Origin of the sequence: Modestobacter sp. VKM Ac-2977 (genome assembly GCF_026968045.1) — a bacterium.
GTDB lineage: Bacteria > Actinomycetota > Actinomycetes > Mycobacteriales > Geodermatophilaceae > Modestobacter.
Map to the genome: position 1 here is coordinate 1 of NZ_JAPVBQ010000003.1, position 56469 is coordinate 56469.

The 56469-nt window shown below is 73.3% G+C and carries 53 protein-coding genes (1 of these 53 only partly in view); 19 read left to right on the forward strand and 34 right to left on the reverse strand.

Annotated features, from left to right (window positions below):
• Positions 1-371 precede the first annotated feature (371 nt).
• Together O2V63_RS12730 and O2V63_RS12735 are read right to left on the reverse strand one after the other, a co-directional pair.
• Positions 372-1001, reverse strand: coding sequence for an alpha-ketoglutarate-dependent dioxygenase AlkB (locus tag O2V63_RS12730; protein ID WP_269167913.1), 630 nt, complete (start codon positions 999-1001; stop codon positions 372-374).
• A gap of 100 nt (positions 1002-1101) precedes the next feature.
• Entirely contained in the window at positions 1102-3342 is a 2241-nt protein-coding gene (locus O2V63_RS12735) for a RecQ family ATP-dependent DNA helicase (protein ID WP_269167914.1), read from the reverse strand.
• 80 nt (positions 3343-3422) lie between these two features.
• Here O2V63_RS12735 and O2V63_RS12740 point away from each other — a divergent pair, with 80 nt between their 5' ends.
• The 4 genes from O2V63_RS12740 (at position 3423) to O2V63_RS12755 (ending at position 6703) form a co-directional block, all read left to right on the forward strand.
• Positions 3423-4250 carry a PHP domain-containing protein gene (locus O2V63_RS12740; protein WP_036335415.1) on the forward strand — a complete coding sequence of 276 codons (828 nt, stop codon included), beginning with the start codon at positions 3423-3425 and terminating at the stop codon, positions 4248-4250.
• 69 nt (positions 4251-4319) lie between these two features.
• Positions 4320-4568 carry a hypothetical protein gene (locus O2V63_RS12745; protein WP_269167915.1) on the forward strand — a complete coding sequence of 83 codons (249 nt, stop codon included), beginning with the start codon at positions 4320-4322 and terminating at the stop codon, positions 4566-4568.
• Positions 4569-4619: 51 nt separating this feature from the next.
• Positions 4620-5597, forward strand: a complete 978-nt coding sequence (locus tag O2V63_RS12750; RefSeq protein WP_269167916.1) for a carbamate kinase — start codon at positions 4620-4622, stop codon at positions 5595-5597.
• A 2-nt stretch (positions 5598-5599) separates the two neighbouring features.
• Positions 5600-6703 carry a ring-opening amidohydrolase gene (locus O2V63_RS12755; RefSeq protein ID WP_036335418.1) on the forward strand — a complete coding sequence of 368 codons (1104 nt, stop codon included), beginning with the start codon at positions 5600-5602 and terminating at the stop codon, positions 6701-6703.
• A 42-nt stretch (positions 6704-6745) separates the two neighbouring features.
• Here the strand turns inward: O2V63_RS12755 and O2V63_RS12760 are convergent, their stop codons facing one another.
• Positions 6746-7168: an organic hydroperoxide resistance protein gene (locus O2V63_RS12760; protein ID WP_269167917.1), complete on the reverse strand. Its 423-nt coding sequence runs from the start codon at positions 7166-7168 to the stop codon at positions 6746-6748.
• A gap of 177 nt (positions 7169-7345) precedes the next feature.
• Here O2V63_RS12760 and O2V63_RS12765 point away from each other — a divergent pair, with 177 nt between their 5' ends.
• Positions 7346-8437, forward strand: a complete 1092-nt coding sequence (locus tag O2V63_RS12765; protein ID WP_269167918.1) for a PP2C family protein-serine/threonine phosphatase — start codon at positions 7346-7348, stop codon at positions 8435-8437.
• Between the two features lie 15 nt (positions 8438-8452).
• On the opposite strand, the gene O2V63_RS12770 is transcribed toward O2V63_RS12765, so the two are convergent.
• The 5 genes from O2V63_RS12770 to O2V63_RS12790 all read right to left on the reverse strand — a co-directional run bounded on the left by O2V63_RS12770 (position 8453) and on the right by O2V63_RS12790 (position 13192).
• On the reverse strand, positions 8453-9148 hold the full coding sequence (locus O2V63_RS12770) for a lysophospholipid acyltransferase family protein (protein ID WP_269167919.1): 696 nt from the start codon (positions 9146-9148) through the stop codon (positions 8453-8455).
• Positions 9145-9411, reverse strand: coding sequence for a hypothetical protein (locus tag O2V63_RS12775; RefSeq protein WP_269167920.1), 267 nt, complete (start codon positions 9409-9411; stop codon positions 9145-9147). The genes O2V63_RS12770 and O2V63_RS12775 overlap by 4 nt, the downstream gene beginning before the upstream one ends.
• Before the next feature lie 92 nt (positions 9412-9503).
• Complete coding sequence (locus O2V63_RS12780; protein WP_269167921.1) at positions 9504-10280, reverse strand: hypothetical protein; 777 nt, start codon at positions 10278-10280, stop codon at positions 9504-9506.
• A 37-nt stretch (positions 10281-10317) separates the two neighbouring features.
• Positions 10318-11730 (reverse strand): DUF1116 domain-containing protein, encoded by a 1413-nt coding sequence (locus tag O2V63_RS12785; protein WP_269167922.1) that lies wholly within the window; start codon positions 11728-11730, stop codon positions 10318-10320.
• Positions 11723-13192, reverse strand: coding sequence for an FdrA family protein (locus tag O2V63_RS12790; RefSeq protein WP_269167923.1), 1470 nt, complete (start codon positions 13190-13192; stop codon positions 11723-11725). The genes O2V63_RS12785 and O2V63_RS12790 overlap by 8 nt, the downstream gene beginning before the upstream one ends.
• Positions 13193-13355: 163 nt before the next feature.
• On the opposite strand from O2V63_RS12790, the gene O2V63_RS12795 reads away from it, so the two are divergent.
• From O2V63_RS12795 to O2V63_RS12815, 5 genes are all read left to right on the forward strand, one after another.
• Positions 13356-14231, forward strand: a complete 876-nt coding sequence (locus tag O2V63_RS12795) for an FAD binding domain-containing protein (RefSeq protein WP_269167924.1) — start codon at positions 13356-13358, stop codon at positions 14229-14231.
• Positions 14228-14749, forward strand: a complete 522-nt coding sequence (locus tag O2V63_RS12800) for a (2Fe-2S)-binding protein (RefSeq protein WP_269167925.1) — start codon at positions 14228-14230, stop codon at positions 14747-14749. Before O2V63_RS12795 ends, O2V63_RS12800 begins: the two co-directional genes overlap by 4 nt.
• A gap of 43 nt (positions 14750-14792) precedes the next feature.
• The gene (gene cutA / locus O2V63_RS12805) at positions 14793-17210 is read left to right on the forward strand and encodes an aerobic carbon-monoxide dehydrogenase large subunit (RefSeq protein WP_269167926.1); all 2418 of its coding nucleotides are present in this window, start codon (positions 14793-14795) and stop codon (positions 17208-17210) included.
• Positions 17207-17863: an SRPBCC family protein gene (locus O2V63_RS12810; RefSeq protein WP_269167927.1), complete on the forward strand. Its 657-nt coding sequence runs from the start codon at positions 17207-17209 to the stop codon at positions 17861-17863. Before cutA ends, O2V63_RS12810 begins: the two co-directional genes overlap by 4 nt.
• Positions 17864-17933: 70 nt before the next feature.
• Entirely contained in the window at positions 17934-18917 is a 984-nt protein-coding gene (locus O2V63_RS12815; RefSeq protein WP_269167928.1) for a hypothetical protein, read from the forward strand.
• Between the two features lie 141 nt (positions 18918-19058).
• Here the strand turns inward: O2V63_RS12815 and O2V63_RS12820 are convergent, their stop codons facing one another.
• Positions 19059-19943 (reverse strand): alpha/beta fold hydrolase, encoded by an 885-nt coding sequence (locus O2V63_RS12820; protein ID WP_269167929.1) that lies wholly within the window; start codon positions 19941-19943, stop codon positions 19059-19061.
• Positions 19944-20037: 94 nt separating this feature from the next.
• Here O2V63_RS12820 and O2V63_RS12825 point away from each other — a divergent pair, with 94 nt between their 5' ends.
• Positions 20038-20565 (forward strand): CGNR zinc finger domain-containing protein, encoded by a 528-nt coding sequence (locus O2V63_RS12825; protein ID WP_269167931.1) that lies wholly within the window; start codon positions 20038-20040, stop codon positions 20563-20565.
• A gap of 458 nt (positions 20566-21023) precedes the next feature.
• Here the strand turns inward: O2V63_RS12825 and O2V63_RS12830 are convergent, their stop codons facing one another.
• On the reverse strand, positions 21024-21782 hold the full coding sequence (locus tag O2V63_RS12830) for a hypothetical protein (RefSeq protein ID WP_269167932.1): 759 nt from the start codon (positions 21780-21782) through the stop codon (positions 21024-21026).
• An 11-nt stretch (positions 21783-21793) separates the two neighbouring features.
• Positions 21794-22699, reverse strand: a complete 906-nt coding sequence (locus O2V63_RS12835; RefSeq protein ID WP_269167933.1) for an ABC transporter ATP-binding protein — start codon at positions 22697-22699, stop codon at positions 21794-21796.
• 179 nt (positions 22700-22878) lie between these two features.
• Between O2V63_RS12835 and O2V63_RS12840 the strand changes: the two genes are divergently transcribed.
• From O2V63_RS12840 to O2V63_RS12850, 3 genes are all read left to right on the forward strand, one after another.
• Positions 22879-24018 carry a sensor histidine kinase gene (locus O2V63_RS12840; protein WP_269167934.1) on the forward strand — a complete coding sequence of 380 codons (1140 nt, stop codon included), beginning with the start codon at positions 22879-22881 and terminating at the stop codon, positions 24016-24018.
• Positions 24015-24677 (forward strand): response regulator transcription factor, encoded by a 663-nt coding sequence (locus tag O2V63_RS12845; RefSeq protein WP_269167935.1) that lies wholly within the window; start codon positions 24015-24017, stop codon positions 24675-24677. Before O2V63_RS12840 ends, O2V63_RS12845 begins: the two co-directional genes overlap by 4 nt.
• Before the next feature lie 75 nt (positions 24678-24752).
• Positions 24753-25085 carry a hypothetical protein gene (locus tag O2V63_RS12850; RefSeq protein WP_269167937.1) on the forward strand — a complete coding sequence of 111 codons (333 nt, stop codon included), beginning with the start codon at positions 24753-24755 and terminating at the stop codon, positions 25083-25085.
• 81 nt (positions 25086-25166) lie between these two features.
• Here O2V63_RS12850 and O2V63_RS12855 read toward each other — a convergent pair whose 3' ends face one another.
• From O2V63_RS12855 to O2V63_RS12950, 20 genes are all read right to left on the reverse strand, one after another.
• Entirely contained in the window at positions 25167-25790 is a 624-nt protein-coding gene (locus O2V63_RS12855) for a hypothetical protein (protein WP_269167938.1), read from the reverse strand.
• Positions 25791-26041: 251 nt separating this feature from the next.
• Entirely contained in the window at positions 26042-27160 is a 1119-nt protein-coding gene (locus O2V63_RS12860) for an aminotransferase class V-fold PLP-dependent enzyme (protein ID WP_269167939.1), read from the reverse strand.
• Positions 27157-27954, reverse strand: coding sequence for an amino acid ABC transporter ATP-binding protein (locus tag O2V63_RS12865; protein ID WP_269167940.1), 798 nt, complete (start codon positions 27952-27954; stop codon positions 27157-27159). Before O2V63_RS12865 ends, O2V63_RS12860 begins: the two co-directional genes overlap by 4 nt.
• The gene (locus tag O2V63_RS12870; protein ID WP_269167941.1) at positions 27951-28907 is read right to left on the reverse strand and encodes an amino acid ABC transporter permease; all 957 of its coding nucleotides are present in this window, start codon (positions 28905-28907) and stop codon (positions 27951-27953) included. The genes O2V63_RS12865 and O2V63_RS12870 overlap by 4 nt, the downstream gene beginning before the upstream one ends.
• Positions 28900-29883 carry an ABC transporter substrate-binding protein gene (locus O2V63_RS12875; RefSeq protein ID WP_269167943.1) on the reverse strand — a complete coding sequence of 328 codons (984 nt, stop codon included), beginning with the start codon at positions 29881-29883 and terminating at the stop codon, positions 28900-28902. Before O2V63_RS12875 ends, O2V63_RS12870 begins: the two co-directional genes overlap by 8 nt.
• Positions 29880-30890, reverse strand: coding sequence for a LacI family DNA-binding transcriptional regulator (locus tag O2V63_RS12880; RefSeq protein WP_269167944.1), 1011 nt, complete (start codon positions 30888-30890; stop codon positions 29880-29882). The genes O2V63_RS12875 and O2V63_RS12880 overlap by 4 nt, the downstream gene beginning before the upstream one ends.
• 280 nt (positions 30891-31170) lie before the next feature.
• Positions 31171-31803 carry a hypothetical protein gene (locus tag O2V63_RS12885; RefSeq protein ID WP_269167945.1) on the reverse strand — a complete coding sequence of 211 codons (633 nt, stop codon included), beginning with the start codon at positions 31801-31803 and terminating at the stop codon, positions 31171-31173.
• Between the two features lie 285 nt (positions 31804-32088).
• Entirely contained in the window at positions 32089-32697 is a 609-nt protein-coding gene (locus O2V63_RS12890; protein ID WP_269167946.1) for a maleylpyruvate isomerase family mycothiol-dependent enzyme, read from the reverse strand.
• A 107-nt stretch (positions 32698-32804) separates the two neighbouring features.
• A complete protein-coding gene (locus O2V63_RS12895) occupies positions 32805-33887 on the reverse strand; it encodes an alkene reductase (protein WP_269167947.1) in 1083 nt (360 codons plus the stop codon).
• Between the two features lie 173 nt (positions 33888-34060).
• Positions 34061-35236: an MFS transporter gene (locus O2V63_RS12900; RefSeq protein ID WP_269167948.1), complete on the reverse strand. Its 1176-nt coding sequence runs from the start codon at positions 35234-35236 to the stop codon at positions 34061-34063.
• A 76-nt stretch (positions 35237-35312) separates the two neighbouring features.
• Positions 35313-36422 (reverse strand): ABC transporter ATP-binding protein, encoded by a 1110-nt coding sequence (locus tag O2V63_RS12905; protein ID WP_269167950.1) that lies wholly within the window; start codon positions 36420-36422, stop codon positions 35313-35315.
• 103 nt (positions 36423-36525) lie between these two features.
• A complete protein-coding gene (locus tag O2V63_RS12910) occupies positions 36526-37617 on the reverse strand; it encodes a mandelate racemase/muconate lactonizing enzyme family protein (protein ID WP_269167951.1) in 1092 nt (363 codons plus the stop codon).
• A complete protein-coding gene (locus O2V63_RS12915; protein WP_269167952.1) occupies positions 37614-38498 on the reverse strand; it encodes an NAD-dependent epimerase/dehydratase family protein in 885 nt (294 codons plus the stop codon). Before O2V63_RS12915 ends, O2V63_RS12910 begins: the two co-directional genes overlap by 4 nt.
• Entirely contained in the window at positions 38495-39376 is an 882-nt protein-coding gene (locus O2V63_RS12920; protein ID WP_269167953.1) for a sugar phosphate isomerase/epimerase family protein, read from the reverse strand. Before O2V63_RS12920 ends, O2V63_RS12915 begins: the two co-directional genes overlap by 4 nt.
• Positions 39373-40539, reverse strand: coding sequence for a dihydrodipicolinate synthase family protein (locus tag O2V63_RS12925; protein WP_269167954.1), 1167 nt, complete (start codon positions 40537-40539; stop codon positions 39373-39375). Before O2V63_RS12925 ends, O2V63_RS12920 begins: the two co-directional genes overlap by 4 nt.
• Positions 40536-41684: a Gfo/Idh/MocA family protein gene (locus O2V63_RS12930; protein ID WP_269167955.1), complete on the reverse strand. Its 1149-nt coding sequence runs from the start codon at positions 41682-41684 to the stop codon at positions 40536-40538. Before O2V63_RS12930 ends, O2V63_RS12925 begins: the two co-directional genes overlap by 4 nt.
• Positions 41685-41713: 29 nt before the next feature.
• On the reverse strand, positions 41714-43132 hold the full coding sequence (locus O2V63_RS12935; protein ID WP_269167956.1) for a Gfo/Idh/MocA family oxidoreductase: 1419 nt from the start codon (positions 43130-43132) through the stop codon (positions 41714-41716).
• 83 nt (positions 43133-43215) lie between these two features.
• The gene (locus tag O2V63_RS12940; protein WP_269167957.1) at positions 43216-44571 is read right to left on the reverse strand and encodes an ABC transporter substrate-binding protein; all 1356 of its coding nucleotides are present in this window, start codon (positions 44569-44571) and stop codon (positions 43216-43218) included.
• A 59-nt stretch (positions 44572-44630) separates the two neighbouring features.
• On the reverse strand, positions 44631-45491 hold the full coding sequence (locus O2V63_RS12945; protein WP_269167958.1) for a carbohydrate ABC transporter permease: 861 nt from the start codon (positions 45489-45491) through the stop codon (positions 44631-44633).
• Between the two features lie 19 nt (positions 45492-45510).
• Complete coding sequence (locus tag O2V63_RS12950) at positions 45511-46476, reverse strand: carbohydrate ABC transporter permease (protein ID WP_269167959.1); 966 nt, start codon at positions 46474-46476, stop codon at positions 45511-45513.
• A 413-nt stretch (positions 46477-46889) separates the two neighbouring features.
• Between O2V63_RS12950 and O2V63_RS12955 the strand changes: the two genes are divergently transcribed.
• The 4 genes from O2V63_RS12955 to O2V63_RS12970 are packed head-to-tail and all read left to right on the forward strand — an operon-like array spanning position 46890 to position 51201.
• Positions 46890-48083: a Gfo/Idh/MocA family protein gene (locus O2V63_RS12955; protein WP_269167961.1), complete on the forward strand. Its 1194-nt coding sequence runs from the start codon at positions 46890-46892 to the stop codon at positions 48081-48083.
• 2 nt (positions 48084-48085) lie between these two features.
• Complete coding sequence (locus tag O2V63_RS12960) at positions 48086-49003, forward strand: PmoA family protein (protein WP_269167963.1); 918 nt, start codon at positions 48086-48088, stop codon at positions 49001-49003.
• The gene (locus tag O2V63_RS12965; protein ID WP_269167964.1) at positions 49000-50097 is read left to right on the forward strand and encodes a LacI family DNA-binding transcriptional regulator; all 1098 of its coding nucleotides are present in this window, start codon (positions 49000-49002) and stop codon (positions 50095-50097) included. Before O2V63_RS12960 ends, O2V63_RS12965 begins: the two co-directional genes overlap by 4 nt.
• Positions 50098-50115: 18 nt before the next feature.
• Positions 50116-51201, forward strand: coding sequence for a M24 family metallopeptidase (locus O2V63_RS12970; RefSeq protein ID WP_269167965.1), 1086 nt, complete (start codon positions 50116-50118; stop codon positions 51199-51201).
• Positions 51202-51244: 43 nt separating this feature from the next.
• Here O2V63_RS12970 and O2V63_RS12975 read toward each other — a convergent pair whose 3' ends face one another.
• The gene (locus tag O2V63_RS12975; protein WP_269167966.1) at positions 51245-52594 is read right to left on the reverse strand and encodes a pectate lyase family protein; all 1350 of its coding nucleotides are present in this window, start codon (positions 52592-52594) and stop codon (positions 51245-51247) included.
• A 186-nt stretch (positions 52595-52780) separates the two neighbouring features.
• On the opposite strand from O2V63_RS12975, the gene O2V63_RS12980 reads away from it, so the two are divergent.
• Complete coding sequence (locus tag O2V63_RS12980) at positions 52781-53233, forward strand: hypothetical protein (protein WP_269167967.1); 453 nt, start codon at positions 52781-52783, stop codon at positions 53231-53233.
• A 2-nt stretch (positions 53234-53235) separates the two neighbouring features.
• Here the strand turns inward: O2V63_RS12980 and O2V63_RS12985 are convergent, their stop codons facing one another.
• Both O2V63_RS12985 and O2V63_RS12990 read right to left on the reverse strand, forming a co-directional pair.
• Positions 53236-54642 carry a metallophosphoesterase gene (locus tag O2V63_RS12985; protein WP_269167968.1) on the reverse strand — a complete coding sequence of 469 codons (1407 nt, stop codon included), beginning with the start codon at positions 54640-54642 and terminating at the stop codon, positions 53236-53238.
• Between the two features lie 29 nt (positions 54643-54671).
• Positions 54672-56469, reverse strand: the 3' portion of a protein-coding gene (locus tag O2V63_RS12990) for an ABC transporter ATP-binding protein (protein ID WP_269167969.1). 29 nt of this gene lie beyond the right edge of the window; only the last 1798 of its 1827 coding nucleotides appear in the window; its start codon lies beyond the right edge, outside the window; its stop codon occupies positions 54672-54674.

Sequence of the window (56469 nt, forward strand, 5' to 3'; positions counted from 1 at the left end):
GCTGAGACCGAGAGTTGGCACTCTCGTTCAATCAACCAAAGGAATCCCAACGACACCCCGAAGGACGCCGAATGGGGATATTGATACTTGGCACTGACTTTCGGCACGCTGTTGAGTTCTCAAGGAGCGGACGCGCACGTTCCCCGACCAATTTCTTGGCCGTTCTCCGTGGCGGTGATTTCCACTTTACACCAAGTTCCGCAGCGGGTGAACCTCGGGGGTTCTTCCGGCGGTTTCCCAGGCCTTGCGGCCCGGTCCGTTCTCGCTTGGTGCATGGAGAACAATACACGCCTGCAGAGGGGCTCTGCAGGGGGGTCCCCGGAGGGGTCTTCGACCGGTCCGGATGCGCTGCTGATCAGGGAGAACGCGGCTCAGGCCACCCCGCGGGGGCGGAACTGGACGCTCACGCGTGGACCGACGGGCTTGGTCGTCTTCGGGATGCAGTGCTCCCAGGTGCGCTGGCACGAACCGCCCATCACCACCAGGTCGCCGTGCCCGAGGGTGAAGCGCCGGCTCTCGCCGCCACCCCCCGGCCGCAGCAGGAGGGGCCGGGGGGAGCCGAACGAGACGATGGCGACCAACGTGTCCTCGGTGCGGCTGCGCCCGATGCGGTCGCCGTGCCAGGCGACGCTGTCGCGCCCGTCGCGGTACAGGCACATGCCCGCCGTCACGAACGGCTCGCCCAACTCCGGGCGGTAGTGCGTATCGAGGGCCGTGCGGGCCTCGGTGAGCACGGCGTGCGGCAACGCCTCACCCGCTCCGTACCAACGCAGCAACCGGGGGACGGTCACCTCGCGGTCGTACATCTGCCGGCGGTCCTCTCGCCAGCCGATGTCGCCCAGCAGGACGTCGAGCACGCTGTCGGATCCCTCGACCCAGCCGGGGAGGTGGTCGACCCAGGCACCACGGCTCAGCAGGTGCCGGGAGACCCGCCCCGCGAGCGGGGTGAGCGCAGCCTCCTCGGCCGCGTCCCAGATGGACGGCTGGTGCGCGAGCGACATGGAGGGAGGCTACTCCCCGTTTCGCACAGGTGTTCGAAACCCTGTGGACAACCCCGTCCTCGTCCTCCCCGCGGTGGAGGCATGAGGACGGGGTGCCCCCTCAGGCGCTGAGCGCGAGCACGAACGGCAGGACGGAGCCGGCCCCCGCCAGCCGCAGCTCCCGACCGGCGACGGTCATGGTCCAGCGCGAGTCGGCCAGGTCGTCGACGAGGAGCACCGGGGCGTCACCGAGCTCGGCCAGCCGGTCGCGGAGCTCCGGCCCGACCACGATGCGCTGCCAGACGCCCGCCAGCCGGAAGGCGCTGTTGCCGCCCGGCCCGCCGGTGGGGCCGCCGTGCGCCAGGTCGAGGGCCCCCAGGTAGGGCAGCCGCCCGAGCTGCGCCAGCCCCTGCCCCACACCCGTCACCAGCGCCGGCCGCCGCCGGGACGGCATCGCCACCACGCCGGCTGGGCGCTGCAACCAGTCCCAGGAGCCGAGCACCCGCGCGCAGGCCTTGAGCAGCTCCTCGTCCGGCGGTGCGTCGTTGGGCAGGCCGGGCCGCATCACCCGGTGGCTCACGTCGTAGGCGGCGTCCGGGTCTTCCTCGATCGAGGGCGCCTCGAGGTCCTCCGCCAGGCTGGCCACGCCACCGACGCCGTCGTCCCCCAGGAGGGTGCGCAGGCGCTGCCCCCAGCCCAGGTCGGTCAGCCGGGCCACGGCCCGACCCGTGGCGATCTGCTCACCCGCCGCGATCTTGCCCTTCACCTCGACGCCCAGCCGATCGGCGCCGGTGGGCCACTGCGCCCGCGGCGCGAGCTCCACGCCAGGACGGTCCAGCCGCGCGGAGGCTGCCTCGGCCGCCCCGGCCGGAACGTCGGTGGGGTACCAGGGGCCGGCGCAGACGTCGCAGCGCCCGCAGGGGGCGGCGGTCGGGTCGTCGAGGGCCGTCTGGAGGAAGGCCATCCGGCACTCGGCGGTGTCCACGGGCCGGGCGTAGCTGAGCATCGACCGCTGCTCGGCCTCCCGGGTGGCGGTGACCCGGGAGTACCGCTCGGCGTCATAGACCCACGGGACGCCGGTGGAACGCCAGCCGCCCTGCACCCGCTCGACCGCTCCGTCGACGGCGAGCACCTTGAGCAGCAGCTCGAGCCGGGAGCGGCGCACGTCGGCCACCGTCTCCAGGCGGGCCACCGACCACGCCTTGCCGTCGGCCATCGCGGTGAGGACGGCGGCGGCGTGGTCCTCCCGGGGCATGGAGGAGGTGGCGAACCACTGCCAGATCGCGATGTCCTCGGGGCCAGGCAGCAGCAGCACGTCGGCGTTGGCCACGGCGCGGCCGGCACGACCCACCTGCTGGTAGTAGCTCACCGGGGACGACGGTGCGCCCAGGTGGACGACGAAGCCCAGATCGGGCTTGTCGAAGCCCATCCCGAGCGCCGACGTGGCGACCAGGGCCTTCACCCGGTTCTCGCGCAGCGCCTCCTCGGCGTCCTTGCGGTCGGCGTCGTCGAGCCGCCCGGTGTAGGCGCGGACCTCGTGGCCGGCGTCGCGCAGCAGCGCGGCCGTCTCCTCGGCCGCGGCGACGGTGAGCGTGTAGACGATGCCGCTGCCCGGCAGGTCGCCGATGTGCGCCGACAGCCAGGCCAGCCGGGCGCGGTCGGTGTCCAGCCGCAGCACTCCCAGCCGCAGCGAGTCGCGGGCCAGCGGGCCGCGGACCGTGGTGACCTCGACCCCGCCGGCGCCGAGCTGCTCGGCGACGTCGGCGACCACCCGCTCGTTGGCCGTGGCGGTCGTCGCGAGCACCGGGGTGCCGGCGGGCAGCTGACCGAGCAGGTCTCGGATGCGTCGGTAGTCGGGGCGGAAGTCGTGCCCCCAGTCGGAGACGCAGTGCGCCTCGTCGACCACCAGCAGCCCGCAGCGCGCGACCAGGCTGGGCAGCTGCTCGTCCCGGAAGCGCGGGTTGGTCAGCCGCTCCGGGGAGACGAGCAGGACGTCGACGTCGTCGGCGGCGAGCCGGGCGTTGATGTCGTCCCACTCGGTCACGTTGGAGCTGGAGATCTCCACGGCCTTGATGCCCGCGCGTGCGGCCGCGGCCACCTGGTCGCGCATCAGCGCGAGCAGCGGGCTGACCAGCAGCGTGGGGCCGGCACCGCGGCGGCGCAGCAGGGCGGTGGAGACGAAGTAGACCGCGGACTTCCCCCAGCCGGTGCGCTGCACGACCAGCGCGCGCTGGTGCCGCTCGACGAGCGCGGTGACGGCGGCGTCCTGCCCCTCGCGGAAGACGGCGTCGGCGCGGCCGGTGAGCTCGCGCAGGACGCCGAGCGCCTCATCGGCCAGATCGGTCTCGACAGCGGTGCTCATGCCCCCGACCGTAGGCCGCGGCACCGACAACGGGGACCTGGGCGTGCGGTGGCTGTGGACGACCGGTTGGATGGGCTTCGATGCTGCCCCCGGACAACCACGTGCACTCCGAGTTCTCGTGGGACACCGGCCCACGAGCCTCGCTGCTGCGCGCCTGCGAGCGTGCCGTGGAGATCGGCCTCCCGGCCATCGCCTTCACCGAGCACCTGGACTTCACCGTCTGGGACGCCGCCGACCGCGCCACCGCCCAGGGGCTGACCGACCGCCACCCCGCCAACCAGTTGCCGATCGACGTCGACCTCTACGCCGAGACGATCTGGGAGGCCCGCCAGCGCTTCCCGACGCTTCGGGTCTGGTCCGGCGTCGAGGCCGGCGAACCGCACCTGTTCGGTGCCAGCGTCGCCGCCCATCTGGGCGCCTCCCCGGTCGACCGGGTGCTCGGCTCGCTGCACTCGCTGCCGGTCGACGGCCGGCTGATGGGCGTCAACCGGCTGCTGCACGCCCCGGGCGTCGACGTCGTCGCCACGATGCGCCGCTACCTCACCGAGATGGTCGCGATGATCGAGAGCAGCGACGTCTTCCAGGTGCTGGCCCACTGCGACTACCCCCGGCGCTACTGGCCCGGCGGCCGGGAGCAGTACCCGGAAGCCGTCTTCGAGGAGGAGTACCGGGCGGTGTTCCGGGCGCTGGCCGGCAGCGGCCGGGCCCTCGAGGTGAACACCACCAGCCCGCTGTGGTCGGTCGGGCTGCTCCGCTGGTACCGCGAGGAGGGCGGCGACGCCGTCAGCTTCGGCAGCGACGGCCACCAGCCGCACCTGGTCGGACAGCGGTTCGACCTGGCGGTCGACGTCGTCGAGCAGGCCGGCTTCCGCCCCGGCCGGGACCGCTTCGACTTCTGGCGCCGCTGAAGTCGCCCCCGGACGACGATCCGAGAACGGTGGGTGTCGATCCGGTCGTGGGCTGCCGATGAGGAGGACGTGACCGTTCCGGCTGGCCCAGAGGCCCCGACCGACGAGGACGACGCCGTCCCCTTCGGCCCGCAGACCGTCGTCCAGGAGGCGACCACCGCCGGTCTGGCCGCCATCGCCCGGCTGCACGAGGAGGCCCTGGCGGCGATCGCCGCGCTGGCCGAGAGCTGGGAACAGCCCGCCGACCCCGTCCGGGTGCTCCGCACGGCCGAGCGGCCGGCCGTCGTCCTCCGGCCCGGGAGCGCGGCCGCCGCCTGATTCGCGCGGAGGTACTTCACCGCTAAGGCAGTTCACCGCTAGGGTCACACAATGGCCCTCCCCCGTCGTGTCGTCATCGCCCTGGGCGGCAACGCGATGACCGGCGCCGACGGCTCCGCCACCCCACGCGCTCAGCGAGACGCCATCGCGGTGGCAGCCCGGCATGTGGCCGCCGTCGTCGCCACCGGGGCCGAGGTTGTCCTCACCCACGGCAACGGCCCCCAGGTCGGCAACCTGCTGGTCAAGAACGAGCTGGCCGCCCACGTGGTGCCACCGGTCCCGCTGGACTGGAACGTCGCCCAGACCCAGGCGACCATCGGCTTCACCTTCGCCGACGAGCTGGACGCCGCACTCGCCGCCCTCGGCTCGCCGCAGCGCACCGCGGCGCTGGTCACCCGCACCCTCGTCGACCCCGCCGACCCGGGGTTCGCGACGCCGTCCAAGCCGGTCGGCCGGCACCTGCCCCGCGAGGAGGCCCAGCGCTTCATCGACCTCGGGCAGAACTGGGAGGACCGCGGCGAGCGCGGCTGGCGACGGGTGGTCCCCTCGCCCGAGCCGCTGTCGGTGGTCGACGTCCCGGCCATCTCGGCGCTCAGCGCCGCCGGGTTCGTGGTCGTCTGCGCCGGCGGGGGCGGCGTCCCCGTGGTCCCGGGCGCCCGGGACGGCGATGCGCTGCTGGGCGTCGAGGCGGTCATCGACAAGGACCTCACCGCCGCACTGCTCGCCCGGGAACTGGGCGCGGACAGGCTGGTCATCGCCACCGACGTCCCGCACGTGATGGTCGACTTCGGCACCCCCTCGGCCCGGCCGCTCACCCGGGTCACCGTCGCCGAGATGCGGGCGCACGCCGACGCCGGCCAGTTCGCCCGCGGCAGCATGGGCCCCAAGGTCGAGGCCGCACTCCGGTTCGTGGCCGACCCCGGGACCGGCCGCCGGGGCGCACGCGCCGTCATCACCTCACTGACCTCCATCTCCGACGCCGTCGCCCGTGACGACGTCGGCACCGTCCTCACCGCACAGAAGGAGTAGCCATGCCCGCACCGATCGAGGTCCGCAAGGTCCCGCTGCACAACGTCAGCGACGCCTCCGAGCTCGCCAAGCTCATCGACGACGGCGTCATGGAGGCCGACCGGGTCATCGCCGTCATCGGCAAGACCGAGGGCAACGGCGGCGTCAACGACTACACCCGGATCATCGCCGACCGCGCGTTCCGCGAGGTGCTGATGGAGAAGGGCTCGCGGAGCAAGGAGGAGGTCGGGGAGATCCCGATCGTGTGGTCCGGCGGCACGGACGGCGTGATCAGCCCGCACGCCACCATCTTCGCCACGCTGCCCGAGGACTCGGTGGAGAAGACCGACGAGCCGCGGCTGACCGTCGGGTTCGCCATGAGCGAGGTGCTGCTGCCCGAGGACATCGGCCGGCTGACCATGGTGGAGAAGGTCGCCGAGGGCGTGCGCCGGGCCATGGCCGAGGCGGGCATCACCGACCCGGCCGACGTCCACTACGTGCAGACCAAGACGCCGCTGCTGACCATCGAGACGATCCGCGAGGCCAAGTCCCGCGGCCAGGAGACCTACTACGACGAGCCGCACGGCTCGATGGACCTCTCCAACGGGACGACGGCACTGGGCATCGCGCTGGCGCTCGGTGAGATCGAGATGCCGGAGCAGAAGCAGGTGATGCGCGACTTCGACCTGTTCAGCGCGGTCGCCTCCTGCTCCTCGGGCGTCGAGCTGGACCGGGCGCAGATCATCGTCGTCGGCAACGCCCGCGGGCACGGCGGCGACTACCGGATCGGCCACTCGGTGATGACCGACGCCCTCGACCAGGACGGCATCTGGAACGCCATCCGGGACGCCGGCCTCGAGCTGCCGGAGCGGCCGCACACCTCCGACCTGGACGGGAACCTGGTCAACGTCTTCCTCAAGTGCGAGGCCGACCCGACCGGTTACGTCCGCGGCCGGCGCAACGCGATGCTCGACGACTCCGACGTCTTCTGGCACCGGCAGATCAAGGCCACCGTCGGCGGCGTCGCCGCATCGGTGACCGGCGACCCGGCGGTGTTCGTGTCGGTGGCCGCGGTGCACCAGGGCCCCTCCGGCGGCGGCCCGGTCGCCGCCATCGTCAAGGCCTGAGCGGGGGCGGCGCCGGCCGGGCCAGGCCCGGCCGGCGCTGCCTCAGGCGACGGTGGTCTCCAGGGTGACCGGGACGTTGCCGCGGGTGGCGTTGGAGTAGGGGCAGACCTGGTGGGCGGCCTCCACGAGCTGCGCCGCGGTCGCCTGGTCGACGCCGCCGAGCTCGACGTGCAGCGCGACCTCGAGGCCGAAGCCCCCGGCGTCGTTCGGGCCGATGCCGACCTCGGCGGTGACGCCGGCGTCACTGATCGGGGCCTTCTGCTTGCGGGCCACCATCTTCAGCGCGGACAGGAAACAGGCGGCGTAGCCGGCGGCGAACAGCTGCTCGGGGTTGGTGGCCCCGCCCTCGCCACCCATCTCCTCCGGGGTGGCCAGGTCCAGGTCGATCAGACCGTCGGAGGAGCGGGTGTGGCCGTTGCGGCCGTCACCGGTGGCGGTGGCGACGGCGGTGTAGACGCTGGACATGAGCGGTCCTCCAGGTGGTCGGGTACGACACCTCCGTGTACCCGCCGGGTCGGCCGCACGCCTGCGCGCGACGCCGATCTCGCTCACACCCGGGGTGCACCCGACTGAGCAGTGGGTTGGCTACCTTGATCGCTGCGCCGGCCCGGGGGGAGGCCGGACGGACGAGGAGCTGCTGCTTTGACGAGGTCGCAACGCCTGCAACGGGCGCTGCCCGCCGGGGTGCTGGCCGTCGTCACGGTGACCGACGTCCTCAGTGGGCCGGAGCAGGTCATCCTGGGCCTGGTCGTCATGTCCCCACTGCTCGCGGCGACGACGCTGGGCCGGCGGGCGACGGTCGGCTACGCCGTCCTGGCGCTCGTCCTGGCAGCGCTGCTGGGCACGTACGACGAGCAGTACACCGCGAGCACGCTGGTCCCCCAGACCGTCAGGTTGCTGGCGGTGGCGATCGGCGGCGTCCTGGCCGTGGGCGCCTGCACGCTCCGGCAGCGCCGCGAGGCCCAGCTGGCCCGGCTGAGCGCCCAGGCGGCCACCACCCAGGCGGCGCTCCAGATGGCCGAGGCGCTGCAACTGAACCTGCTCGGCCCACCGCCCCAGGTGGTGGGCCTGGAGTCGGCCGTGCGCTACCTGCCGGCCAGCCAGCACACCCAGGTCGGGGGCGACTGGTACGACGCCTTCTCCCTCCCCGACGGGAGCACCATGCTGGTCATCGGGGACGTCGCCGGGCACGACGCCCCCGTGGCTGCGAGCATGGCCCAGACGCGGGCGATGCTCCAGGCGATCGCCCACGGTTCGACGGGCTCCCCGGCGGAGGTGCTACGGGCCCTGGACGAGGTGCTCGCCGCGCTGCAGCTGTACACCCTGGTCACGGTGCTGGTGGCCCGGATCGACGCGCGGGCGCCCGATGCCGCCGACGGCACTCGGCTGCTCCGGTGGTCCAACGCCGGCCACCCGCCGCCGGTGCTGGCGCAGGCCGACGGCGGGGTCACGCTGCTCGATCGCCCCCCGGAGAGCCTGCTGGGCATCGCACCCGGCTCCCCGCGGACCGATCACACGATGCGGCTGAGCCCGGGGGACACACTGCTCCTCTACACCGACGGACTCGTCGAGCGACGCGGGTCGCCGCTCGACGACGGCTTCGCCTGGCTGGTCGATGAGCTGGCCCGGACCGGCCGCGACCCCCTCGACCGGCTCTGCGACGACCTGCTGGGCGAGCTGGGTGGGCGGGTCGACGACGATGTGGCGCTGCTCGCCGTCCGTCTCCCCGACTGATCCGAACCCGGCGGATCAGGCCGCGCGTCCGCGACCTGCGGCCTTGACCTCGGCGGCGTAGCGGTCGACGTACTCGGCTCCGGACAGCCGCTGCAGCTCGGCCATGACCTGGTCGGTGACGTCGCGCAGCGCCGCCCCGTCGTCGGCCGGCCCCGGGTGGTCGGAGAAGTCCAGCGGTTCACCGATCCGGACGACCACCCGGCCGGGCCGGGGCAGCCGGGCGCCCGGGGGCATCAGGGCGCGGCTGCCGATCACGGCGATCGGCACGACCGGGGCCCCGGTGGTCAGCGCCAGCCGCGCCACCCCGGTCTTGCCGCGGTGCAGCCGACCGTCGGGTGACCGGGTGCCCTCGGGGTAGATGCCGAGCACCCCACCGCCGGCGAGCACCTCCCGGCCGCGCCGCAGCGCGGCCTCGGCGGCCGTGGCCCCGCCGCGGTCCAGCGGGACCATGCCGATGCTCTCCAGGAGCAGGCGCATCCCCCGGCCCAGCAGCCCGGGCCGGGTGAAGTACTCGCTCTTGGCCAGGTAGGTCACCCGGCGGCGGGTGAGCACCGGGGGGAAGAACTGGTCGAGGGTCGAGGGGTGGTTGCCGGCCAGGATCACCGGCCCGGTCGCCGGGAGGTGGTCCGCCCCCTCGACCCGCGGCCGGAACAGGCCCCAGATCAACGGCCGCGCGAGGCCGCGCACGATCGGGTAGGCGTCCACGGTCACCGCTCGTCCGGAGCCCGGCCGGCATGGTCGACCAACTGCGCGGCGCTCTCCGGCTGGCCGTGCGTCCGGGCGCAGGACGCGCAGCAGAAGAAGACGCCGTCGGCCTCGACCCCGTGCCCGACCACCTTCACCCCGCAGTGCTCGCACACCGGTGCGAGCGCGTGGATCGCGCACTCGAAGCTGTCGAAGGTGTGCACCGCTCCGGCGGCGTGCACCTCGAAGCTGAGCCGGTAGTCGTTCCCGCAGACCTCGCAGCTGGCCATGGCCCCACCCTCCGTCTCCGGGTGACCGGGTCCGGTCACGTGCGGTTCGACCTACCCGAGGACGCCGTGGGGTAACGGCGGGTACCGGTTCGTCAGCGCTCGGTGCGGGACTGCTCGGTGCAGATCTGCTCGGGGCCGGGCACGTAGCCGACCTGGAGCCCGTCGACGGCCGGACCGCTCCGCAGCCGGACGCCGGCGACCCCGGCACACAGCAGGGCCGCCGCGGCGCACGTCTCGATCAGCTCCTCGGCGTGGGAGACCAGCACGTACAGCGCGCCGTCCCCCACGGAGTCCAGCACCAGCCCGCCGGCGGACTCCAGGCCGACGGCGGCCGCGAGCAAGGCCGCCACGCCCAGCAACATCCACCGGCGCGACGACGGCGGCAGCCGGCGGGCCGCCACGACCGTGACGGCCGCCAGGCCGGCGGCCAGCACGAGTCCGGGCAGCACCCAGGCGAAGTGCAGGCCACCCTCCCCCGCGCCCAGCGCACGCCCCAGCGGCTCCAGCTGCTCGTGCAGCGCCAGCAGGTCGTCGACGGAGAGCAGGACCAGCGACCCGGCGGTCAGCAGCCACGGCCAGGCGGCCCGGCCGGCCCGGTGCGCCAGCACGGCCACCCCGGCGTGCAGGGCCGCACCCACGGTCAGCAGCGCGCCGTTGAACCAGGTGTGCAGGCTGCCCTCGGCGCGGACGTCGAGCAGCTGGACCACCGGGGACGACGGGTCGCGCAGCAGGTCCCACGGGATGATCCGCAGCAGCACCAGGCTGAGCCCGGCCAGCAGGCAGCCGATCGCGGCGAGGGGCCAGAAGACCGCGAACGCTCGCCGGTCCGTTGCGGTCCGGCCACCTGACGTCCATCTGGCGTTCCGCACCCGGGCACGCTAGCCCACTGGTTGGCATCCCCAAGGATCAGGCGGCGCGGGACTCCTGGGCCAGCGCGGCGAGCGCCTGCTCGAAGCAGGCCTGCGGCGGCTGCACGAGCCCGGCGCCGACCTGGCCGGTGCCGGCGATCCGGCCGGCCATGCCGGTGTTGATCTGCGGCAGCCAGCCGGTGCGGGCGACCTGGAGGACGTCGATGCCGGTCGGGGAGCCGCGGAAGCCCATGATCGGGATCTGCATCGCCGGGTTCTCGGCCAGGGTGAGCTGGTACATCCGCTCGGTGGTCGCCAGGGCGTCGGGGACGGTGCCGCCGACGAACCGGACGATCGCGGGCGCCGCGGCCATGGAGAACCCGCCGACGCCGTAGGCCTCCATGATCGCTGAGTCGCCGATGTCGGGGTTGGCGTCCTCGGGGCCGTAGTCGCCGAGGTAGAGCCCGACCGGGGTGTTGGCCGGGGCGGTGAACCAGCGGTCGCCGGTGCCGGCGGTCTGGATGCCGAACTCGGTGCCGTTGCGGGACAGCACGGTGACCATCGACGAGCCGGGGACGTCGCGGGCGGCGTCCATCGCCAGCTTCGCCGTCGGCATGCCGAGGTTCAGGTAGAAGTGCTCGTTGCCGCCGATGAAGCGCAGCACGTCGGCGATGTCCTGGGCCGGCGCGTCCACGCCGACGATGGACGGAGACAGCTCGCGCAGCGCCATCAGCGAGCCGGCGCGGTTGCGGTTGTGCCCCTCGTCGCCCATCTGCAGCATCTGGGCGAGGATCGCCTTCACGTCCAGCGGCTCCGGCCGGCTGCGGACGGCGCGCTGGAGCACCGGGCCGAGCACGTCGCGCATCCAGGCCAGCCGGGTGAGCACCTCGTCGTTGTAGGCGCCCATCCGCAGCACCTTGCCCAGCCCCTCGTTGAGGTTGCACCAGGCCTGCCCGCCGTTGGCCGGGTCCTCCAGGCACCACATCCACATCGACGGGCTGGTCACCCCGGCCATCGGGCCGACCGTGCGGTGGTGGTGGCAGGGGTCGAGGGCGATCTCGCCGGCGGCCAGGATGCGCTCGGCGTCGGCGACGTCGGTCGCCCAGCCCTCGAAGACGCAGGCGCCGATGAGCGCGCCGCGCATCGGGCCGGAGGCGGTCTCCCAGGTGAGCGGCGGCCCGGAGTGCAGCAGCATCCGGTCGGGCAGGTCGAGCACCTCGCGGGCCGGCCGGACGTCGACCAGCAGCGAGCCCGCGGCCAGCACCCGCTCGACGGCGACCCGGTTGGCGGCCGCCCGGCGCGGGTCGAGCGCGAGCTGGGTGAGGTCGTCGGCGCTGCCGAAGCCCGGCGGGCGCCAGTCTACGTCGGTGACGCTCGCGCCCTGCTGCCGGAGCGCGGTGGAGAAGACCTCGACGCCGGCGGCGACGATGGACGGCGGGGCGGACAGCAGTCCGCCGAGGGGCTCACTCATGGCCGTCTCCGATCAGGCTGAGGGCGTAGCGGGTGGCGGCCGCGTTGGAGGCGAAGACCGCAGCGCCGGCCTCGGCGAGGGCGTCGGCCTGCCGGGACCAGCCCTGCGGGTCGCCCTCGGTGCCGACCAGCGCCACCACGGTGGGCAGGCCGGCCGACCGCAGGGCCGGCACCAGGGCGCCGGCCGGGTCGGGGTCGGCCCCGTGGCCGAGGACGACGTCGAGCAGCAGGACGGCGGGCTCCCCGCCGGCGGCGAGGCCGGCGATCGCCTCCAGCCGCAGCGTCGGGTCGATCATCGGGTGCGCGCGGCCCACGGTGAGCGCGTCGTCACCGAAGTCGATCACCACGTGGCCGCGGGCGGCCAGGTCGGTGCCGAGGTCGAGCTCGGGGCGCAGCGGGGTGTTGGAACGGATGTCGCCCAGGGCCGGGGCGGCGATCAGCATGGTCTCGTCGGCGAGGGTGCCGCCGGAGTAGAAGCCCTTGAGGACGGCGCCGTCCGGCACCGCGTCCGCGGTCCCGGGCCGGGAGGGCCACTCGGGGACGGCGACGCCCAGGTCACCGAGCAGCGCCTCGACGGCCGCGGTGAGGTCGGGCTGCTCGGGGCTGAGCGCAGCGGAGCGGACCGGGACGCCCAGTCCGCGGGCCACCTCGGCGACCCGGGCGGCGACCGACGGAGCCGGGGGCTTGGAGACCAGCAGCACCCGCTCGGTGGCCGGGTCGGCGTCCAGCGCCGCCAGCGCATCGAGGGTGGCCAGCCCGCCGACGGCCTCGGAGAGGTCGCGACCGCCGACGCCGAGCACGTGCGAGACGCCGACCCCGGCCGCGTCGAGCAGGCAGCTGACCTGCTGGGCGCCGGTGCCCGAGGCCGCGACCAGGCCGACCGGACCGCGGCGGACGACGTTGGCGAAACCGAGGGCGACACCGGAGACGATCGCCGTCCCGCAGTCGGGGCCCATGACCAGCACCCCGGCGTCGTGCGCGGCGCGCTTGAGCGCGACCTCGTGCTCGACCGGCACGCCGTCGCTGAAGATGAGCACCGACCGGCCGGCCGCGATGGCATCGGCGGCCTCGGCTACCGCGTACTGCCCGGGCACGCTGATGATCGCCAGCGTCGGGTCGGGGGCGCCGTCCAGGCCGGCGCCGATCGTGCGGGGCGGGATGGTCTGCGCCTCGCCCCGGTCGGCGCGGGCGGTGAGCGCGGCGTCGACGGCGGCGACCGCAGCGGCCAGCTCGGCGTCGTCCGTGGCGGTCAGCGCGATGAGCAGCTGGTCGGGCTTGGCCTCGCCGTCGGGCGCCACGCCCATGCCGGCGGCGAGCTCGAGGTTCAGCGGCGTGGCCATCGCGACGACGACGGTGTGCACGCCGGGGCGGTCACCGATCTCGCGACTGACCTGCATGAGCCGGACGGAGTCGGCGTAGACGCCGCTGCGCAGGGAGACGTGCCGGACTGGACTGTCGCTCACCTGGCGGGACGCTACCCGAGAAAGTCTCTCAGCGGTGAAGTACTTGGGCAGTCGATCGGGCAATAAAGATTTAGCACTGAGGTACTTCCGTGTCCCCGGATCCGGTGACACAGTTGCGCCTTCCCCACCCCGTAGGTCCGCACCCGGAGGTGACCCGCACCCGGTGAAGCCCGCTCCGTTCGGCTATGTCGATCCGACCTCGGTCGACGAGGTGCTCGACGTCCTGACCAGCGAGGGCGAGGGCGCGAAGGTGCTCGCCGGCGGGCAGTCACTGCTGCCGCTGCTGTCGATGCGACTGGCCGCGCCCACCACCCTCGTCGACATCAACCGGGTGCCCGGCCTGGACCAGATCTCCGCCGGCCGCGACGGGGTGCGGGTGGGGGCGCTGGTCCGGCACGCCCAGCTGCTCGCCTCGTCCGAGGCGGCCGACGTGCAGCCGCTGCTCGGCCGGGCGACGGCGAACGTCGCCCACCCGGCCATCCGCAACCGGGGGACGACGGTGGGCTCGATCGCGCACGCCGACCCCTCGGGCGAGATGACCGCGGTGCTGGCCCTGACGGACGGTTCCGTCACGGTCGCGACGCCCGACGGGCGCGAGACGATCGGCTGGGGCGACTTCTTCCTCGGGCCGCTGGAGACCTCGGTGCACGGGCCGGCCGTCGTCCTCGACGCCTTCTTCCCGGCGCTGCCGGAGCGGTCGGGCACCGCATTCGCCGAGATCGCCCGACGCAAGGGCGACTACGCGGTCTGCGGGGCGGGCGTCGTCGTCACGCTGGACGCCGACCGGCGAGTCAGCTCCGCCCGGGCGGCCTACCTCTCCGTCGGGCTGGTCCCCGAGGTGCACGACCTGACCGACGCCGTCGTCGGCCAGCCGGTCGACACCGCCGACTGGACGGCGGCGGGTGAGCTGGCCCGCGGCCTGGTCGATCCGGACGGCGACCTGCACGCCAGCGCGGACTACCGGCGGCTGCTGGTCGCGACCCTCACCGCCCGCACGCTGGCCGACGCCGGCGCCGAAGCAGCCAGGAGGACCGCGTGACCGAGGTTCGTACCGAGCGGTCGATCTCCGTGGTCGTCAACGGTGTTCCACGTGAAGCGACCGTGCCGGTGCGCTGGCTGCTGTCGGACGCGCTGCGGCACGAGTTCGGGCTGACGGGCACGCACGTGGGCTGCGAGCACGGCGTCTGCGGCTCGTGCACGGTGCTGGTCGACGGGCAGCCGACCCGCTCGTGCCTGGTGCTCGCGGTACAGGTCGACGGCCGCGAGGTGACCACGGTCGAGGGGCTGTCCCGGTCGGACCACCAGGGCGGGCAGGTGCTGCACCCGATCCAGGAGGCGTTCCGGGAGTGCCACGCGCTGCAGTGCGGCTTCTGCACCCCGGGCTTCCTGACCACGATCGCCGCCGGCCTGGACGCCCGCGACCCGTCGGTGGAGATCACCGAGGAGGAGGTCGACGAGCTGGTCGGCGGCAACCTGTGCCGCTGCACCGGCTACGCCAACATCAAGAAGGCCTGCCGGCACGCAGCAGCGACCATGCGCGACGAGGCCGCCCGATGACCACCAAAATGGCCATTCTGGTGGTCGTGGGGAGGACGGCCCGGTGACGACCAAGTTCTTCGGGGAGCCGGTGCGCCGGCGGGAGGACGCCCGGCTGATCATCGGCCAGGGTCGCTACCTCGACGACATCGGCTCCGGCGCCTATGCGGCGGCGTTCGTCCGCAGCCCGTACGCGCACGCCCGGGTGCTGGACATCGACGTCAGCGCGGCGATGGACGTCGAGGGCCTGCTGGCGATCTACACCTACGAGGACCTCACCGGCCCGCTGGCCGAGCCGCTGCCGGTGCTCATCCCGCACCCGCAGCTCACCGCGCCGCGCACCGGCTACCCGCTGGTGAAGGACGTCGCCCAGCACGTGGGCGAGCCGATCGTGATGGTGGTGGCCACCGACCGGTACATCGCCGAGGACGCCGCCGGGCTGATCGAGATCAGCTACGAGGAGCTGCCCGTCGTGGTGGGCGTCGACGCGGCCGAGGCCGCCGAGCACACCGTGCACGACGACGTCCCGGACAACATCGCCGCCCGGCACCACCAGGAGACCGGCGACGTCGAGGCGGCGCTGGCCGCCAGCGCGCACACGTTCTCCTTCACGCAGTACTTCGAGCGCAGCGCCTCCATGCCCATGGAGGGCAAGGGCGTACACGCCCGCTGGGACGACGCCGACTCCTCGCTGCGGGTCTACTCCTCCACCCAGGCGTCGACGTCGGTGCGCGCGGCGATCGCGGCCAAGCTCGAGCTGTCGATGGAGAAGGTCGAGGTCATCGCACCCGACGTCGGCGGCGGCTTCGGCGTGAAGATCGTGCACCCGTGGCCGGAGGAGCTGCTCGTGCCGATGGCCGCGCGGCGGCTGGGCCACGAGGTGAAGTGGACCGAGGACCGGCGCGAGCACTTCATCTCCAGCGCCCACGAGCGGCAGCAGCGGCAGGAGATCACCGTCGGGTACGACGACGACGGGCGGATCACGGCCCTCGACGTCCTCGTCTGGCACGACAACGGCGCGTACACGCCCTACGGGATCATCGTGCCGATCAACACGGCCACCCAGCTGTGCGGCCCGTACGACATCCCGGTGTACCGGGCCCGGGTCAACAGCGTCTACACGAACACCGTGATCGTCACGCCGTACCGCGGGGCCGGCCGGCCGCAGGGCACCTTCGCGATGGAACGCACGATGGACCGGATCGCCCAGGAGCGCGGCATCGATCGCGCGCTGGTCCGGGAGCGGAACCTGATTCAGCCCGACCAGTTCCCCTACGACTGGGGCCTGACGTTCCAGGACGGCCGGCCGCTGATCTACGACTCCGGCGACTACCCGGCGATGATGGCCAAGCTCAAGGTGCTGGTCGACTGGGACGGCTTCGCCGCGCGCCGGGCCGAGGCCGAGGCGCGCGGGAAGCTGCTGGGCATCGGGATGGCGCCCTACGTCGAGGGCACCGGGCCCGGGCCGTACGAGGGCGCGCACGTGCAGGTGCTGGGCAGCGGCAAGGTGCTGGTCTCCACCGGGCTGACCTCGCAGGGCCAGGGGCACGAGACGGTGTTCGCTCAGCTGGCGGCCGCGGAGCTCGGCGTCCCGCTGGAGGACGTCGTGGTCACCACCGGCGACACCCGGCGGTTCGGGTACGCGGTCGGGACGTTCGCCTCCCGGGCCGCGGTGGTGAGCGGCAACGCCGTCGCGCTGGCGGCTCGCGGGGTCAAGGAGAAGGCGCTGCGGATCGCCGCCGAGGTGCTGGAGGCCGACCCGGCCGACCTGGAGATCGACGAGGGCCTGGTCCAGGTGAAGGGGACGCCGGGCGCCTCGATCCCGCTGCGCACGGTCGCCGTCCTGTCCAACCCGCTGCGGTACGCCTTCGACGAGGCGGCGCGGCAGGCGACCCAGTTCTCCGGGCCGGGCGACGACTCCAAGCCGCCGGTGGCGGTCGGGGACGCACCGGGCCTGGAGCACACCGACTACTACTCCCCGCTGCGCTCGACCTTCGCCTCCGGCGCGCACGCCGTGGTCGTGGAGATCGACCCGGCGACGTGGGAGATCGCGATCGAGCAGTACGCGGTGGTGCACGACTGCGGCACGATCATCAACCCGATGATCGTCGAGGGGCAGGTGCACGGCGGCGTCGCGCAGGGCGTGGGCGGGGCGCTGTACGAGCGGATGGCCTACGACCGCGACGGTCAGCTGACCAACGCCTCGTTCATGGACTTCCTGATGCCGTACTCCTCCGAGGTGCCCGACGTCGACATCGACCACCAGTCGACGCCGTCGCCGCTGAACGAGCTGGGCATCAAGGGCGCCGGTGAGGCCGGCGTCATCCCCGGCTCGGCGGCGATCGCCTCGGCGATCGAGGACGCGGTGGGACGGCGGATCGCGGCGATGCCGATCTCCCCCACCGAGCTGTACGACCTGGTGCGCTCGGACGCCGAGCGCGTGACCAACTCTTCCCCCCACGACTCTGGAGCGATGGCGTGAACCTCGACGGCAGTGCGGTCCTCTCGGCGGCCCCGGAGCAGGTCTGGGCGGTGATCACCGACCCGGCGGTGCTGGCGCGGACGATCCCTGGCTGCGAGTCGCTGCAGCAGGTCGGCGAGGACAGCTACACGATCGTCGTCTCGGCCGGGGTGGGCGCGATCCGCGGGAAGTACGCGGGCGAAGTGCGGCTGTCTGACCTCTCGTTCCCGAAGTCGTACGTCATGCACGCCTCCGGTTCGGGTGGGCCGGGGTCGGTGCGGGCGACGGTGCAGATCAACCTGGCGCCCTCCGGTGACGGCACGGAGCTGACGTACTCGGCGGACGCTGTGGTCGGTGGCGCGGTCGCGGGTGTGGGGCAGCGGATGATCACCGGCGTCGCCAAGAAGATGGCCGGGCAGTTCTTCTCCGCGGTGGACAAGGAACTGGTGGAGCCGAACGTGGTGGCCGACGTCATCCCGATCGCCGCAGACGTTCCCGCGGGAACGCCCGCGGCACCCGCGCCACAGCAGTACGCCAGCATCGCCGGGCACCACCAGGCGACCGGCGGCTGGGTGCCGGCCGAGGCGAGGCCCCTGCTGGTCGGCGCCGCCGGCGGCGGCCTCCTCACTCTGCTCGGCGTCTGGATCGGCTACCTCCTCGGCCGCCGCGGCTAGTCGCCCGCCAGTGCCGTGTCGCGATGCGCAGCTCTCCCGAACTTCGCGAGCCCCGGGATACGGTCACGCCGTGGGCATTGCCGGTATGTCAGTCCGCGACCGCAAGATGCTCTGGGGGCGTTCAGCCAGCAGGTGTGCATTCGCTGACTGCCGGATTCCGCTTGCCGATGTGTCTGACCTGACCTCCAGGGCCGTGATCATCGGCGAGGAGGCGCACATGGTCGCCAAGGAGCCAGATGGCCCCCGAGGTGACAGTCCGTTGGACGCCCGTCGGCGGAACGAGTACTCCAACATCATCCTGCTCTGCCCCACTCATCACTCGACGATCGACAAAGATGTAGCCGTCTACTCGATCCCTCGACTCATAGAGGTCAAGAGCGCGCACGAGGACTGGGTGCGCACGTCTTTGCACCAGGGCGGGGACCTCGCTGAGGAACAGTGGGGGCAGCTCGTCGATGCGATCGCCACGCGGCTGCAGTGGCAGAACTGGGAGGTGCTCTTCCAGCCGGTCTTCGGCCGGAAGAGCCCTGCCATCGACTACGCCTACTTCGAAGAGCTGACCCAGTTCGCTCAGTGGTTGATGAGGCGGATCTGGCCCACAGGGCACACGGAACTCCGTCGGCAACTCGAGATGCTGAGGCGGCTGGTCACCCTGTTCCTCGACACGTTCGACGAATCCGCTCACATGGAGCCGGGACGAGCCCTGATCCAGGTCGAGCACATATACCGTGGATCCGAGCACGACCCTGAGCATCATGCACTTCTCAAGAGGCAGTGGGCCGGCAACGTCCATGCGATCCGGGAGCTGGCACTCGATCTGACCCGGTCATGCAACTTGTTCATCGCGACGGTCCAACGCAATCTGGATGCTCGGTTCATGTTCGATGAGGGGCTCATCGCCGTTCAGATTCCTTTGTCCGGCGAGATGCGCGTGCTCGTGCCCGAGTACTCACGGGCCGATTTGGACGAACTGTCAGCCTGTGAGGGCGGACTGACCTCCCGGGTGCACGAGGCGCTTGCATCATGGCGGTCCGACGACGGGTCCAGCGACTGAGCGCGCCCGCCGGTGCCCGGTTCCGACCGGCATCGACGGAGCTCTGAGGGCCAGCACCCAGAGCGCCATGGACAGAACAGCTCGGGGTGACGACGAGCTACCGCGAGACCAGGGCGAACCAGGACGACTGAGCCGACCGCGTCACGCCCCCGTCGCGGCGCTGAGCAGCCGGCGACTGAGGAAGTCCCGGATCAGCTCGGCGACCTGATCCCCCGCGCTCTCCAGCAGGAAGTGCCCGCCGTCCAGCAGGTGGATCTCGGCGTCGACGGCGTCGTGGGCGAAGCTGCGCGCGCCCTCCGGGCCGAAGATCTCGTCCCCCTGCCCCCAGACGGCGAGCACGGGCACCCGACTGTCGCGCAGGTACTGGTGCAGCGCCGGGTAGAGCGGCGGGTTCGTGCGGTAGTCGCGGAACAGCGCCAGCTGAGCGAGGTCGCTGCCGGGGCGCGACACCAGCGCATGGTCGTGGTGCCAGGTGTCCGGGCTGACGACGGTCTCGTCCGCGACCCCGTGCAGGTACTGCCAGCGGATCGCGTCGATGCTCAGCGCGCCCCGGATCGCCGCCTCCGTGTCGACGTTCGGGTTCCGCGCGTAGTCCCAGACCGGGGCCCAGAAGCTGTCGACGAAGCCGGCGTCGTAGCCGTTGCCGTTCTGGCTGATGACCGCGGTGATCGCCTCCGGGTCGCGCAGCGCCAGCCGCCAGCCGACCGGGGCTCCGTAGTCCTGGACGTAGATCGCGTACCGGGTCACGCCCAGCTGCCCCAGCAGGCCGGCCGTCAGGTCGGTCAGCGCGTCGAAGGTGTAGTCGAACTCCCCCACCGGCGGCGCGTCGGACAGTCCGAAGCCGAGCATGTCCGGGGCGATCACCCGATAGCGGTCGGCCAGCTGCGGGATCAGGTCGCGGAACATGAACGAGCTGGTCGGGTACCCGTGCAACAGGACGACGACCGGGGCGTCGGCCGGGCCGGCCTCCCGGTAGAACAGCTGCCATCCGTCGACGGTGGTGGACCGGTGGTGGACGTGCGCCATGGCGTCTAACCCTTCTAGCTGCGGTTGGTGGTTAGCGACGCTGGCACGTCAGCGTGTAACCTGTCAACCGAACCAGGGAGGTTAGATCCACCCGATGGACGACTCACCCGCCGACGAGACGTTCCTGCTCGAGCTGCTGAACACGACGCCGATCGTCGACCGCGCTCAGCGGGACCTGCTGGACGGCGAACCCGGCAGAGCCTGGCTGCGGGAACGCGGCGGCGATGGATCGGCCGCCGAGGAGGGCGCAACTCGCGCCGCCCGCGACGCACTCCAGGCGGTCGCCCGCGGGGACGAGGGCGCACAGTCGCTGGCACCACTGCTGTCCGACCTGCGCCTGGCGCCCTCGATCGAGGACGAGGGCATCAACTGGAGCCTCACCGATGTGCCGCCGGCCCGCGGCCTGGCCGTTCGGGCACTGCTGGCCTGGGATGCCGTGCGCCGCACCAGCCCCGGGCGGCTGCGGCCCTGCGCCAACGACGAGTGCGCGCTGTTCCTCATCGACCACAGCAAGCCCAACCGGGCCCGTTGGTGCTCGATGGCCACGTGCGGCAACCGGATGAAGGCCCGCCGGCACCACGAGCGCACCCGCTCCGACGCCCCCGCCGAGCCTGGAGTCTGACGACTCGGCCCAGCCGGTCCCCCGGCAGCTGGTGCCCGCCGTCGAGTACGGGGCGGAGACGGTGCAGGTCAGTCCAGGACGGCGGTGACCTCGAGTTCGACCAGGAAGTCGGGGTCGAACAGCACCGACACCCCGATCACCGACCCGGGTGCGGCCGGGGTGACGTCGTGCTGCTGACCCGATCCGGCTGTTCTCCGGTGTCGCGATGGCCGGCTGGGTGGTCAACCTGGCCGTGGTCGAGTGGGCCCCGGACGACGAGCGGTCACGCCCGGCCTGACGTCGCCGTGCGCGCGGGGAGGTCCAACCCTGCGCACGGAGCCGGCCGAACCCGACGAGCAGCAGGTCGAGGGCGAACTCGAACTGCTCGTCACACCGCCACCGACACCTGAAGTGGACGGCGCGAACACGGCGACGGCCGGGAGCCGGCGAACCGACTCCCGGCCGTCGCCGGTGCTGCGTCACTGCACCGGGCGCCGCCTGCTGAACACCCAGCCCGCGACCAGCGCGGCGATCACCCAGCCGCCCAGCGTCAGCAGCGAGGCCACCTCGGCGTCGCCGCGGGCGAACCGGAGCACCGCCTGCTGCGGGTCGACGGCGTCGGCGACCCGCGTGTCCCAGGCCCGGATGATCTGCACCAGGCCGAGCACGGTCAGGTAGAGGCCGGTCAGCGCGGCCGGGGTGTTCGCGGTCGCGGCGCCGACCCCCACCCCGATCAGCGCGAACGCCGCCCCGGCGCCCACCGCGGTCAGCGCGGCTTGGGCGGCGCCGTCCCAGGACACGCTCGGGTCGGCCAGCACGGCCAGGATCAGCCACGACGCCCCCATCGAGACGGCGGTCAGGGCCGCGCCGAGCAGCGCCGTCGCGGCGGTCTTCGCCGCGAGCACCCGGCCGCGCTGCGGCACCAGCAGGTAGGTGGTCTGTGCGGTCCGGTGCGTCCACTCGCCGGCGGTGCTCAGCACCCCCATGGCGAGCAGCAGCAGCCCCGTCATGATGCCCACCACGGCGAACGGGCCGGCCACGGAGGGGAAGGCATCGTCGCTGGCCTCCAGCAGACCCATCCCGACCGGTCCGGCCAGCACGCCGGCGAGGGCGAGCATCCGGCCGGAGCGGGTGGTCAGGGTCTTGCGTACCTCCAGGCCGACGAGCGTCGGCAGCGAGGCGCGGGTCGGACGGACGGCGGGCCGTACCGGAGCAGCAGTGTCGAGAGTCGTGGTCATGTCGGGGCTCCTCAGTGCTCAGCGGGGGTGGGGGCAGCAGCTCCGGAGTTCTCCGTGAGCTGGAAGAACAGGTCCTCGAGGCCGCGCTGCACGGGATGCAGGTCGATCAGCGCGACCCCGGCCTCGGCGGCGATGGCGCCGATGGTGGCGGGCTCGGCACCGTCCACGACCAGCACGCCGTCGGCCTGGCGTTCCACGTGGAACTCCCGGGCCCGCAGCGCGTCGGCCAGCCCGCGGGGGTCGACCGACCGCACCGCGGTGCCGCTGGCGCCCAGCAACGAGCCGACCGGCCCGTCGGCGACGATCCGCCCGCCACCGATCACCAGCAGCCGGTCGACGGTGTGCTCGACCTCGCCGAGCAGGTGCGAGGAGAGCAGCACCGTGCCGCCGTTCGCCGCGTAGCTGCGCAGCAGTGCCCGCAACCAGCGGATGCCCTCCGGGTCCAGGCCGTTGGCCGGCTCGTCGAACACCAGCACCGGCGGAACGGTGAGCAGCGCGCCGGCCATGCCGAGCCGCTGCCGCATCCCCAGCGAGTAGCCGCCCACCGGCCTGCGGGCGGCGTCGGCGAGGCCGACGAGCTCCAGCACCTCGTCGACCCGGCGGGAGTCGACGCCGACGGCGAGGGCGTGCAGCCCCAGGTGCGCCCGGCCGGTGCGGCCGGGGTGCACGGCCGAGGCGTCGAGCAGGGTGCCGACGACGGCGCCCGGGTTGGGCAGATCGGCGTAGGGCCGGCCGTCGATCGTCGCCGTGCCCGCAGTCGCCGGGATCAGCCCGGTCATCATCCGCATCGTGGTGGTCTTGCCGGCGCCGTTCGGGCCGAGGAAGCCGGTCACGGTGCCGGGCTCGAGGGTGAAGCTGACGTCGTCGACGACGGTGCGTGCGCCGTAGCGCTTGGTCAGTCCGTTGACCGAGATCATGGGTGCCTCCGGGGTTCGGTGTGGTGTCCCCAATCTGCGGTGGACCCACTGGTCAGCGCGTCGGCCAGAGGCCGCGGCCTTCCGCACCGGACGGTGCGACCCGGTCATCCGGAAGAGGACGTCGGCAGTCGACCCGCGGGTGACCCGCAGCGCGCCGGACAGGACCTACGCTCCGACCCATGGGGGTCCGCGAGCGCATCTGGCCGGGACTCACCGCCCGCGGCATCGCGCTGGAGGCCGGCCTCGCCGGGCTGGCCGTGGTGATGATCGTCAGCGGTTTCGGCACCCTCGCGGCCCCGTCGCTGGACCTGGGCGCCGTCGTCGTGGCCACCTCGCTGATGGCCCTCGGGTTGTTCCTCTTCCGCCGCACCCAGCCCGCGGTCCCCTTCGGGGTGTGCGCCGTGTCGGCCGTGCTCGGCTTCTCCCCCACCGGGCCCTGGCTGCTGGCCAGCTACGCCGTCGGCCGCTACAGCGACTCGTGGTGGGTCCGGGGCGGGGTGGGGATGGGTGGGGCCGTGGCGATCGCCGTCACCGCGGACCCGGTCACGGTCGGGGGGTGGACGATCGTCGCCGCCGCCACCGGGGCGATCGTCGCCCTCCCCGCCGCCCTCGGGATCTGGCAGCGAACCCGCGAGCAGCTGCTGGGGGTGCTCCGCGAGCGGGCCGAGCGGGCCGAGGCCGAGCGGGAGCTGCTCGCCCGCGACGCCGTCCTCTTCGAGCGGACCCGGATCGCCCGGGAGATGCACGACGCCGTCGGGCACCGGGTCAGCCTGATGGTGCTGCAGGCCGGCGCGATCGAGCTGGCCGCCCGCGACGCCGACCGGGTCGAGCAGCTCGCCGGGCAGGTGCAGACCGCCGGACGGCGCGCGCTGGTCGAGCTGCGTCAGATGGTCGGCGTGCTCCGCGCCGGGGACGTCGACGAGGACGCACCCCTGGGCCCGCAGCCGGGCCTGGAGGACCTGCCCCGGCTGGTCGACCAGGCGCGCGAGGCGGGCATGGACGTCGCCCTGACCGGCGTCGCCGACGTCCCCGTCGACCCCGCGGTGGGCCGGGCCGCCTACCGGATCGCGCAGGAGGCACTGACCAACGCCGGCAAGCACGCCCCCGGCGCCCGGGTGCAGGTCACCGCCGAGCACCGCCCCGAGGAGCTGCACCTGCGGGTGGTCAACGGCGCACCGACCCGTCCGCCACAGCCGGTGCCCGGTGACGGGTACGGCCTGGTGGGCTTGGGTGAGCGGGTGCGCACCCTCGGCGGCCGGCTCACGGCCGAGCCCCGGTTGGACGGCGGTTTCGTGGTCGAGGCGGTGCTGCCGGCATGACCGACGTCCGGGTGCTGCTCGTGGACGACGAGGAGCTGGTGCGGTTCGGCCTGCGCACGGTGCTGGAGTCCTCCGGCGGCTTCGAGGTCGTCGGCGAGGCCGGGGACGGCGCCGCGGGGGTGCGGGCGGCGCGGGAGCTGCGGCCCGACGTCGTGCTGATCGACGTCCGGATGCCGGTGCTGGACGGGCTCGCGGCGACCGAGCAGATCCTGGCCCTGCCCCAGCCGCCGAAGGTCGCCGTGCTCACCACCTTCCACCAGGACGAGTACGTCCACGCCGCGCTCGCCGCCGGCGCCGCCGGCTTCCTGCTCAAGGACACCCCACCCCGGCAGATCGCTGCCGCGGTGCGGGCGGTCGCCGACGGGACGGCGACGCTGTCCCCGGCGGTCACCACGACGCTGATCGACTCCTACGTGCGCCGCCGGTCCGCGCCCCGGCGGGCCGAGGCGCTGCGCCGGGTCGAGACGCTGACGGAACGGGAGCGGGAGGTGCTGGCGCTGCTGGGTCGTGGCGACTCGAACGCCGAGGTGGCCGGGCAGCTGTTCGTCAGCGAGGCGACGGTGAAGACCTACGTGTCCCGGCTGCTCACCAAGCTGGACCTGGCCAACCGCACCCAGGCGGCGATCCTCGCCCACGAGGCCGGGCTGCTGGACGACTGAGCCGTCGACCGGAGCTCTCCAGAACACCGTGACGAACCGGTTCCGGCGACGCCCGAGGCTGCCGATGACCTGGACATGAGCATCCACGCTGCTGCCGAGCACACCGCCACGGACGTGCAGGCCATCGAGGAGATGGCCACCGCCGTCCTGGCGTCCATCGCGCGCATCCACGCCGACGGCCTGACCGCCGTCGCCACCATCGCGGAGGACCCGGCCTCGGTCCGGAAGCCGCTGCCCGAAGCGGCAGCCCCCGTCGTCGAGCCGGTCCAGGTCGAGGCAGCCGAGCCCCAGGTGGAGTCCGAGCCGGAGCCGGTCCAGCTGATCCGTGCGGCGCCGCCGCTGCCGCCCCGCGGCCGGCACCTCGCCGAGGCACTGACCGACCAGCTCCCCGTCCAGCACGCCGCCTGACCCCGGACAGCACTGTGCGCTGACCGCCGGTCCCTCCGTGGAGGAGCGGCGATCAGCGCACGGCGACAGATCGAGCTGGGGTCAGGCGATGGTGATCTCGCCGGCCGGGACATCCACGTGGTAGCCGAGGTCGGTGAGCGCGGCGGCCTGGTCGGCGGGCAGCGACAGGCCCTCGACGAAGCCGTCGGCGTTCGGCACGATCTCGCCGGTGAAGGACACCCGGTCGCCCGGGTTGACGTTCATCGGGGACTCACCCGGCGCGGTCAGCTGCACCCAGATGCGGGCGGCCTCGGTGCCGATCCAGAAGCCCTCGTCGGTGGGGACGGCGAGCACGGGCACCTCGGTGGCCACGGCCGGGTCGTCGGGCAGCTCGGCCAGCGCGGCCTGGGGGTCGGCCTCGGTCAGCAGCTGCGGGACCGCCACGTCGCCGACCACGAAGGACCCCGGCACGGCGGCGGCGGCGGTGTCACCCGCGGCGTCGCTCTCCATGGCCTCGGTGTCCTCCTCCATCATCTCGGTGTCCTCCTCGACGAGGCCCTCGTCCTCCTCGACGACGTCGGTCGCGTCGACGCCCTCTTCCTCGTCCGCACCGCAACCGGTGAGGACCAGGGCGAGCGCGGCCGCGCCGGTGACGGGCACCGAGACGAGGCGGCTGCGCCGACCCGAACGGGCGGCGGACGAGCGGAGCAGGGTGGAGTTGCGCATGGGGATCTCCTCACCGGGCCGCGAGGGGCCCAGGATGTGGTCTGTCGGCTTGTGGCGGTCGCCGCTCCCGGTTCGAGCGGCCCGCAACACCGTGAGTGCCCACCGGATCGGCTCGTGCACGAGTCCGAACCCGACCGTCACCGGATCGAGACCTCACCCGCCACGGCCCCGCGGCCGGCCGGGGCGCACCACCGGGCCCTCACCGGGGTCGTCCGGCGAGGACGACCCCGGTAAGCGCCGCCCGGCGGCGGTCAGGCCTGGGCGGCCGTCGCACCGAGGAGGGCGAGGGCGTCGTCGACCCGCTGCAATGCGGCCGGCGTCGTCGTCGCGTGCACGCTCAGCCGCACCCGCTCGCCGTGCCGGGTGCAGGTGACCCCGGCCCGGCCCAGCGCCGCGTGCAGCTCCGCGCCGTCCACACCCGGCACCCGGAACGCCACGATCCCGGCCCGCTCCGCCGGCTCCCGCGACGACGTCACCACCACGCCCCGCCGGTCCAGCAGCTCCAGCAGCTCCTCGACCCGTGCCGCGATCCGGCCGGCGACGGAGCCCACACCGGCGGACTCGAGCAGCTCCAGCCCCGCAGCCAGGCACGCCTGCGCGACGGGGCTGGTGTTGGTGGTGCCGAACCGGGCCGCACCAGCAGCCAGCGGGTGCTCCTCGCCGTCGTAGTCGGTGGCGTCCTGCACCGCGGTCCAGCCGGCCAGCAACGGGTCCAGCCGCTCCAGCGCCCGGTCGGACACCGCGACCACCCCGGTGCTCCAGCCGCTGCGCAGCCACTTCTGCCCGCCGGCGACCAGCACGTCGGCCGCCGTCCAGTCGACGTCGACCGCGCCGAGACCCTGGATCGCGTCGACGACCAGCAGCCGCTCCCCCAGCACCTCGCGCAGCCCGGGCAGGTCGGCCCGGAAGCCGGTGGCGAAGTCGACCGCGCTGACCACCAGCGCCGCCGCGTCCGGGGCGGCACGGACGACGTCCGGCGTCACCGGCCCGGCCGGCAGCGGGACGACGTCCAGCCGCCCGGCCGACTCCGCCCGCCACCAGGGGTAGAGGTTGGCCGGGAACTCCGCCGGGCTGACCAGCACCGGCCCGCGCACCGCGAACGCCGCCTGGAACAGGCCGGCCGAGGTGCTCGGCGAGTAGGCGACGTTGCCCGGCGGGAAGCCGAGCAGCCGGGACGCCGCAGCCAGCGCCCGGCCCTCGGCGCCCATCAGCTCGTCGACGGTGCCCAGCCCCGCGGCCGACACCGCGGCCAGCGCCGCGGTGCCGGCCTCCACCACCGCCCGGGACGGCGGACCGACCCGGGCGAAGTCCAGGTAGCCCTCCTCCTCGGCGAAGGCGGACAGGTAGGCCGAGAGACGAGCAGGGCTCACGCGGTCACCCGGGCCAGGAACGCACGGGTGCGCTCGTGCTGCGGCGCGCCGATCACCTGCTCCGGCGGCCCCTCCTCGACCACCACCCCGCCGGCCATGAAGACGACGTGGTCGGCGACCTCCCGGGCGAAGGAGATCTCGTGGGTCACGACGATCATCGTCATCCCCTCCCGCGCCAGCTCGGTCATCACCGCCAGCACCTCACCGACCAGCTCGGGGTCCAGGGCGCTCGTCGGCTCGTCGAACAGCAACAGCTTGGGCCGCATCGCCAGCGCCCGGGCGATCGCCACCCGCTGCTGCTGCCCGCCGGAGAGCCGGTCGGGGTAGGTGTCGACCTTGTCGCCGAGGCCCACCCGCTCCAGCAGCTCCCGGGCGTAGGCCTCCGCCTCACGCCGCGGCACGCCACGCACCTGCACCGGCCCCTCGGTCACGTTGGCCAGCACGGTGCGGTGCGGGAACAGGTTGAACCGCTGGAACACCATGCCGATCTCCGCGCGCTGCCGAGCGACGTCCTTCTCGCGCAGCTCGTGCAGCCGGTCGCCGTCGTGCCGGAAGCCGATCGGCACGCCGTCCACCCAGATCTCGCCGCCGTCGGCGGCCTCGAGGTGGTTCACGCAGCGCAGCAGCGTGCTCTTGCCCGCACCCGAGGCCCCGAGCAGGACGACGACCTGCCCGCGCCGCACCGTCAGGTCGACGCCGCGGAGCACCTCCAGCGAGCCGTAGTGCTTGCGCAGCCCGCGGGCGCGGACGAGAACCTCGCCCTGCGCCACCCCCTCGCCCGCTGCGGCGCTCACCGGGAGCTCCGCATGAACGGCGGGGTGCGCAGCGAGCCGCCGATCTTGGCCCACACCGACCCGCGGGTGCCCGTGGGCCGGATCGAGGCGTTGTAGTGCCGTTCCAGGTAGTACTGCCCGACGTTGGCCACGCTCACCACCACCATGTACCAGACGGCCACGGCCAGCAGCGTCTCCATGACCGCGAGGCTGCGGCTGGAGAGCGCGTTGGCGGCGTGGATGAGCTCGGTGAAGCCGATGACCGAGGCGATCGACGTCCCCTTGAGCATGTTGATGAAGTCGTTGCCGGTCGGCGGGATGATCACCCGCATCGCCTGCGGCAGCACGACCCGGCTCAGCACCTTCGCCGGCGACATCCCGATCGACTTGGCCGCCTCGGTCTGCCCCCGGTCGACGCTGGTCAGCCCGGCCCGGACGATCTCGGCCATGTAGGCGCTCTCGTTGAGCCCCAGCCCCAGCAGCGCGGCCAGGAAGCCGGTCATGATCACGTTCGCCGGCTGGTCGAGCAGGTAGGCGTCGGTGAACGGGACCGGGATGGAGAACGTCGGGAAGACCAGCGCGATGTTGTACCAGAGCAGGATCTGCAGCAGCACCGGCAGACCGCGGAACACCCAGATGTAGGCCCAGGAGACCCAGCGCAGCACCGGGTTGGCCGAGGTCCGCATCAGCGCCACCACCGTGCCGATGACGATCGCGCCGGCCTGGGCGATCACCGCCAGCACGATGGTGTCGACCAGGCCCTCCAGGATGACGTCCTGGGTGAGCAGCGCCGGGATGCTGGCGTAGTCGATGTCGCCCCGGGAGATCGCCTGGAACAGCAGACCCAGCACGGCGAGGACGGCCAGCCCGGCGACCACGCGCCCCCAGTGCCGGATCCGCACCTGGGGCAGCAGCTCGTCGTCCCCCGGTGCGTCGACCGGCCTGGTCAGCGCCGCGCCGGCGCGGTCAGCCACCGTTGACGGTCGCCTGGTCGACCGCGCCGGAGGTGACGTCCCACGCCTCGAGGATCTCGTCGTAGGTGCCGTCGTCGATCAGCGACTGCAGCGCCTGCTGGATGGCGTCGCGCAACGCGGCGTCGTCCTTGTTGAGCCCGATGCCGTACGGGCCGCCGTTGATCGGGTCCTGGTCGACGGTCTCGAAGTACTCGCCGTCGCCGGCGGTCTGGGAGATGTAGACCGCGGTGGGCAGGTCGTTGAGGATCGCGTCGACCCGGCCGGTGCGCAGCTGCGTCTGGTTCTGCGAGTCGCTCGGGGTCGCGGTGACCTCCAGCGGCTCCTCGCCGTTCGCCTCGCACTCGGCGGACTGCTCGGCGGCGAAGTCCTCCTGCGTCGTCCCCTGGACGACGGCGATCGCCTGGCCGCACAGGTCGGCGCTGGCCTCGATCCCTGCGGGGTTGCCCTTCTGCACCATGATCGTGATGCCCGACTCGAAGTAGTCGACGAAGTCGATCGACTCCTGCCGCTCCGGGGTGTCGTTCATCCCGGCGATCGTGGCGTCGACCCGACCGGTCTGCAGGCCGGTGATCAGGGAGTCGAAGGCCATGTCGGAGTACTCGACGGGCAGGCCCAGCTTGTTGCCGATCGCGGTGATGATGTCGACCTCGAAGCCGACCGGGGTCGACCCGTCCTCGGCGTAGAAGTTGTTCGGCGGCGACTGCACGTTCGACCCGATGGACAGCGAGGCCAGGTCCGCCGGCAGGCCCTCGGCCAGCGCAGCGTCCTCGCTGACACCGCCGACGATCTCGCTGGTGTCGGGCACCGCGGAGTCGGCGGAGCCCTCGGCGGCCGGCTCGGCGGCCGAGGACTCGTCGTCGCCCCCGCCACAGCCGGCGAGCAGCAGGGCGGTGGTGAGCGCAACCGGGACGGCGGCGCGGACGGAGAGGCGGGTGCGGGACATGGGCTGCTCCTGGAGGTCGGGACGGGCGGTCATCGGTCGTTCCTGACGGGTGGTGCAGACGCGCCGTCCGGCGGCGGACTGGACCGCCGGACGACGAGACGGGTGGGGACGACGACCGAGCGGGGCGGCAGGGTCGGCGTGGCGAGCCGCTCGAACAGCAGGTCGACCGCGGCCGAGCCGATGCCGGCGGCGTCCTGGGCGACCGTGGTGAGCGGCGGGTCGAGGAGGTCGGCGAGGTCGAGCTCGTCGAAGCCGACGTGCGCGGGGCGCGGGCCGGTGCGCTCGTGCAGGTGGTGCAGCAGGGCGACGCTGGCCCGGTTGTTGCCGGTCACCACGGCGGTGACCCCGGCGGCTGCCCAGCCGGAGACCGCGGCGGCGATGCGCTCGGGGGTCAGCACCCCGAGCGACACCCGGCCCTCGGTGCGGAGGCCCCGCTCGGCGCAGGCGGCGAGGAAGCCGTCGCGGCGCTGGCGGGAGGTCCAGAACCGCTCGTCGTCACCCAGGTAGGCGATCGACCGGTGCCCGCGCTCGGCGAGGTGGTGCACGGCCTGGGCGATGCCGCCGGTGTTGTCCGACAGCACCTCGTCGGTGCCGTGGTCGGCGCTGGGCCGGTCGAGCAGCACCGCCGGGACGTCGGGCGGCAGGTTCGCGGTGAGCACCTCGTCGCCGACCAGGTTCGGTGCGATGAGCAGGCCGTCGACCCGGCGGGCGGCGAAGGCCTGCACCAGCCGGCCGGCCCGCTCGGCGTCCCCGTCGGCGGAGCCGGTGAGCAGCAGGTACCCGTGCTCGCGGGCCCGGCGCTCCACCCCCGCGGTGAGCGCGGCGTAGAACGGGCCGGCGAGGTCCTCGAGGACCAGGCCGATGCTCGCGGTGCTGGTTCCCCGACGCAGGTGGCTGGCACCGTCGTGCCGGCGGAAGCCCAGCTCGGCGATGGCCCGCTGCACCCGCTCGATCGTCTCGGGACGCACGCCGGGCTCGGCGTTGACCACCCGACTGACGGTCTTCTGCGAGGTGCCGGCGGCGCGCGCGACGTCGACCATCGTGGGCAGCCGGCCGAGCGACCGGCCGGTTCCTGGACCTGCGGCGCCGTTCGATGACAACGTAGTCATCGACTCGTCGGGCGGTCCCGATGACAACGTAGTCATAGGGGGGATCGTCAGGGTGACGGCGACCACATGTCAAGGGGCTGAACGGGTCGCAACGGTTCCGTGACCGCGTGGCGCCCGGCACGGCGCCTGGCCCCGACGGCACTGTGCGCTGACCGTCGGTTCCTCCGTGGAGAAGCGACGGTCAGCGCACAGCGACAGGATCGAGCTGGGGTCAGGCGATGGTGATCGCGCCGGCCGGGACATCCACGTGGTAGCCGAGGTCGGTGAGCGCGGCGGCCTGGTCGGCGGGCAGCGACAGTCCCTCGACGAAGCCGTCGGCGTTCGGCACGACCTCGCCGGTGAAGGACACCCGGTCGCCCGGCTCGACGTTCACCGGGGACTCACCCGGCGCGGTCAGCTGCACCCAGATGCGGACCTCCTCGGTGCCGATCCAGAAGCCCTCGTCGGTGGGGACGGCGAACACCGGGACCTCCGTGGCCACGGCCGGCTCGTCGGCCAGCCCGGCCAGCGCCGCCTGGGGGTCGGCCGCGATCAGCAGCGCCGGGATGCCCACGCCACCGGCGACGAAGGCCCCCGGCGCAACGGCGCCCACGTCACCGGCCTCCACCGGCTCCTCCACCTCGAGGACGTCGGACTCCTCCTGCACGACCCCCGCGTCCTCCGCGAGGACCTCGAACTCCTCGTTGTAGATGTCGACCGCGGTGATTCCGTCCTCCTCCTGCTCCGCACCGCAACCGGTGAGGACCAGGGCGAGCGCGGCCGCACCGGTGACGGGCACCGAGACGAGCCGGCTGCGCCGACCCGGACGGGCGCCGGGCGAGCGGGACAGGGTGGAGGTGCGCATGACGATCTCCTCACCGGGCCGCGACGGCCCAGGACGTCGTGTGTCGGCTTGTCGCGGTCGTCGTTCCCGGTGTGGGCGGTCCGCAACACGCTGAGTGCCCAGCGGATCGGCTCCCGCACGACGCCGGCGTCGACCGTCACCGGATCGAGACCTGCCAGACCCGGGTGCCGCAGCCGTCCCGACCCACCGTCGTGCGCTGACCGGTGCCATCCGGGGATGGGGAGCACCCCGGTCAGCGCACAGCGAGCGGCGCGCGGAGTTGGGCAGCCGCGTCCGGTGGGCGACTCAGGCGCGGGGCAGCACTCGGCCGTCAGGGAGCGTGCGGCCACTCGCCAGGGCGGCCAGCTCGCCGCTGTCGGCGCGGACGACCTCGCCGTCCCCCCAGCTCCAGGCGGCGTCGACCGCCTCGAGGCGGACCCCCGTCAGGTCGACGCCGAAGAGGGCGTTCGCCGTGGCGGTGAGCTGGTCGAGGACGGCGCGCAGGCCCTCGGCCGGTGCGACCGGCGGCTCGCCGAGCGCGACGGTCACATCGAGGGAGTGGATGACGGCGTGGCTGAGTGCCCCGACCGGGCCACCGCCCGGGGGCTGCCAGCCGTGCAGCGCCGGGGAGCGGAGCGCAGCCCGGAGCTCGGCGGCCGGCCGGGACGCGTCCCGCGCAGCCACGGTGTCGGAGAGCCGGGTGAAGTCCCCACCGGCCGCGGCCATCTCGGCACCGAACTGCTCGGCCGACAGCCGCGCCGGCATGGTCACGTGGGCCACCACGTGCCTGACCCGCCAGCCCGTGCAGAGCGAGGGGGCGTCCCACGTCCCGGCCGGCCCGGAGGCCAGCAGGTCGGCGAGCCCGTCGTACGTCCTCGCCGCCCAGGACTGCAGGTCACGCGCGTTCCCGGTCATCTCGATGCCTTCCCTCGCCCACGCTCGGTGGACGCCCGCCCGGGCGCCTCACCAACGAAGACGTCCGCCGGCGCCGGGACTCATCGCCCACGACGCCGGCGGAGGGCTCAGCTCTGGCTGAGCTGCAGGGTGGGGTAGTCGGTGTAGCCCTCGGCGCCGGCGGCGTAGAAGGTCGCCGGCTCAGGCGTGTTCTCCGGGTGGGCGCCGAGCCAGCGCTCGACCAGGTCGGGGTTGGCGATGGCCAGCCGGCCGACCGCGACGGCCTCCGCGTGTGCGGCGTCGATCAGCTCGATCGCCTCCGCGCGGGTGGTCACCGTGCCGAAGCCGCTGTTGGCGATCAGCGGGCCGGCGAAGCGGCGGCGCAGCTCCTGCACGAACTCCCCGGCGGGCTCGGCGTGCAGCACCGAGAGGTAGGCCAGGCCCAGTGGGCGCAGCGCGTCCAGCAGCGCGCCGTAGGTGGCCCGGACGTCGTCCTGGTCGGTCTCCAGCACGTCCTGGATGTTGTGGGCGGGCGAGATCCGCAGCCCGACCCTGCCCGCACCGACGGCCTCGGCGACCGCGGTGACGACCTCGACCACGAACCGGGCACGGTTCTCCGGGGAACCGCCGTAGACGTCGTCCCGCTGGTTGGAGGCGGGCGACAGGAACTCGTGCAGCAGGTAGCCGTTGGCGCCGTGGACCTCCACGCCGTCCAGGCCGGCGGCGATGGCGCGCTTCGACGCGGCGACGACGTCGGCCAGCGTGGCGCGCGCCTCCTCGGTGGTCAGGGCGTGCGGGACCGGGTAGGCCGCCTTGCCCTTGGGGGTGTGCGCCTCGCCCTGGAGGGCGATGGCCGACGGGGCGACGATCCGGTCGGTGCCGGTGATGTCGGTGTGCGAGACCCGGCCACCGTGCATCACCTGCATGACGATGCGGCCGCCGCGGGCGTGCACCTCCTCGGCGACGCGGCGCCAGCCGGCCTCCTGCTCGTCGTCGGTGATCCCCGGCTGGCCGGGGTAGGCACGCGACTCGGCGTTCGGGTAGGTGCCCTCGGTGATGATCAGGCCGAGGCCGGCCCGCTGGGCGTAGTGCTCGACCACGAGGTCACCGGGGACGCCGGCGGCACCGGAGCGCATGCGGGTCAGCGGCGCCATGACGACGCGGTTCGCGAGCTCGAGGTCGCCGAGCGTGACGGGGGAGAACAAGTCCATGCCGGGACAAGGTCCTCGGCCCGACGCGCCATTCCGGTGCGCCAGCGACTGCGGCAAGGGTCACGCCGCGCCTGGGCGTCGAGTGACAGCTGAGCGGGCTTCCTCGGGCGCGAGAGCCCGCTCAGCTGTCACTGGGCGGAGGCGGCACCTCGTTGCGGGCGGCGGGCGGCCGCTCAGTCGCTGTGCCGCGCGCCGACCACGGCGACCGCCAGCAGGCCGCCGAGCAGCCAGAACGCCGCGGAGACCCCGGCCGTCCCGGCCAGCAGCCCGGCCGCCGCCGGGGTGCCGACCAGCCCGACCCGGTTGCCCACCAGCCGCAGCGCCAGCGCGGTGCCGCGGGCGTCGTCGGGGACGGCCCGGACGATCAGCGTCATCAGCAGCGGCTGGCCCACGCCGAGCAGGAACCCGATCAGCGCCAGCAGTGCACCCAACGCCCAGACGTTGCCGGTGGCCGGGAGGAAGGCCACGGCGATCCCCGAGCCGACGGTGCTCAGCACCACCAGCCGGGCCCGGCCGACCCGGACCAGCATCCGCTGCACCAGCACCCGCGAGGCCACGGTGGCGCCGGCGCGGACGCTGAGCAGCACGCCGACCACGGCCGGGGAGATGCCGCGGTTCACCCCGAGCAGCGGCAGGTAGGCGGTGAGCAGGTCGACCGCGGCGGCCAGCACCAGGCTGGCGAAGATCCCGGAGCGCACCGCCGGCCGGCCGAGCAGCCCGAAGGCCGACGTCCTGCCGGTCGGCCGGGCCGCGGCCGCCGGGAAACGCCGCCCGGCAGCCAGCCACCAGGACGCCGGCAGCGCGAGCGCGCACAACGCGGCGGAGAGCACCAGCGCGCGGGCGGTTCCGGTGGACAGCTCCCCCGGCGCGGTGGCCAGCACCGCTCCGGCCAGCGCCGGCCCCACCAGCTGCCCGGCGGAGACGACCGCGGTGAACAGCCCGAACCCGGAGTCCAGCCGGTCACCGGGCAGCCGGGCGACGACGTTCTCCCCGCCGATGATGCAGCCGAGGTTGCCCAGACCGAGCACCACGTTGCCCAGCGCCACGGCCAGCAACGAGCCGCTGGTGGCCAGCAGCACGCAGCCGACCACCAGCAACGCCACGCCGCTGACCAGGATCGGCTCCGGCCGCCAGCGGTCGGCCGCCCGGCCCAGCGGCAGGGCGACCACCATCGGCAGCAGCGCGAACGCCGCGGTGAGCAGGCCGATCTCGGTGGCCCCGGCGCCCAGGTCGATCGCCCGGTAGGCGGAGACCGGCCGGGCGACCGCGATGGCCGCCTGGATCAGCACCATCACACCCAGCAGCTGGAACAGCCACCGCGGCGCCCGCCCCGGAAGGGGGGCGGTCATCGCCCCCGCCCCGGGCCCAGCCCGGTCGGCCCCGTCCCGGGTCCCACCCTGAGCGTGCGCAGGACGGGGGCCGCCCTCAGTGGGACAGTCGCCGGCCGGTGCTGGTGGAGAAGACGTGCTCCTCGCCCGGCCGGATGCTCAGCCACACGTCGCCGCCCTTGGCCGGTGGGCGCCGGGCGTCGACGCGGGCCACGATCTGCGCGGTGTCGCCGCCGTGCAGGTGCTCGGCCAGCTGCTCGTCGGCGATCGTGGCGTAGACGAAGGCGTCGGAGCCCAGCTCCTCGACCAGGTCGACCTTGACCTTGAAGCCCTGCCCCGGCTCGGCCAGCTCCAGTGCCTCGGGCCGGAACCCGAGCGTGACGGACTGGTCCGCACCGGCAGCTGTCAGGGTCTCCCGCGGGAGCTCGACCCAGATGTCCCCGAGCCGGGCGCCACCGTCGACCAGCGGCACCTCGGCCAGGTTCATCGCCGGGGAGCCGATGAAGCCCGCGACGAAGACGTTGGCCGGGCGGTCGTACATCTCCCGGGGGCTGGCGACCTGCTGGAGGACGCCGTCCTTGAGCACCGCGACCCGGTCGCCCATCGTCATCGCCTCGACCTGGTCGTGGGTGACGTAGACGGTGGTGATGCCCAGCCGGCGCTGCAGCGAGGCGATCTGGGTGCGGGTCTGCACGCGGAGCTTGGCGTCCAGGTTGGACAGCGGCTCGTCCATCAGGAAGACCTGCGGCTTGCGCACGATCGCCCGACCCATGGCCACGCGCTGGCGCTGCCCACCGGAGAGCGCCTTGGGCTTGCGGTCCAGGTAGGGCTCCAGGTCCAGCAGCTTGGCCGCATCGACGACCCGGGCGCGGCGCTCCTCCTTGCCCATCCCGGCGATCTTCAGCGCGAAGCCCATGTTGTCGGCGACGCTCATGTGCGGGTAGAGCGCGTAGTTCTGGAACACCATCGCGATGTCCCGGTCCTTCGGCTCGACGTCGGTGACGTCCTTGTCCCCGATCCGGATGGCGCCGCCGTCGACCTCCTCCAGGCCGGCGAGCATCCGCAGCGAGGTGGACTTCCCGCAGCCGGAGGGGCCGACGAGGACCAGGAACTCACCGTCCTCGATCTGCAGCTCGAGCTGGTCGACCGCCGGCTTGTCGCTGCCGGGGTAGAGCCGGGTCGCCTTGTCGTAGGTGACCGATGCCATGGGGGAGCTCCCTCGCTCGTGCGCTGTCGCGCCTGTGACTGCCGTCACCGTACGGCAAGCGCTTTCCGAGATCAATGGTGGTGTGCGTGCACGCCGGAGCGGCTCAGCCGTCCAGCGCCTCCATCCGGTCGGTGGCGAAGACCAGCCCATGACCGGGCGCCGTCCGAGCCCGGAGCACGCCGTCGTCGATGGTCACCCCGCTGGGCTCGGCGAGGGCGCCCAGCGCCGCGAACGAGGCGTCCTCGACGTCCTCGACCATGGTGGTCAGCGGCAGGCACATCGCCAGCTGCCCGGAGACGTCCGGCAGCAGGTGCGGCGCCACCGGCACGCTCGCCGCCGCCGCGAGCTGGGCGATCCGGAGGAACGGGGTGATCCCGCCGACCCGCACCACGTTGGGCTGGACGACATCGGCGGCTCCGGAGGCGAGCAGCGCGCGGTACTGGAACGCGGTGTAGACGTTCTCCCCCACCGCGATCGGCACGCCCAGCCCGGCGTCGTGCAGCCGGCCCAGCGCCGTCAGGTCGTCGGCGACCAGCGGCTCCTCCACCCAGTACAGGTCGTAGGGCGCCATCGCCCGGACCGCGCGCATCGCCGTCGGGAGGTCCCAGCGCTGGTTGGCGTCGACCATCAGCCGGCGGTGCGGCCCGAGCGCCGCGCGGACGGCGGCCACCCGCTCGACGTCCTCGGCCAGGTCGGGCCGGCCCACCTTGATCTTCACCGCGGTGCACCCGTCGGCGACCCAGCGCTCGGTCTGCGCGACCAGCTCCTCGAGGGAGTAGTGGAAGTTGACCCCGCTGCCGTAGACGGCGACCGAGTCGCGCCGGCGGCCCAGGTGGTCGACCAGGCTCTGCCCGGCGGCCTTGGCCGCGAGGTCCCACAGCGCGGTGTCGACGGCGGCGATCGCCATCGTGGTCAGCCCGCCGCCGCCGGCCTCGTGCAGGTGCCACCAGAGCCGGTCCCAGACGACGCCGGGCTCCACCGGCCCGCCGACGACCACCGGGGCGACGTCGTGGTCGACCAGCGACTGCAGCGCGCGGGCCCCGATCGACGGCGTCCAGCTGAACCCGGTGCCGGTGCGGCCGTCGCTGGTCTCCAGCTCGGTGACCAGCAGGTGCAGCGCGGGCACGTCGGCGCCCCACGGCCGGGACAGCGGCAGCCGGAACAGCCGGCTGGACAGCCGGGCGACCGTGCTCATCGCAGCTCCGTCCGCCAGCTGCGGGACGCCGTCCAGCCCAGCAGCTGCTCCGCCTTGGCGGTGCTGAACGCCGGGCTCGTGCCGGTCAGGCCGGCGGCGAGCTCCGGGGCGACCCCGGAGAACTCCGGGAGCAGCTCGGCCAGCGGCGCCTCGGCCAGCGCGTCCTGGGCGCCGACGAAGTAGACCTCGCCGTTGGGCACCTCGCCGGCCTTGCCCAGCAGGGTGTCCAGGAAGTCCGAGCAGTCGCGGGCGTCGACGTAGTTGAACAGCGAGACCGCGCCGTGCCGCGGGTCGGCGATCCGCTCGCGCACCGTGTGCCCCTGCTGGGTCGGCGCCCCCGCCCACTCCTCCGGCGCGATGACGAAGCACGGCCGGAACGCCGCCAGACGCACCCGGTCGCCGTACTGGGCGGCGAACATCCGCATGGTCTGCTCGGCGGCCAGCTTGGACAGCCCGTAGGCGTTCCACGGCCGTGCCGGGTGGTCCTCGTCCAGCGGCAGGTACCGCGGTGCCCAGCCGGCTGGGCTGCCGTAGCCCATGACGGTGGGGCTGCTGGCCGTGACCACGGTGCCGACACCGAGGTCGATGGCGGACTGCAGCACGTTGTAGGCCAGCGTGCTGTTGGTGGCGTGGATGACCGACTCGGGCCGGCTGAACGGGACGGCGATCGCCGCCAGGTGGACGACGGCGTCCGGCCGGTACCGGGCCATCACCCCGTAGGCCTGGCCGAGGTCGGTCAGGTCGGCGGGGAACGTCTCCGCGGCCTTCTCCAGCGGCGCGGCGGCGACGTCGACCGAGACGACCTCGTGGCCGGCGTCGGCCAGCCCGTCGACGACGCTGCGGCCCAGCCGGCCGGCGCCCCCGGTGACCAGCACCTTCACGCCGACACCACCCTGCTCCCGCCCACGCCACCCGCCCCGACGCCGGGCACGACCACGTCCAGGTAGCGCTGCTTGACCGTCTCCACGACCTCGGCCTTGGGCTGGGCCCAGACGTCGGCGTTGAAGATCTCCACCTCGACGTCACCGGTCCAGCCGGCGGCCTCGACGGCGGCCACGAACGGCGGGAAGTCGATCACCCCGTCGCCCATGTAGCCGCGGGCCATGAGCGCGTCGGCCGGGATGGGCATGAGGAAGTCGCAGACCTGGAAGGAGGCGATCCGGTCACCGGCCCGCGCGATCGACGCCCAGACCTCCGGGTCCCACCAGAGGTGGAAGGTGTCGACGACCACGCCCACCTGCGCCGACGGGAAGGGCTCGGCCAGGTCGAGGGCCTGGGCGAGGGTGGAGAGCACGGCCCGGTCGGCGCAGTACATCGGGTGCAGCGCCTCCAGGGACAGTCGCACGCCGCGCTCGCCGGCGTAGGGCGCCAGCTCGGCCAGCGCCTCGGCCACCCGCTCCCGGGCGCCGGCCAGGTCGCGGGAGCCTGCGGGCAGGCCGCCGACCACCATGACCAGCGACTCGGCGCCCAGGGTGGCGGCCTCGTCGATCGCCCGCCGGTTGTCCGCGAGCGCGGTGGCCCGGGCGGCCGGGTCGCTCGCGGTGAGGAACCCGCCGCGGCAGTGCGAGGTGACCCGCAGGCCGGCGTCCCGGATCAGCTTCGCGGACCGCTCCAGGCCGAACTCGGCGACCGGCTCGCGCCAGGTGCCGAGCGCGGAGAGCCCCGCCGCGGCCACCCCGTCGACGAAGTCGGGCATCGACCAGCCCTCGACCGTCTTGTGGTTGATCGACAGCTTGGCCAGCCGCGGGTCGGCGGTCACTGGGCCACCCCCACGGTCGACAGGTACGTGCTCATCCGCCCGGCGGCGAGCTCCGGGTCGGGCAGCAGCCCGGCGGCGTCGGCCAGCCGGAGGACCTCGGCCAGGTGGACCGGGCTGCGCGAGCTCTCCAGCCCGCCGACCATCCGGAAGCCCGGCTGGTGGCCGGCCAGCCAGGCCAGGAAGACGATGCCGGTCTTGTAGTAGTACGTGGGCGTGCCGAACAGGTGCCGGGACAGCGCCACGGTCGGCTCGAGCAGCCGGTCGTAGGTGGCCAGGTCCTCCCGGTCCAGCGCCTGCAGCGCGGTGGAGGCGGCCGGGGCGATCGCGTCGAAGATGCCCAGCAGGGCGTGCGAGTACGACTCGCCGTCCCCGCGCACCAGGGACGGGTAGTTGAAGTCGTCCCCGGTGTAGAGCCGGACGCCGTCGGGCAGCCGGCGGCGCATGTCCACCTCGTGCGCCTCGTCGAGCATGGAGACCTTGATCCCGTCGACCTTGGCGCTGTGGTCGGCGATCACCTGCAGCACTGTGTCGGTGGCCTCGGTCAGCTGCGCCGAGCCCCAGTAGCCGGCCAGCGCCGGGTCGAACATGGGGCCGAGCCAGTGCAGGACCACCGGCCGCGACACCTGCTCGAGCAGCCGGGCGTAGACCTTGGCGTAGTCCTCGGCGCTGCGGGCCACCCGGGCCAGCTGCCGGCTGGCCATGATGATCACGTTCGCGCCGGCGCCCTCGACCACCTCGATCTGCTCGAGGTAGGCGGCCAGCACCTCGTCGGTGCTGGCCAGGTCGGCCGGCGCCTGGTCGGTGCCCGCACCGCAGGCCAGCAGCCCGCCGCAGGCCTGGGCCTCGGCGGCCGAGCGGCGGATCAGCTCGGCGGTGGTGCTCCAGGGCATGCCCATGCCGCGCTGGGCGGTGTCCATCGCGTCGGCGACGCCGAGACCGTAGGACCACAGGTGCCGGCGGAAGGCGAGGGTCGCCTCCCAGTCGACGTCCACCGGCGCACCGGGGGTGTTGTCGCCGAACGGGTCGGCCACCACGTGCGCCGCGGCGTAGGCGGTGCGGCTGGTCAGCGGGCCGTCGGGGCGGGTGAAGGCACCGGGCTCGCCGAGCCGGTGCTCGGCGAGCGTCCCGTCGGCCCGGGGCAGCCGGACGGTCGGGCCGCTCACACCGTCACCTCGGGGATCTCGATGCGGCGCCCCTCGGCCGAGGACTGCAGGCCCAGCTCGGCCACCTGGACACCGCGGGCACCGGCGAGGAAGTCGTAGGCGTGCGGGGCGTCCTCGAGCACGTGGCGGAGGAACTGCTCCCACTGCGCCCGGAAGCCGTTGTCCAGGTCGGCGTTGTCCGGCACGACCTGCCACTGGTCCCGGAACCGCTCGGTGACCGGCAGGTCGGGGTTCCAGACCGGCTTCGGGGTGGTGGCCCGGTGCTGGATCTTGCACTCGCGCAGCCCCGCGACGGCGCTGCCCTCGGTGCCGTCGACCTGGAACTCGACCAGCTCGTCGCGGTAGACCCGCACCGCCCAGGAGGAGTTGATCTGCGCGATCACGCCGCCGGGCAGCTCGAAGATGCCGTAGGCGGCGTCGTCGGCGGTGGCCGGGTAGGGCTGCCCGTGCTCGTCGATCCGGGTGGGGACGTGGGTGACCGCCTTGGCGGTGACCGCCTCCGGCCGGCCAAAGAGGTTCTCCAGCACGTAGGACCAGTGGCAGAACATGTCGACGACGATGCCGCCGCCGTCCTCCTTGCGGTAGTTCCAGCTCGGCCGCTGGGCCTCCTGCCAGTCGCCCTCGAACACCCAGTAGCCGAACTCGCCGCGCACCGACAGGATCTGGCCGAAGAAGCCGCCGTCGATCAGCCGCTTCAGCTTCACCAGGCCCGGCAGGTAGAGCTTGTCGTGGACGACGCCGTTCTTCACCCCGGCCTCGGCGGCCAGCCGGGCCAGCTCCAGGGCGCCCTCGAGGGACTCCGCGGTGGGCTTCTCGGTGTAGATGTGCTTGCCGGCGGCGATCGCGGCCTTGATCGACTTCTCCCGCGCCTGGGTCACCTGGGCGTCGAAGTAGATCGGTGCGGAGTCGTCCCGCAGCGCCTCGTCCAGGTCCGTCGTCCACCGCTCGATGCCGTGCTGGGCGGCGAGCTCGGCCAGCTTGCGCTCGTTGCGGCCCACCAGGATCGGCTCGGGCACGACCCGGCGGCCGTCGGCGAGCTGCAGCCCACCGGCGTCCCGGATGGCGAGGATGGACCGGACCAGGTGCTGGCGGTAGCCCATCCGGCCGGTGACGCCGTTCATGATGATGCCGATCGAGCTGTCCACGGTGCTTGCCTCCAAAGCGGGTGAGGGGGTCATCGGGTGCTCCCGGCGGGAGCGGCTGCGGCCTCGGGCCGCAGCGGGATGCCGAAGTCGGCCAGGTGCACGACCTGGCCGGTGGTCAGGGACTGGTTGGCCGCCGCGCCGACGAGCACGCTGCGGACGCCGTCGAGCCAGCCGGCCGCCTGACCCAGCGGGTCCGACCGGGTGCCGGGGCGGAACAGGTCGTCCAGCAGCAGGGCGTCGCCGCCGCCGTGCGCACCGGGCCCCTCGGGGACCTCGATCCGCCGGGCGGCCTCCCAGCGGCGTTGCAGCACCAGCTCGGTGCCCTCGCTCCGGGCCCCGGACGCCGCCTGGACCTCCTCGGGCGTGGCGCTGGGGTCGACGGCGACGCCGAACCCGCCGATGACGTCGTCCGCGGCGACGACCGCAGCCCGCTCGACCACCGACAGCTCGATCCGGCCCGCGGTGCCGTTGATGCTCACCCGGTAGCCCTCCCAGGGGCCGTGGGCGTTGAGCGAGTAGCTGAGCGCCGGGCCGCCGGCGTACTGCATCAGCAGCGCCATGTTGTCCTCGATGGTGATGCCCGGGGAGAACACGTCCTGGTCGCGGATGTAGCCGTCCTCGGCCTCCGCCTCCAGGTAGAGCTGACGCAGCCGGTCGTTGCCGGCCAGGTCGAGGGCGAACGGGTCGCGGCCGGCGTCCGGGGCGCCGTGGCTGCGCGCCGGGCGCTCGCCCAGGCCCCGCTCCTTCGCGTTGGCGTCGCCGTAGAAGCGCAGACCGCCGAGGGCGAACACGGTCTCCGGCACCGCGCCGACCCACCAGTTGACCAGGTCGAAGTGGTGCGTGGCCTTGTGCACGAACAGGCCGCCGGACAGCGCCTTGTCCCGGTGCCAGCGGCGGAAGTAGTCGGCACCGTGGACGGAGTCCAGCACCCACTCGAAGTGGACGCTGGTCACCTGGCCGATCGCACCGTCGGCGATCAGCTGCCGGACGGCGGAGTTCCGCGGCGAGTAGCGGTAGTTGAAGGTGACGACGAGGTCGCGGCCGGTCTCGTCGACGGCGTCGACGATGGTGCGGCAGCCCGCGGCGTCGGTGGTCAGCGGCTTCTCGGTGATCACGTCGTGGCCGGCGCGCAGCGCGCGGGAGATGTACTCGGCGTGGGTGTGGTCGACGCTCGCGACGATGACGACGTCGGGCTGCTCCCGGTCGAGCATCGTGTCGAAGTCCTCGGGCCCGTAGGCCGGCAGCGGCGCCGCGCCGGGGTGGGCTGCGGCGAACTGTCGTTGGTAGTAGGCCATCCGCGTGCTGTTGGGGTCGCAGAGGGCGACGAGCCGGCCGACGTCGGCGTGGCTGCCGAGCAGCGCCGCGACGTACATCTCGGCGCGGTGGCCGGTGCCGACGATCGCGTAGCGACGCGGCTCCGGGGGCGCGGACGAGGCGGTGGTGGTCACGTCTCCCTCTCGGTGGTGGGACGGGTGGCGCAGGGAGGGGGTGCCAGGGGGCGGCCGGTGACCGGCCGCCCCCTGGCCGGCGATCAGGCGATCGCCGACTCGACCTCGCTCATGAACTGCTCGGCGGCGTCCTCCACCGAGACCTGGTCGAACAGGATCTGCTCGGTGTAGCGCTGCAGGATCGACTGCACCTCACCGGCGCCCTGCGGGGGCAGCGCCGGCGGGTCCTGCAGACCGGGGGTGATCTCCTCGACGAATGCGACGGCAGCCTGGCCGGGCGCGTCCAGGGTCGGGGCGATCTGGTCACGCAGCTCGGTGTTCACCGGCAGGCCGCGGTCGGCCTTGATGATGTTCACCGCGTCCTCGGAGTTGATCAGCCAGTCCAGCAGCATGGCCGCCTCCTGCGGGCTCTCGCAGTCGCTGCTGATCGCCCAGAACATGGCCGGCTTGAGGTACATGCCGGTCTCGCCGTCCCCCTCCTCGGTGGGGAACTGGCGGAACTCCAGCTCGCTGCCGGCCCCCGCGGTCAGGGCGGGCAGCTCGTTGGTCCACCAGAAGCCCGACGCACCGTTGCCGGTGGCGACCAGCGCCTGGTCGACCCCGCCGTTGAACACCTCGACCGTGGTGGCCGGCGGCGGCTCGGCGCCGGTCTCGGATGCCCTCTTCTCGATGGCCCACCAGTCGGCCAGGGTCTCGGTGGTGAAGCCGATCTCGCCGTTCTCGTCGAACAGCGCCTCGCCCTGCTCACGGGCGTAGACCTCGAAGTTGGTGTCGCCACCGTTGAGGCCCATCGCCTGCATGCCGTAGACCTCCCCGCCGGTCGCCTGGGTGACCTGGGCGGCGGTGTCGACCATCTCCTCCCAGGTCCAGGACGAACCGTCGGGCACCGGCACCCCGGCGGCCTCGTAGGCCGCCGGGTCGATGACCACGGAGAAGGCGTTCACCCCGGTGGGGATCGCGTAGGTGGCGTCCTCGACCGCGCCGGTCTCGGCGACGTTCTCGTCGAGGTCGCTCGTGTCGATCGTGCCGTCCTCGATGTACGGCGTGAGGTCCAGCAGCGCCCCACGGTCGGCGTACTCCCGGACGTACCGGGTGTCCTGCTGCATGAGGCAGGGCGCGTCGCCGCCGGCGGTGCTGGTGGCCAGGCGGTCCCAGTAGTCGGCGAACCCGGTGAAGTCGCCCTCGATCGTGACGCCCTCGTTCTGGGACTCGTAGAGGTCGATCAGCTCCTGGGTGGCGGCGTGCCGGGTGTCGCTGCCCCACCACGACATCCGCATGGTGACCGGCCCGTCGTCGCGGGTCGTGCCGCCGTCGGCGGCTGCGCCGCCGTCGTCGCCACCGCAGGCCGCGGTGGTCAGCAGCAGCCCGAGGACGCCGCCGGTGACGCCGATGCGGGTGGGCCAGGGCGTACGCGCCCCATTGCTCCGGTTCGTGTGCACGTTCCTTACCTCCTTGTAAGTGCTGCGTGGATGAGTGGCGCGTGAGCTGTGTGGTGTCGTCACTTGAGCCCCGTGGTGGCGATGCCGCGGACGAGATAGCGCTGACCCGCGAGGAAGAAGCCGAAGACCGGCGCCAGGGCGACGATCGACATGGCGAAGACGGGACCCCACGGCGTCTGGCTCGTCGCGTCGACGAACGTCCGCAGGGCGACCGGGACGGTGTACATCTCCGGATCGGTCAGGAAGATCAGCTGGCTGAAGAAGTCGTTCCAGGTCCAGATGAAGGTGAAGATGGCCGTGGTGGCCAGAGCCGGCACCGACAGCGGGATCACGATCCGCCAGAAGATGGCGAAGTGCCCGCAGCCGTCGATCCGGGCGGCCTCGTCCAGTTCCAGCGGGATGCCCCGGATGAACTGCACCATCAGGAAGATGAAGAAGCCGTCGGTGGCCAGCAGCTTCGGCACGATCAACGGCCAGTAGGTGTTGATCCAGTCGAGCTCGGAGAAGAGGATGTACTGCGGCACGATCACCACGTGGATCGGCAGCATCATCGTCCCGAGCATCACCGCGAACCAGAACTTCTTGAACTTGAAGTTCAGCCGAGCGAACGCGTAGGCCGCCGCGGAACAGGCCAGCAGGTTGCCGATGATCGAACCGACGACGATGACCAGCGAGTTCCAGATGTAGTGGCCGAAGTCCCGAGGCAGCGCCGTCCAGCCCTCAGGGTAGTTCTCCGTGGTGACGCGCTCGGGGATCAAGCCGGTCTGGCTGAAGATGTCCTCGGTGAACTTGAACGAGCTGGAGAGCATCCACAGCAGCGGGTAGAGCATGAGCAGCGCCCCGAGGATGAGCACGGTGTGCGCCAGCCAGCGCGGCCGCTGCTTCTTCTTGCGGTCGGGCAGCTTCTCCGTGGCAGCCACAGGGGGGGCCACGGTCAGGTCAGTCGCCATAGAACACCCAGTACTTCGCTGCGAAGAAGTTGATCGCGGTCAGCCCACCGACGATGAGCAGGAGGAACCAGGCCAGCGCCGAGGCGTAGCCCATGTCGAAGTTGCCGAAGCCGCGCTGGTAGAGGTAGAGCGTGTAGAAGAGCGTCGAGTCCGCCGGACCGCCGGTGCCGCCGCTGACGATGAACGCCTGCGTGAACGTCTGGAACGCGTTGATCGTCTGCAGCACGAGGTTGAAGAAGATGATCGGCGAGAGCAGCGGCAGGGTGACCTGGAAGAACTGCCGGACCTTCCCCGCGCCGTCCAGGGACGCCGCCTCGTAGTACATGGTCGGGATCTGCCGCAGCCCGGCCAGGAAGATGACCATCGGGGCGCCGAAGGTCCAGACGTTGAGGATGATCAGCGTGCCGAGGGCGTAGTCGGGGTCGGAGACCCAGCCCGGCGGGTTCTCGAACCCGATGAACCGCAGGACGCCGTTGAGCAGCCCGTCGGAGCCGAAGATCTGCCGCCACAGGATGGCGATCGCGACGCTGCCGCCGATCAGCGACGGCAGGTAGTAGACCGACCGGTACAGCGCCAGGCCGCGCAGGCCCCGGTCCAGGATCATCGCCAGGAACAGGGCGAACGCCAGCTGCAGCGGCACCGAGACGACGACGTAGATGAACGTGACCTTGAGCGACTGGTAGAAGCGCGGGTCGTCGAACATCCGCTGGAAGTTGTCCAGCCCGATCCACTCCGGCGCACCGATGAGGCTGTAGTCGGTGAAGGACAGGTACGCCGAGGCGGCGATCGGTCCGGCGGTGATGAACAGCAGGCCGGCGAACCACGGGGCCAGGAACAGGTACGGCGTGAGGCGAGCCGTCCACCACTTCCGCCCACGGGGCGCAGCACGACCCGTGGTCCCAGGAGCCTCGTCGTGCGAGCGTTCGCGCGACGGGACGTCGAGCGTTGACGACACGGGCTCTCACCTCTCTGTGCAGCTCGTCGGACGGCTTCGTCCGGTGCGTCGGATGTGCAGTGGCTCACATGTTGGTAAGCGCTTTCTAGACCCCCGGCCGAACCGCTGTCAACGCTCGGCGAGCCCGCCCGGGCCACTCGGCTGCCGCTGTGCGCTGCCTCACAAGTGGGTAAGCGCTTTCTACTCGGGTCGGCTCGGGCATGTCAACGAGTCGACTCGGGCAACTGGGTCACGATCCGGCGACACCGCCCACTGCGCCGCGCTGACCAGTACGTTCACGTCGGCCGGCGACTTCGGGCCCGACACGTCCCGGCCGACTCGTCGGCAAGCCCTTTCCCATTGCGGCGGGTCTGGCTACGCTCAGCGTCCCGTCGGCGACCGCGCCGACGACTGGCTCGGTCAAGGGGGATCACGTGCCAGGACAGTCCCGAACCGCCGGCCGGGTGGTGCTCGTCGGAGCCCACGGCCACGGTCGCTGGCACCTGCAGAACCTGCGCCGGCTGGCTGCGGCCGGTGACGTCCGCCTGGTCGGGATCTGCGACCCGCGGCCGCTGGACGACGAGTTGCGCGCACTGGCCGGCGACGTCCTCGTCGCCGCCTCGTTGGACGAGCTGCTCGCGGCGACCAGCCCCGACGTGACCATCATCTGCACGCCGATCCACACCCACACCGACCTGGCGCTCACCGCCGCCCGGGCGGGCAGCGCCGTGCTGCTGGAGAAGCCCCCCACCCCGACGCTGGCCGAGTTCGACCGGCTGGTCGAGGGCATCGAGAGCACCGGGGCGGCCTGCCAGATCGGCTTCCAGAGCCTGGGCTCAGCGGCCATCGGCCGCGTGCGCTCACTGGTCGAGGGCGGGGCGATCGGCACGGTCCGCGGCATCGGCGCCGCCTGCGCGTGGGTCCGGGACGCGTCCTACTACGGCCGGGCCAGCTGGGCCGGGCGGCGCAGCGTCGACGGGGTGCCGGTCGTCGACGGCGCCCTGACCAACCCCTTCGCCCACGCGGTGGCCACCGCCCTGGCCCTGACCGGCGCCACCGGTGCCGGCTCGCTGGACACCATCGAGGTCGAGCTGTACCGGGCCAACCCGATCGAGGCCGACGACACCTCCTGCCTGCGGATCCGCACCGCCGGCGGGCCGGTGGTCACCATCGCCGCCACGCTGGCCGCCGAGCACCCGCGCGACCCCGTCCTCGTCGTCCACGGGAGCACCGGGCGGATCACGCTCTCCTACAAGACCGGTGAGGTGCGGCTGCAGGCCGACGGCGTCGACGAGACGACGACGCACCCGAGCACCGACCTGCTCGAGGACCTGCTGGCCCACCTGCGCGACCGCACCCGGCCGCTGCTCGTCCCCCCGTCGGCGACGCGCTCCTTCATGGAGGTCGTGGAGGCGGTGCGCTGCGCCCCGGACCCGGTGGAGATCCCGGCCGGGCACCGGCGGGCCGAGGGCGAGGGCACCACCGCCCACCAGGTCGTGCCGGGCGTCGACGCGCTGGTCGACCGGGCCGCCGAGGAGCTGCGGCTCTTCTCCGAGCTGGGGACGCCCTGGGCCCAGGCCCCGGCGGTGCGGCAGCTGGGCGCGGCTCCGTCGTCCGTGGCGGGCTGACGGTGGCGCTCAAGGCCCTGCACCAGGGGCACGTCCCGGAGGAACCGTCCCCGGCCGGCACGGCCCTGGCCACGCTGACGGTCGCCGGCACCGTCGTCGCCACCTGCTGGGACGGCGCCGGGCTGCCCGGCGTGCTCGCCCCCCGGCCGTTCCTGCACCCGGTCACCACGCTGGCCGGCACCCCCGTCACCGACGCCCAGCCGGAGGACCACCGCTGGCACCTGGGCGTCTCGGTCACCCTGCAGGACGTCGGCGGGGCGAACGTCTGGGGCGGCCGCACCTACCTGCGCGACCAGGGCTACACCTGGCGGGCCGACCACGGTCGCCAGGTGCACACCGGGTGGACGGCGCTGGCACCCGACGGCTTCCGGGAGACCCTCGACTGGCTGGGCCCGGACGGGCGCACGCTGCTCACCGAGGAGCGCACCGTGGAGGCAGCCCCGGCTCTGCTCCCCGGCGCCTGGACCCTCGACCTGACCACCACCCTGCACAACGCCACCGACGCCCCGGTGGAGCTGGGCAGCCCCGCGACCAACGGGCGCAGCGGTGCCGGCTACGGCGGGCTGTTCTGGCGGTTCCCCCCGGTGACCGGGGCCCGGGTGTGGAGCCCGGACGCCGAGGGTGAGGACGCCGTGCACGGCTCGTGTGCGTCCTGGGTGGCCTTCGCCGCCACCGGCCCGGCGCCGTTCACCGTGGCGCTGGCCGGCACCGACGAGGCCACCCGGGGCGACCCCTGGTTCGTCCGCGTCGACGACTACCCCGGGCTGGGCTCCCAGCTGGCCGCCGAGCACCCGGTGCGACTCGCACCCGGGGCGGCCACCACCCGCAGCTTCCGGGCCCTGGTGGCCGACGGGACGCCGAGCTCCGAGGCCATCGGGGATGCGCTCACGGCCGCGCCGGGCCAAGGTGGACGGCGATGACCGCTGCTCGGGAGAGCCCGGCCGGCCGCCGCGCCACACCGGACGAGGTCGCCGGGGCCCCCGCCGTCCGGCGCAGCGGCCCCGTGCTGCTCTCCGAGGTCGCCGCCCACGCCGGGGTCTCGCTGGCCACCGCCTCCCGGGTGCTCAGCGGCAGCCGCTCGGTCGGTGAACCGCACCGCGGCCGGGTGCTGGCCGCGGCCCAGGAGCTCCGGTACACGCCGAACGCGCAGGCCCAGGCGGTGGCCCGGGGGGCCAGCAACGTGGTCGGCCTGATCATCCACGACGTCCTGGACCCGTACTTCTCCAGCATCGCCGGCGGGGTGATGCGGCAGGTCGAGGAGCGCGAGCTCGTCGTGTTCCTGGCCAGCACGCACAGCGACGTCGACCGCGAGCTGGAGTTCGTCCAGACGATGCGCTCCCACCGCGTGCGCGCGCTGATCATCTGCGGCAGCCGCACCACCGACCGGGCGCACAACGAGCGGCTGGCCCACGAGCTCGAGGGCTACGCGGCCGCCGGCGGCCAGGCCGCGGTGATCAGCCAGGACCGGCTGGGCACCCACGCCGTGGTGCCGCAGAACCGCACCGGGGCCCGGGCCCTGGCCCGCGAGCTGTGCCGGCTGGGCCACCGCCGCTTCGCGGTGCTCGCCGGGCCACGCGGGCTGCTGACCTCCCGCGACCGGCTGACCGGCTTCCGGGAGGGCCTCGCCGCCGAGGGGATCGACGTCGCCGACCTGCAGGTGCTGCACGGGGAGTTCACCCGGGAGGGCGGGGAGAGCCTGGCCACCCGGCTGATCGCCCAGGGCCCGCTGCCGACCTGCGTCTTCGCCGTCAACGACGTGATGGCCCTCGGCGCGCTGGCCGGCTTCCGGGCCGCCGGCGTCCGCGTGCCGGACGACGTCTCGCTGGCCGGCTTCGACGACATCGCCCCGCTGCGCGACGTCGTCCCCTCGCTCACCTCGGTGCACCTGCCGCTGGAGGAGATGGGCGCCCGGGCGGCGCAGCTGGCACTGGACACCGAGCCACAGACCACGAGCCAGGCCGTCAAGGTCCATGCCGAGGTGGTGCTGCGCGACAGCACCCGCCGGCTCGCCTGACCACCACCGGAGGACACCGTGCACCACCTGGACCGACCGTCGGCCGCCGATCGGGCGGTCAAGCGCGAACGCGCGCTCGACCTGCTGCGCCGGACCGGGCAGGAGCGGCTGGTGCTCACCTCGGTGGGCTCGCTGTCCTGGTACCTGGACGGCGCCCGGCCGGCCGTGAAGCTGTCCGCCGAGAACGGGGTGATCGCCGTCGTGGTCGACGCCGACGGGGACACCGTGTTCGTGCCGAACAACGAGGCCGAGCGGCTCGCCGCCGAGGAGCTGCCCAGCGACGTCCGGGTGCAGGTGACCGACTGGTGGGCACCGCTGCTGGGGCCCGACCTGGCTCCGGGCACCCCGGGAGTGCTGACCGAGGCCGACCCGGTCGCCGCGGAGGGGCTGCGAGCCGCCCGGGCGAGCCTGCTCCCGGTCGAGACCGAGCGGTACCGCCGCCTCGGCCGGGACGCCGCCGAGGCGCTGACCGCGACCGCACTGTCGCTGCAGCCCCGGACGACCGAGCGTGAGGTGGCGGCCCGGCTGGGCGGTGAGCTGCTGGCCCGCGGGGCCGAGCCGTTCGTCGTCCTGGTCGCCGGGGAGGAGCGGCTGCCCTTCCGGCACGCGCTGCCCACCGACGGGGTGCTCGGCCGACGGGTGATGCTCGTCGTGTGCGCGCGGCGGCACGGGCTGATCGCGAACGCGACCCGCTGGGTCGCCCTCGCGCCGCCGACCGCCAGCGAGGCCGATGCCGACGCACGGATCCGCGCGGTGGAGACGGCGTTCCTGGCCGCCTCCACCCCCGGACGCCCGCTCGGCGAGGTCTTCGCCGCCGGCGCCAGCGCCTATGCCGACCAGGGCTTCCCGGCCGACGAGTGGACCCGGCACCACCAGGGCGGCCCGACCGGCTACTGGGGGCGCGACCCGGTCGCCACCCCGGACAGCGAGGTGCGGCTGGTGGCCGGACAGGCCGTCGCCTGGAACCCGTCCGCCCCCGGCGTGAAGATCGAGGACACCCTGCTGCTGGGCGACGGCGGCCCGGAGGTGCTCACCACCGACGGCGTGTGGCCGACCACCCGCGACGAGCTGGGGCTGCCGCGCCCCGACGTCCTGGTCCGCTGAACGACGCCCTCCCCGCCGGGCGCGGCGGGGAGGGCGTCCGTCCTCAGCGGAGGCGGCCGGAGCCGGCCTTGAGCTTCACCAGCACCGGCACCGCGACCGTCGGGTCGATCCGCTCCACGAAGGTGGGCGTCCAGCTCACCGTGGTCGGGATGTCCGGGTCGTTCACGGCGTTGTAGGCCTCGACCAGGCTGGTCCGGCGCGGCCAGGAGCGGCTGCTGACCAGCGTCCCCGACTCGTCCAGGCCTGCGCCGTCGAGCACGTCACCGCGCCAGTCCTCGACGAAGGACGCCGGGTCGACCCCGGGGGCCAGCTGGACGAAGTTGTTGTCGGCGACGATCTCGGCCTCCACGCCGACGCCCCAGCTGTACTGGTAGGCCGCCGGGTCGGAGACGACGTACCAGTTGTTGTAGACGTGCACGTCGCCGTAGCGCACCCGGGGCGCGCGCTGGCCGATGTCCTCCCACAGGTTGTGGTGGAAGGTGACCCGCAGCCGGCCGCGGTCGGCGACCCGGCTGTTGGAGGAGCCGACGAGGTTGGTCTTGTCGTGGTCCTGGAACTCGTTCCAGGAGACCGTGACCAGGTCGGAGGAGTTGGTGATGTCCAGCAGGCCGTCGTGCACCTCGAACTTCTGGCCGTACACGACGGGCAGCGCCTCCGGCGGGTTCTGCCCGTCGTCGAAGGTGTTGTGGTCGACCCAGACGTGGGTGGACTCGGCGAGCCACAGGTTGTCGTAGGCGGCGTTCCAGGCACCGGCGTCGCCGTCGGTCGGGTCCCAGGCGGTGAAGCAGTCGTAGGCGTCGGACAGCCGGAGGTTGCGGATGACCACGTCGTCCGAGCCGCGCACGGTGAGCGCGGCGCCGACGATCCCGGCGTCCCGCCCGACGCCGACGATCGTGACGTTGGAGCCCACGTACTGGCGCACCTGGGCCTCCTGGACGTCCGCGGACGCGGCCCGGGCGTCCTCCAGCGGACCGGTGGGCTCGGTCTCGGTCCCCCACACCTCCGGCGCGTAGGCCGCGATGTAGTCGGCCATGTCGAAGCCCTCGACCTCGTAGGACGCACAGTCGACGGTGCCGTCGGCGGTGCGCCGCTGGGCGTCCAGGACGCCGTGGACGTAGACGATCCGCGGCGTGGTGTCCCCGCGCGCGGCGTCGCCACCCAGGGCGGCGCGGAACTCCTCCCAGGTGCGGACGTGGAACACGTGGGCCGGGTCGGCCGTGGACCCACCGGTGGTGCCGCCCTCGGCGGCGGCCCAGCCGTCCTGCGCGCCGAGCACCTCCCGGCCGAGGTCCCGGTTCGGGTCCCGGCCGTGCGCCTGGGCAGCCGAGGGGGCGAGCGTGACGGCCAGGGCTCCGACCGCGGTGACGACGAGGGTGCGACGCAGTGCGCGCATGTCACTCCAAGATCTCGAAGGTGAGAAAGCGGTTTCCCGCGTGACGCGCGCCACGCTAACGACGCTCTCGAAACGGTGTCAAGACGTCCGAGACGACTCGCGGGTCCGCGAGCCGGTCATCTCGGCGCGTCCAGCCGGACATGACCTGGAGACCAGGTGCCGCAGCCGATCGGGGAAGGTCGGGACATGACCTCCCGCGAGCAGACCGACCGCCGTCCGCACCGGTTGCGCGAGGTGGTCGCGACCCGCCGGGGGTACGTGCTCGCCTGGTGGGGCTTCACCGCGACCTTCGCGCTGCTGCGGCTGATCACCTGGCTGATCCGCGAGGACGTCGCAGTGCTCGGCGACGTCGGGGTGGGCGGCACGCACCTGCACCACTACCTGTGGGGCATCCTGCTGCTCGCCGTCGTCGGTGGTGTCGCGCTGGGCGACCGCTCCCCCCGGATCCGGACCGGACTGGGCCTGTTCTTCGGCATCGGGCTCGCGCTCGTGGTCGACGAGGCCGCGCTGCTGATCCAGCTGGAGGACGTCTACTGGGACACCTTCGGCTGGGTGAGCGTGGGGCTCGCGTTGCTCGTCATCGGCGTCGCCGGCAGCGTCCTGGCGATGACCGAGGCGCCGCGCGAGCCGGGTCGCTGAGCTCAGCCGGCCGGCACCACGAACGGCACCTCCACGACCTCGTCGTCCGGCGACAGCGCCGTCATCGCCTGCGGCCGCCCGTCCTCGGCGACGCCGCTGAACGGCGTCACCGTCATCCGGTCACCGTCGATCTCGGCGAGCAGCACGTGTGACTGCGCCGCCCAGGCGACGGTGCCGGCGTCGGCGAAGTCCGTGGGCGGGTCGTCGCGCAGCTGCCCGCCGGCACCGGAGAGGAAGTAGTCGATGCCGTCGACGCGGGACAGCTGGAAGTTGTGCTCGTGCCCGGCGAAGGCGGCCCGGACACCGGCCCGGCGGAACCGGGGGACCAGCTCGCGCACCATCGACTCCGTGTTCGGGTGGTGCGGCCCCGCACAGAAGGTGGGGTGATGGGAGAACGGGAGCCGCCAGGTCGGGCCGCCGGGGTCGTCGGCGGGCAGCGCCCGGTCCAGCCAGGCCTGGTGTCGCGGGTTCTGGAAGAAGTGCTCGGTGGGCAGCGGATCGGCCAGCGAGGTGTCGATGCAGATGAACTCCACGTCGGCGCCGTACCGGAACCGGTAGAACATGCCCGGGTCGATCGAGGCCCGCTCACCGGCGGACTCGGGGGTGAACCGCAGGTCGGTGTGGAAGTTGTCCCGGACCTGCTGGCGGTCGTCGCTGGACTCGGTGTCGCTGGTGTCGTGGTTGCCGACCGTCGGGTACACCGGCACCCGGGCCAGCAGGTACCGGTAGGGCTGGTAGAAGCTGGAGAACCAGTCGGCGTCCGCCGCGCCGGTGCCGGTGGTCGCCCGGCTGCTCTCGCCCTGGTAGACGTTGTCGCCGGTGGAGATCACCAGCCGGACACCGCGGTCGTCGGACAGCCGATCGAGCACCTGGGCGACCCGCCGTTGCCGCCGCCCCTCCTCCGAGTCCACCACGACCCCGACCCCGTAGTCACCGAGGACGGCGAAGGTCAGCGGCGCCCGGACGTCGGGTGCCGGGTGCGTCCGGAAGGTCGGGTCGTAACCCCGTCCGGCCGGCCGCAGGTCCAGCCCGCCGCGAACCACCGGACCCCAGTCCCACCGCTCCCCCTCGGCCCAGGGCCGGCCGTCGACGGTGATCCGGTACCGGTGCCGGGTGTCGGGGGCCAGGCCGCCGACCCACACGTGGTTCCGCTCAGCGGTGACCGCCCGGCCCACCGTCGCGCCGTCGGTGTCGAGCACCTCCACGACCGCCTCCCCATAGGGCCGGGAGCCGGCCCCGATGCTGCCGGTCCGGCCCGGGTCCACGGCGTCCAGCTGCTCGTCGTCGACCAGCCGCCAGCGCGAGTCGGCATCCGGACGCCGGAACCAGAAGCCGCCCCAGGCGATCAGGGCCCGGTCGGGGCCGACGTCGACGAGGTGGACGTAGGGCTCGAAGTGCGTCTCCGTCATCGCCGCCACCTACCCAACGGCCGGCGGGTTCAGCCGACGAGGACCGCGTCCCGCTCGGCTGCGCCGGCGAGCTCGGCATAGCGGCCGCCCAGCGCCAGCAGCTCCTCGTGGGTGCCCTGCTCGACCACCCGGCCGTGGGCGAGCACCGCGATCAGGTCGGCGTCCCGGACGGTGGACAGCCGGTGCGCGATGGTGATCGTCGTCCGGCCCTGACTCGCCTCGTCCAGGGCCGCCTGGACGGCGCGCTCGGTGGTGTTGTCCAGCGCGCTGGTCGCCTCGTCGAGCACCAGGACGCGCGGGTCCCGCAGCAGCGTGCGGGCGATCGCCAGCCGCTGCTTCTCCCCGCCGGAGAAGCGGTGCCCACGGGCGCCGACCACGGTGTCGTAGCCGGCCGGCAGCGCGGCGATGACGTCGTGGACCTGGGCCCGGCGGGCGGCGTCGACCATCTCGGCGTCCGTGGCGTCGGGCTTGGCGTGCCGCAGGTTCTCGGCGATCGTGCCGTGCAGCAGGTAGGTCTCCTGGGCCACGACGCCCACCACGTGGGCCAGGTCGGCCAGCGAGACGTCCCGGACGTCGATGCCGTCGATCGTGACCCGCCCGGCGGTGGGGTCGTTGAGCCGGGCGACCAGGGAGGCGAGCGTGCTCTTGCCCGACCCGGTCTCCCCCACCAGCGCCAGGGTCGCCCCGGCGGGCACGGTGAGGTCGACGTCGTCCAGCGCGTCGCGGGTGCCGTCGGGGTACCGGAAGCCGACGTGGTCGAACCGCACCTCGCCGCGGACCGCGCGCGGGTCGAGGGGCACCGGGTGGGCCGGGTCGTCGATGTCGACCGGCAGGTCGAGGTACTCGAAGACCCGGCTGAACAGCGCCATCGAGGCGGTCAGCGAGACGCCGATGTCCAGCAGGCCCATCAGCGGACGGAACAGCGCGCCCTGCAGCGCGGTGAACGCGACGAGCGTGCCGATGGTCATCCCGCCCGACGTCGCGGGCAGCCCGGCGATCAGGTAGATCAGCGCCGGGATGCCGGCGAACACGATGCTCATCGTGGCCATCCGCCAGCGGCCGGCGAGCTGGGACCGCACCTCGAGCCCGACCAGGACGTCGGAGGTGCCGGCGAACCGCTGGGACTGGGCCGGGCCCGCGCCGAGGGTCTTGCCCAGCAGCACGCCGCTGACGCTGAGCCCCTCCTCCACCTGGGAGTGCAGGTCGGCCAGGGACCGCTGACGCTCGGCCGTGATGGCGCGGCGCATCCGGGCCACCCGCCGGGTCAGCCAGACGGCCGGCGGCAGGACGACGAGGGAGAGCAGCGACAGCCGCCAGCTCAGCACGGCCATGGCCACGACCGTGCCGATCACGGTGGTGGCGTTGGCGGCGAACGAGGTGGCCGTGGTGGTGACCACCGACTGCATCCCACCGATGTCGTTGGTGAGCCGGGACTGCACCTCGCCGCCCTTGGTGCGGGTGAAGAAGCCGAGCGACTGGCGCTGCAGGTGCGTGAACACCGCCGTCCGGAGCCCGTGCATGACGTGCTGGCCGACGGTGGTGGACAGCCAGGTCTGCAGCACGCCGAGGACGGCGGTGACCGCGGCCACGCCGACCATGCCGGCGACTGCCCAGCCGAGCAGCGACACGTCCTGCTGCGGGACCGCCTCGTCGATCACCAGCCGGATGAGGAACGGCGTGGCCAGCGCGATGGCCGAGCTGGCGACGATGAGCGTGACCACGGTGGCGAGCTGCCGCCGGTACGGGCGGAACAGCCCCGCGACGCGGCTCCAGCTCACCGGTGCGCGCTCCAGCTGGGCGCGGTCGGCCGGGTCGGGCCGCCCGCCG

Excerpts from the sequence above, each read along its gene's own strand:
- O2V63_RS12840 (WP_269167934.1), top strand. The coding sequence starts at position 22,879 with ATGGGGGTCCGCGAGCGCATCTGGCCGGGACTCACCGCCCGCGGCATC.
- O2V63_RS12975 (WP_269167966.1), bottom strand. The coding sequence starts at position 52,594 with ATGCGCGCACTGCGTCGCACCCTCGTCGTCACCGCGGTCGGAGCCCTG.
- O2V63_RS12875 (WP_269167943.1), bottom strand. The coding sequence starts at position 29,883 with ATGACCGCCCGTCCCGACCTCCAGGAGCAGCCCATGTCCCGCACCCGC.
- O2V63_RS12750 (WP_269167916.1), top strand. The coding sequence starts at position 4,620 with ATGGCCCTCCCCCGTCGTGTCGTCATCGCCCTGGGCGGCAACGCGATG.
- O2V63_RS12910 (WP_269167951.1), bottom strand. The coding sequence starts at position 37,617 with ATGAGCACGGTCGCCCGGCTGTCCAGCCGGCTGTTCCGGCTGCCGCTG.
- O2V63_RS12785 (WP_269167922.1), bottom strand. The coding sequence starts at position 11,730 with ATGAGTGAGCCCCTCGGCGGACTGCTGTCCGCCCCGCCGTCCATCGTC.
- O2V63_RS12830 (WP_269167932.1), bottom strand. The coding sequence starts at position 21,782 with ATGACCACGACTCTCGACACTGCTGCTCCGGTACGGCCCGCCGTCCGT.
- O2V63_RS12735 (WP_269167914.1), bottom strand. The coding sequence starts at position 3,342 with ATGAGCACCGCTGTCGAGACCGATCTGGCCGATGAGGCGCTCGGCGTC.
- O2V63_RS12965 (WP_269167964.1), top strand. The coding sequence starts at position 49,000 with ATGACCGCTGCTCGGGAGAGCCCGGCCGGCCGCCGCGCCACACCGGAC.
- O2V63_RS12755 (WP_036335418.1), top strand. The coding sequence starts at position 5,600 with ATGCCCGCACCGATCGAGGTCCGCAAGGTCCCGCTGCACAACGTCAGC.
- O2V63_RS12760 (WP_269167917.1), bottom strand. The coding sequence starts at position 7,168 with ATGTCCAGCGTCTACACCGCCGTCGCCACCGCCACCGGTGACGGCCGC.
- O2V63_RS12890 (WP_269167946.1), bottom strand. The coding sequence starts at position 32,697 with ATGACCGGGAACGCGCGTGACCTGCAGTCCTGGGCGGCGAGGACGTAC.
- O2V63_RS12730 (WP_269167913.1), bottom strand. The coding sequence starts at position 1,001 with ATGTCGCTCGCGCACCAGCCGTCCATCTGGGACGCGGCCGAGGAGGCT.
- O2V63_RS12845 (WP_269167935.1), top strand. The coding sequence starts at position 24,015 with ATGACCGACGTCCGGGTGCTGCTCGTGGACGACGAGGAGCTGGTGCGG.
- O2V63_RS12835 (WP_269167933.1), bottom strand. The coding sequence starts at position 22,699 with ATGATCTCGGTCAACGGACTGACCAAGCGCTACGGCGCACGCACCGTC.
- O2V63_RS12895 (WP_269167947.1), bottom strand. The coding sequence starts at position 33,887 with ATGGACTTGTTCTCCCCCGTCACGCTCGGCGACCTCGAGCTCGCGAAC.
- O2V63_RS12905 (WP_269167950.1), bottom strand. The coding sequence starts at position 36,422 with ATGGCATCGGTCACCTACGACAAGGCGACCCGGCTCTACCCCGGCAGC.
- O2V63_RS12980 (WP_269167967.1), top strand. The coding sequence starts at position 52,781 with ATGACCTCCCGCGAGCAGACCGACCGCCGTCCGCACCGGTTGCGCGAG.
- O2V63_RS12880 (WP_269167944.1), bottom strand. The coding sequence starts at position 30,890 with ATGGTCGACGTCGCGCGCGCCGCCGGCACCTCGCAGAAGACCGTCAGT.
- O2V63_RS12900 (WP_269167948.1), bottom strand. The coding sequence starts at position 35,236 with ATGACCGCCCCCCTTCCGGGGCGGGCGCCGCGGTGGCTGTTCCAGCTG.
- O2V63_RS12740 (WP_036335415.1), top strand. The coding sequence starts at position 3,423 with ATGCTGCCCCCGGACAACCACGTGCACTCCGAGTTCTCGTGGGACACC.
- O2V63_RS12850 (WP_269167937.1), top strand. The coding sequence starts at position 24,753 with ATGAGCATCCACGCTGCTGCCGAGCACACCGCCACGGACGTGCAGGCC.
- O2V63_RS12775 (WP_269167920.1), bottom strand. The coding sequence starts at position 9,411 with ATGGCCAGCTGCGAGGTCTGCGGGAACGACTACCGGCTCAGCTTCGAG.
- O2V63_RS12855 (WP_269167938.1), bottom strand. The coding sequence starts at position 25,790 with ATGCGCAACTCCACCCTGCTCCGCTCGTCCGCCGCCCGTTCGGGTCGG.
- O2V63_RS12825 (WP_269167931.1), top strand. The coding sequence starts at position 20,038 with ATGGACGACTCACCCGCCGACGAGACGTTCCTGCTCGAGCTGCTGAAC.
- O2V63_RS12820 (WP_269167929.1), bottom strand. The coding sequence starts at position 19,943 with ATGGCGCACGTCCACCACCGGTCCACCACCGTCGACGGATGGCAGCTG.
- O2V63_RS12985 (WP_269167968.1), bottom strand. The coding sequence starts at position 54,642 with ATGACGGAGACGCACTTCGAGCCCTACGTCCACCTCGTCGACGTCGGC.
- O2V63_RS12885 (WP_269167945.1), bottom strand. The coding sequence starts at position 31,803 with ATGCGCACCTCCACCCTGTCCCGCTCGCCCGGCGCCCGTCCGGGTCGG.